At 72.8% G+C, this 40,848-nt stretch carries 34 protein-coding genes, 3 tRNA genes and 1 pseudogene; 24 read left to right on the top strand and 14 right to left on the bottom strand.

The genetic code is table 11. The annotated features are described in order from the left end of the window. The first annotated feature begins 363 nt into the window (after positions 1–363). The 7 genes from ACTWP8_RS34635 to ACTWP8_RS34665 all read left to right on the top strand — a co-directional run bounded on the left by ACTWP8_RS34635 (position 364) and on the right by ACTWP8_RS34665 (position 8,254). Entirely contained in the window at positions 364–777 is a 414-nt protein-coding gene (locus ACTWP8_RS34635; protein WP_443326054.1) for a DUF3151 domain-containing protein, read from the top strand. A gap of 219 nt (positions 778–996) precedes the next feature. After that, positions 997–1,947 (top strand): tryptophan 2,3-dioxygenase family protein, encoded by a 951-nt coding sequence (locus tag ACTWP8_RS34640; protein WP_443326055.1) that lies wholly within the window; start codon positions 997–999, stop codon positions 1,945–1,947. After that, entirely contained in the window at positions 1,940–3,313 is a 1,374-nt protein-coding gene (gene kynU / locus ACTWP8_RS34645) for a kynureninase (protein ID WP_443326056.1), read from the top strand. Before ACTWP8_RS34640 ends, kynU begins: the two co-directional genes overlap by 8 nt. Positions 3,314–3,724: 411 nt before the next feature. Continuing rightward, a complete protein-coding gene (locus ACTWP8_RS34650) occupies positions 3,725–4,762 on the top strand; it encodes an alpha/beta hydrolase (RefSeq protein ID WP_443326057.1) in 1,038 nt (345 codons plus the stop codon). 154 nt (positions 4,763–4,916) lie between these two features. Continuing rightward, positions 4,917–6,248: a sensor histidine kinase gene (locus ACTWP8_RS34655; RefSeq protein ID WP_443326058.1), complete on the top strand. Its 1,332-nt coding sequence runs from the start codon at positions 4,917–4,919 to the stop codon at positions 6,246–6,248. Beyond that, positions 6,245–6,913: a response regulator gene (locus tag ACTWP8_RS34660; protein ID WP_443318261.1), complete on the top strand. Its 669-nt coding sequence runs from the start codon at positions 6,245–6,247 to the stop codon at positions 6,911–6,913. The genes ACTWP8_RS34655 and ACTWP8_RS34660 overlap by 4 nt, the downstream gene beginning before the upstream one ends. A 96-nt stretch (positions 6,914–7,009) precedes the next feature. Continuing rightward, on the top strand, positions 7,010–8,254 hold the full coding sequence (locus ACTWP8_RS34665; RefSeq protein ID WP_443326059.1) for a cytochrome P450: 1,245 nt from the start codon (positions 7,010–7,012) through the stop codon (positions 8,252–8,254). A 615-nt stretch (positions 8,255–8,869) separates the two neighbouring features. On the opposite strand, the gene ACTWP8_RS34670 is transcribed toward ACTWP8_RS34665, so the two are convergent. After that, positions 8,870–9,820 (bottom strand): diacylglycerol kinase, encoded by a 951-nt coding sequence (locus ACTWP8_RS34670; protein ID WP_443326060.1) that lies wholly within the window; start codon positions 9,818–9,820, stop codon positions 8,870–8,872. Between the two features lie 165 nt (positions 9,821–9,985). On the opposite strand from ACTWP8_RS34670, the gene ACTWP8_RS34675 reads away from it, so the two are divergent. Further along, the gene (locus ACTWP8_RS34675; RefSeq protein ID WP_443326061.1) at positions 9,986–11,269 is read left to right on the top strand and encodes an adenylosuccinate synthase; all 1,284 of its coding nucleotides are present in this window, start codon (positions 9,986–9,988) and stop codon (positions 11,267–11,269) included. A gap of 126 nt (positions 11,270–11,395) precedes the next feature. Beyond that, positions 11,396–12,256, top strand: a complete 861-nt coding sequence (locus ACTWP8_RS34680; protein WP_443326062.1) for an arylamine N-acetyltransferase family protein — start codon at positions 11,396–11,398, stop codon at positions 12,254–12,256. 153 nt (positions 12,257–12,409) lie between these two features. On the opposite strand, the gene ACTWP8_RS34685 is transcribed toward ACTWP8_RS34680, so the two are convergent. Next, a complete protein-coding gene (locus ACTWP8_RS34685) occupies positions 12,410–13,036 on the bottom strand; it encodes a TetR/AcrR family transcriptional regulator (RefSeq protein WP_443326063.1) in 627 nt (208 codons plus the stop codon). A 90-nt stretch (positions 13,037–13,126) separates the two neighbouring features. Between ACTWP8_RS34685 and ACTWP8_RS34690 the strand changes: the two genes are divergently transcribed. Next, positions 13,127–13,540, top strand: coding sequence for an ester cyclase (locus ACTWP8_RS34690; RefSeq protein WP_443326064.1), 414 nt, complete (start codon positions 13,127–13,129; stop codon positions 13,538–13,540). A gap of 38 nt (positions 13,541–13,578) precedes the next feature. Here the strand turns inward: ACTWP8_RS34690 and ACTWP8_RS34695 are convergent, their stop codons facing one another. From ACTWP8_RS34695 to ACTWP8_RS34705, 3 genes are all read right to left on the bottom strand, one after another. Beyond that, a complete protein-coding gene (locus ACTWP8_RS34695) occupies positions 13,579–14,064 on the bottom strand; it encodes a MarR family winged helix-turn-helix transcriptional regulator (RefSeq protein ID WP_443326065.1) in 486 nt (161 codons plus the stop codon). Positions 14,065–14,075: 11 nt separating this feature from the next. Continuing rightward, positions 14,076–14,708, bottom strand: coding sequence for a DJ-1/PfpI family protein (locus ACTWP8_RS34700; RefSeq protein WP_443326066.1), 633 nt, complete (start codon positions 14,706–14,708; stop codon positions 14,076–14,078). 186 nt (positions 14,709–14,894) lie between these two features. Beyond that, positions 14,895–16,838 carry a protein kinase domain-containing protein gene (locus ACTWP8_RS34705; protein WP_443326067.1) on the bottom strand — a complete coding sequence of 648 codons (1,944 nt, stop codon included), beginning with the start codon at positions 16,836–16,838 and terminating at the stop codon, positions 14,895–14,897. A gap of 171 nt (positions 16,839–17,009) precedes the next feature. On the opposite strand from ACTWP8_RS34705, the pseudogene ACTWP8_RS34710 reads away from it, so the two are divergent. The 7 genes and pseudogenes from ACTWP8_RS34710 (at position 17,010) to ACTWP8_RS34740 (ending at position 23,646) form a co-directional block, all read left to right on the top strand. Further along, positions 17,010–17,388, top strand: a pseudogene (locus ACTWP8_RS34710) (type II toxin-antitoxin system RelE/ParE family toxin). A gap of 2 nt (positions 17,389–17,390) precedes the next feature. Continuing rightward, positions 17,391–17,732, top strand: coding sequence for a helix-turn-helix domain-containing protein (locus tag ACTWP8_RS34715; protein ID WP_443326068.1), 342 nt, complete (start codon positions 17,391–17,393; stop codon positions 17,730–17,732). 104 nt (positions 17,733–17,836) lie between these two features. Next, on the top strand, positions 17,837–19,195 hold the full coding sequence (locus ACTWP8_RS34720; protein WP_443326069.1) for an aspartate aminotransferase family protein: 1,359 nt from the start codon (positions 17,837–17,839) through the stop codon (positions 19,193–19,195). A 189-nt stretch (positions 19,196–19,384) separates the two neighbouring features. Then, entirely contained in the window at positions 19,385–20,098 is a 714-nt protein-coding gene (locus tag ACTWP8_RS34725) for a GntR family transcriptional regulator (protein ID WP_443326070.1), read from the top strand. 113 nt (positions 20,099–20,211) lie between these two features. Continuing rightward, positions 20,212–20,997 (top strand): dolichyl-phosphate beta-glucosyltransferase, encoded by a 786-nt coding sequence (locus ACTWP8_RS34730; protein ID WP_443326071.1) that lies wholly within the window; start codon positions 20,212–20,214, stop codon positions 20,995–20,997. After that, positions 20,994–22,886, top strand: coding sequence for a glycosyltransferase family 2 protein (locus ACTWP8_RS34735; protein ID WP_443326072.1), 1,893 nt, complete (start codon positions 20,994–20,996; stop codon positions 22,884–22,886). Before ACTWP8_RS34730 ends, ACTWP8_RS34735 begins: the two co-directional genes overlap by 4 nt. Before the next feature lie 109 nt (positions 22,887–22,995). Continuing rightward, the gene (locus ACTWP8_RS34740) at positions 22,996–23,646 is read left to right on the top strand and encodes a hypothetical protein (RefSeq protein WP_443326073.1); all 651 of its coding nucleotides are present in this window, start codon (positions 22,996–22,998) and stop codon (positions 23,644–23,646) included. A gap of 102 nt (positions 23,647–23,748) precedes the next feature. Here the strand turns inward: ACTWP8_RS34740 and ACTWP8_RS34745 are convergent, their stop codons facing one another. After that, the gene (locus tag ACTWP8_RS34745) at positions 23,749–24,489 is read right to left on the bottom strand and encodes an SLATT domain-containing protein (protein ID WP_443326074.1); all 741 of its coding nucleotides are present in this window, start codon (positions 24,487–24,489) and stop codon (positions 23,749–23,751) included. Positions 24,490–25,138: 649 nt separating this feature from the next. Here ACTWP8_RS34745 and purD point away from each other — a divergent pair. The 4 genes from purD (at position 25,139) to ACTWP8_RS34765 (ending at position 32,129) form a co-directional block, all read left to right on the top strand. Beyond that, a complete protein-coding gene (gene purD, locus ACTWP8_RS34750) occupies positions 25,139–26,389 on the top strand; it encodes a phosphoribosylamine--glycine ligase (RefSeq protein WP_443326075.1) in 1,251 nt (416 codons plus the stop codon). A gap of 770 nt (positions 26,390–27,159) precedes the next feature. Continuing rightward, positions 27,160–29,223 carry a hypothetical protein gene (locus ACTWP8_RS34755; RefSeq protein WP_443326076.1) on the top strand — a complete coding sequence of 688 codons (2,064 nt, stop codon included), beginning with the start codon at positions 27,160–27,162 and terminating at the stop codon, positions 29,221–29,223. Between the two features lie 302 nt (positions 29,224–29,525). Continuing rightward, positions 29,526–31,145 (top strand): N,N-dimethylformamidase beta subunit family domain-containing protein, encoded by a 1,620-nt coding sequence (locus ACTWP8_RS34760; RefSeq protein ID WP_443326077.1) that lies wholly within the window; start codon positions 29,526–29,528, stop codon positions 31,143–31,145. Positions 31,146–31,229: 84 nt separating this feature from the next. Continuing rightward, positions 31,230–32,129 carry a phosphoribosylaminoimidazolesuccinocarboxamide synthase gene (locus ACTWP8_RS34765; RefSeq protein ID WP_443326078.1) on the top strand — a complete coding sequence of 300 codons (900 nt, stop codon included), beginning with the start codon at positions 31,230–31,232 and terminating at the stop codon, positions 32,127–32,129. A gap of 73 nt (positions 32,130–32,202) precedes the next feature. On the opposite strand, the gene ACTWP8_RS34770 is transcribed toward ACTWP8_RS34765, so the two are convergent. From ACTWP8_RS34770 to ACTWP8_RS34805, 8 genes are all read right to left on the bottom strand, one after another. After that, positions 32,203–32,278 (bottom strand) — tRNA-Gly (locus tag ACTWP8_RS34770). Positions 32,279–32,298: 20 nt separating this feature from the next. Further along, positions 32,299–32,943, bottom strand: coding sequence for a response regulator (locus ACTWP8_RS34775; RefSeq protein WP_443326079.1), 645 nt, complete (start codon positions 32,941–32,943; stop codon positions 32,299–32,301). Further along, entirely contained in the window at positions 32,943–34,484 is a 1,542-nt protein-coding gene (locus tag ACTWP8_RS34780) for a sensor histidine kinase (RefSeq protein ID WP_443326080.1), read from the bottom strand. The genes ACTWP8_RS34775 and ACTWP8_RS34780 overlap by 1 nt, the downstream gene beginning before the upstream one ends. Positions 34,485–34,522: 38 nt before the next feature. Continuing rightward, the gene (locus ACTWP8_RS34785) at positions 34,523–35,308 is read right to left on the bottom strand and encodes an ABC transporter permease (protein WP_443326081.1); all 786 of its coding nucleotides are present in this window, start codon (positions 35,306–35,308) and stop codon (positions 34,523–34,525) included. Further along, positions 35,305–36,270, bottom strand: a complete 966-nt coding sequence (locus ACTWP8_RS34790; protein WP_443326082.1) for an ABC transporter ATP-binding protein — start codon at positions 36,268–36,270, stop codon at positions 35,305–35,307. The genes ACTWP8_RS34785 and ACTWP8_RS34790 overlap by 4 nt, the downstream gene beginning before the upstream one ends. Before the next feature lie 159 nt (positions 36,271–36,429). Beyond that, positions 36,430–36,505 (bottom strand) — tRNA-Gly (locus ACTWP8_RS34795). A gap of 77 nt (positions 36,506–36,582) precedes the next feature. Next, positions 36,583–36,654 (bottom strand) — tRNA-Gly (locus ACTWP8_RS34800). 163 nt (positions 36,655–36,817) lie between these two features. Next, positions 36,818–37,135 carry a histone-like nucleoid-structuring protein Lsr2 gene (locus tag ACTWP8_RS34805; protein WP_443315610.1) on the bottom strand — a complete coding sequence of 106 codons (318 nt, stop codon included), beginning with the start codon at positions 37,133–37,135 and terminating at the stop codon, positions 36,818–36,820. Positions 37,136–37,435: 300 nt separating this feature from the next. Here ACTWP8_RS34805 and purS point away from each other — a divergent pair, with 300 nt between their 5' ends. From purS to purL, 3 genes are all read left to right on the top strand, one after another. After that, positions 37,436–37,681: a phosphoribosylformylglycinamidine synthase subunit PurS gene (gene purS / locus ACTWP8_RS34810; protein WP_443315611.1), complete on the top strand. Its 246-nt coding sequence runs from the start codon at positions 37,436–37,438 to the stop codon at positions 37,679–37,681. 8 nt (positions 37,682–37,689) lie between these two features. Beyond that, positions 37,690–38,412 carry a phosphoribosylformylglycinamidine synthase subunit PurQ gene (gene purQ, locus ACTWP8_RS34815; protein WP_443326084.1) on the top strand — a complete coding sequence of 241 codons (723 nt, stop codon included), beginning with the start codon at positions 37,690–37,692 and terminating at the stop codon, positions 38,410–38,412. A 121-nt stretch (positions 38,413–38,533) separates the two neighbouring features. Then, positions 38,534–40,807 (top strand): phosphoribosylformylglycinamidine synthase subunit PurL, encoded by a 2,274-nt coding sequence (purL, locus tag ACTWP8_RS34820; RefSeq protein ID WP_443326083.1) that lies wholly within the window; start codon positions 38,534–38,536, stop codon positions 40,805–40,807. The last annotated feature ends 41 nt before the right edge of the window (positions 40,808–40,848 follow it).

Raw genomic sequence — 40,848 nt, forward strand, 5'->3', positions numbered from 1 at the left:
GTTTCGCGTTCGCGGCGCGCTGATCCGACTGCCCGCTCTTGAAAGGGGCGGGCGGGTGGGGATTGTCGGGCGCGGGGCGCCCGGGGCCCGTGGCCGCAGCAGGGGCCCCGGGCACCTGGCCGAGCGAAGCCGCCGGGTGGTGGCCTCGATCCGCGTAGCCGAGTGGAGAGGACGGCGCGGTGGGCGCGGCAGGGCGGTATCTGCTCGACCGGCCGCCGTCGGAGGCCGGGCGTCATCGCCGGGCCTGTGCGGAGGGCCTGCGCGGTTGGTGGTCGGCAGGGTGGCGTCCGCTCGAGCGCACGCCGTCGCGGCTGGGCACGCGGGAGCGGCATCCGGGTCGGTCGGTCCGGCAAACTTGGGGGCATGGCCATTCACGAAAACCTCCTCGGGGGCCCGCCCCCGACCCACCTCCCCGACGACCCCGAGCCGCGCGACCTGCTCGCCTCGGGCGCGGCGCCGGCCGACGTGGCGGCGAAGTACCCGGCCTCCTCTCTGGCCTGGGCGCAGCTCGCCGACGACGCGTTCGAGGCCGGTCGGGTCGTCGAGTCGTACGCGTACGCCCGTACCGGCTACCACCGCGGGCTGGACGCGCTGCGCCGCAGCGGCTGGAAGGGACACGGCCCGGTCCCGTGGGAGCACGAGCCGAACCGCGGCTTCCTGCGGGCGCTGCACGCCCTCGCGCGCGCCGCACAGGTCATCGGTGAGCAGGAGGAGTACGAGCGCTGCACCACCTTCCTGCGCGACTCGTCCCCGACGGCCGCCGACACTCTCTCCTGATCACGCGGCCGGGCGCGCGGGTACCCGCGGTGGTACCCGGGCGGCCGGCCCAAGGGCCCGCCTGCGGTAATCGCCCAGGCGGGCCCTTGCCGTACCGCGCGGGTGCCACGGATGATGCCCTCGTCGATGCGGCGAATCCGGATCGACGAGGGGACCGGGGCTCCGATGCCGAGAGGAAGGAGCGGACCGCTACCCGGTAGCTCGTACGAGGAGACAGCGATGTCGCAACAGCCCGACGCGCGCAAAACCGGCCCGGAAGCGAGTCCCGTAACGGGTACGGAAGCCGGCCCCGGAGCCGACCCTGAAACCGGCCCCGCAACCGGTGCCGAAGCCGGACCGGAGACCGGGCCCGCGGCCAGTCCGGACACCCCGAATCTGGACTTCGCGGGCACGACCCCCTACGAGGACTACGTCCAGGCGGACGTCCTCACCCACCTCCAGCACCCGCTCTCCGACGACCCCGGCGAGATGGTCTTCCTGGTCACCACCCAGGTCATGGAGCTGTGGTTCACCGTGATCGTCCACGAGTGGCGGACCGCGGCCGAGGCGCTGCGCCAGGACGACATGCCGGTCGCGATGGCCGCACTCCGGCGCTCCACTTACGAGCTGGAGTCGCTCAACGCCTCCTGGAAGCCCCTCGCTCACCTCACCCCCGCGCAGTTCAACTCCTACCGCAGCGCCCTCGGCGAGGGCTCCGGCTTCCAGTCCGCGATGTACCGCCGGATGGAGTTTCTGCTCGGCGAGAAGTCCGCGTCGATGCTCGTCCCGCACCGGGGCGCACCGCGCGTCCACGCCGAGCTGGAGAAGGCGCTCACCGAGCCGAGCCTCTACGACGAGGTGCTGTGGCTGCTCGACCGCCGCGGGTACGGCATCCCGGACGCAGTCCTGGAACGCGACCCGGGCCACCGCCACGAGCCCGACCCGGCCGTCGAGCGCGCCTGGCAGGAGATCTACTCCGGGCCGCAGGACGCCGAGCTGGTCCAGCTCGGCGAGGCGCTGACCGAGGTCGCCGAGCTGGTGTGGCGCTGGCGCAACGACCACCTCGTCGCGACGCGGCGGGCCATGGGCGCCAAGGCCGGGACCGGCGGCTCGGCGGGGGTGGCCTGGCTGGAGAAGCGGGCGCAGAAGTACGTCTTTCCCGAGCTGTGGACGGCGCGCAGCCATGTCTGATTCCCACTCCGAGCCCCACGCCGAGACCTCTTCCGGACCCCGCTTCGAGGCTCGCTCCGAGGCCTGCTCTGAGCCCCGCTCCGGGCCTCGCGCGGAGTCCCTTGCGGCCGAGGCCGCGCGGCGCGACGCCGCGGACGAACTCGCCACGGTGCGCGATCGCTTCGCGCTCGACGACGGCGTCACGTATCTGGACGGCAACTCGCTGGGCGCACTGCCCCGCGCCGTGCCGGCGCGGATGGCCGACGTCATCGAGCGCGAGTGGGGCCGCCTGCGCATCCGCTCCTGGGAGGAGAGCGGCTGGTGGACCGCACCCGAGCGGATCGGCGACCGGATCGCCCCGCTCATCGGGGCCGCGGCCGGGCAGGTGGTCGTCGGGGACTCGACGAGCGTCAACGTCTTCAAGGCCGTTGTCGCGGCCGTCCGGATGGCGGGTGACGGACGCGCGGAGGGGCGCGTGGAGGGGCGCGCAGAGGGGCCCGCAGATGGGCGCGTCGCGGGGCGCGCCGAGAAGCGCGACGAGGTGCTGGTCGACGCCTCGACCTTTCCCACCGACGGCTACATCGCCGAGTCCGCCGCCCGGCTCACCGGCTGCCGCATCCGGGCCGTCGAGCCCGGCGACGTGCCGGACGCGGTCGGGCCGCGCACCGCCGTCGCGCTCGTCAACCACGTCGACTACCGCACCGGGCGGCTCCACGACCTGCCCGGCACGACGGCGGCCGTGCACGAGGCCGGGGCGCTGGTGGTGTGGGACCTGTGCCACAGCGCGGGCGCGCTGCCGGTCGGACTCGACGCGCACGAGGCCGACTTCGCGGTCGGCTGCACGTACAAGTACCTCAACGGAGGGCCTGGCGCACCGGCGTATCTCTACGTGCGCAGAGGCCTGCAGCCGCGCTTCGACTCCCCGCTCCCCGGCTGGAACTCGCACGCCGACCCCTTCGGCATGGCGCCCTCCTACACCCCGGCGGACGGCGCCGTCCGCGGCCGCGTCGGCACGCCCGACATCCTGTCGATGCTCGCTCTCGAGGCGGCGCTCGAGGTCTGGGACGGCGTCCCGATCGAGGCGGTGCGGGACAAGAGCCTGGCGCTGACGGACTTCTTCCTGAGGTGCGTGGGGCGGTACGTGCCGCTCGGCCGGGTCGAGTCCATTACGCCGGCGGCGCACGCGGAGCGCGGCAGCCAGGTCGCTCTGCGCTGTGCGGGGGCGGGCGAGGTGATGCGCGAGCTGATCGCCCGCGGCGTCGTGGGCGACTTCCGCCACCCGGACGTCCTGCGCTTCGGCTTCACCCCGCTCTATACGACCTTCGCGGACGCGGAGCGGGCGGCACGGGTGCTGGCGGACGTCCTCGCCGAGGACGGGGGTGCGTGACCCTTGCCGGTACCGGACGCACCGGGTCTCCCCGCCCACCCGCCCCGCAAAGGGTGGGTGGGCGCGGACGGCCGCGCCGAAGCCGGTCCCGGCGCCGGGGCCGCCGGGGCGGCCGCGCCGGACCTGCGGCCCGCCGGTCCTGGCGCATCGGACGCGGGCGTAGCGGAGCCGATGGGCGCAGCTGCTGAATCTGCCGGTCAGCAACCGCCGGATTCTGGGCAAGATCGCCCAGCAGAAGGCTCCGCCCGAACCGCCAGAAGCGCCCGAACCGCCAGAAGCTCCCGAACCGGGCTGACCGCCCCGAGCGGCTGGACCGCCCGGACCGGAAAGGGCGGCCACGCCGCCCAGACCGGCCACGCCGACCACAGCGCGGCAGCCGCAGGTGGCCAACAAGGTCCGGATGACGCGGAGATGGCGGCTGTGATGTCGCTCCCGCCCGTGCCCGCGGACGCCACCGTGGCGTACGGCGAACACCCCGACCAGCTCGTCGACTTCTACGCGCCGCGCGTCGGTGAAGGACCTGCCCCGCTCGTCGTCGTGCTCCACGGCGGCGCCTGGCGCGCCCCGTACGACCGGCAGCACATCTCGCCCTTCGCCGCCCACCTGGCGGCGCACGGCTTCGCCGTCGCCTCGGTGGAATACCGCCGCGGCCCGGCGGACGAGGCATCGGACGCCCACCAAGAGATGCACCAGGCGGCCGAGTCGGCGCCCTTGCCGGGGGGCGGCCGCGCCTCCTCTGCAGACTCGCTGCGGAGCAGCGGCGCCGGGGCTCCCCCTAACGTCGCGGCCGTTCGGCGAGCGGACCAGACCGCTCTGTCCGCCGGCCGGTGGCCCGAGACGCTGGACGACGTGGCAGTCGTCATCGACCGAATCCCGGAGTTCATCCACGCCTTGACCACCACCGAGGCCGCCGAAGCCGCCCAAGTCTCCCGGCATGCCCGCCCGGACCAGGCGCGGGCGGGTTGGGGCCGCGTCGATACCGCGTGCGTTGTGCTCGTCGGGCATTCCGCCGGTGGGCACTTGGCGTTGTGGGCCGCCGCGCGGCATCGGCAGCCCGTCGGGTCCCCCTGGCATCGGACATCGCCTCCCCCCGTCCGCGGCGTCGTCGCCCTCGCCCCCCTCGCGGACTTCGCGTCCGCCCGGGCGCTCGGTGCGTGCTCCGACGCCGTCGTGCAGTTCCTCGGCGGGCCGGGGGAGTACGCGGCGCGGCAGCCGTACGCCGACCCCGCCGCTCTGCTGCCCACCGGCATCGCCACCACCATCGTGCAGGGCGCCACTGACAACGACGTCCCGCCGCAGGTCGCGCGTGCTTTCGCCGGTGCGGCGGAGCGGGCGGGTGAGCCGGTGCGGCTCGTGGTCCTCGACGGGGCCGGGCACTTTCCGCTCATCGATCCGGCGCGGCCCGAAGCCCGTACCGTCACCGAGGAGATCGGGCGGCTCGCCCGCTGAGCCGCCCAAACACGTCCGCTGAGCTCGCCCGAACCCGCCCGCCGAGCTCGCCCGAACTCGCCCGACGTTCTCCGAGGTCATCCCTGAGAAGGACACCGAAAAGTCGGCTGCACCGGTGACGACGTGGGCCCGCCCCATGCGTAGCGTTCTTCACGTGAACGAGACGACGACACCCACGTGGACCGAGTCCCGCATAGCCCGCGCCGCCTGGCAGGCCCTGCGCGAGGATCTGCTGCAGTCACCGTGGGCCTTCCGGCCTCTGCCCCCGCTGCGCGCCGACCGCTTCGCGCGCCGCCCCCGGCTCCAGCGGCTGGGCGCGCGCTGGCTGCCGCACGGCGCCGTTGTCGCCTTCGCCCTGTTGCTCGTGCTGGCCGAGGTCTCGATGTGGAGCACCGGCGGGATCTTCGATGAGTTCATCGCCCTGATCGTGGCCCTGGCCCACGCGGTTCCCCTCCTCATGGCGCTCTTCCGGCCCGTGGGCGCCTGGTGGCTGTCGCTCGCCGCCACGGCCTTCGGCTTCGCCTCCTGGGACTGGTCGGGCCCCGCCGCCCTCGCGCACCTCGGCGTGATGGTCCTGGTCGCGCTGCGGTCGAGGCCCCGCGTGACGCTCGAGATGTGGTTGATCTCGCTGGTGGTTCTCGGCGGAGTCCAGACGCTCTTCAGCTCGTACTTCAGCCACGACGTCGTCGCGCTGTCGGTCTTCGCCGCCTTCACGCTCGCGATCGCCGTCGCCCTGCGCGGCTGGTGGCTCGCGCGCGGCCAGGTCGCCGAGCAGGAGACGCTGGTCGCCGACGTGCGTGGCCAGCACACCCTCCTTGAGGAGCGCGCCCGTATCGCCCGTGAGCTGCACGATGTCGTCGCACACCACATGTCGGTGATCGCGATCCAGGCGGAGGCGGCCCCGTACCGGGTGGCCGACCCGCCCGAGGAGCTGGCCAAGAGCTTCTCCACCATCCGCGCGAGCGCGGTCGAGGCGCTGGCCGAACTGCGCCGCGTCCTCGGTGTCCTGCGCTTCGAGACCCCGGAGCCCGACGGCATCCCCGACGCCCCGCAGCCCGACCTGTCCCGCCTCGACGAACTCGTGGACGGCGTACGGGCCGTGGGCCTGGACGTCCAGATCGCGCGGACCGGCGCCGAGCGGCCCCTGCCCCAGGGCGTGGAGCTCTCGGCCTACCGGATCATTCAGGAGGCGCTCAGCAACGCCCTGCGCCACGCGCCCGGTTCGCAGGTCCGTGTCGAGGTCTCCTACGTCCTCACCGGCCTCGGCGTGCGGATCGTGAACACCGCGCCCACCGCCGTCGTCAAGCCCTCCCCCGGCATGGGCCACGGCGTGATGGGCATGCGCGAGCGGGCGTCGATGCTCGGCGGCGAGCTGTCCGCCGGGCCCACGGCCGAGGGCGGCTACGAGGTCGCGGCCTTCCTCCCGGTCGACCAGCCCGCCGACCGCCCGACCGATCGACCTGCCGCCCACGAGGAGTCCGCATGACGATCCGCGTGCTGATCGCGGACGACCAGCTGATGGTCCGCGAGGGTTTCTCCGTACTGCTGGGCGCCCAGCCGGACATCGAGGTGGTCGGCGAGGCCCTGGACGGCCGCGAGGCGGTCGCCCAGGTCGCGGAACTGCGCCCGGACGTCGTCCTGATGGACATCCGGATGCCCGGCATGAACGGCCTCGAGGCCACACGCAAGATCGCCGCCGACCGGGAGGAAGGCGAAGGCGCCCGAGTCCTCATCCTCACCACCTTCGACCTCGACGAGTACGTCTACGAGGCCCTGCGCGCCGGTGCGTCGGGCTTCCTCCTCAAGGACGCCTCCGCCCGCCAGCTCGCCGACGCCGTGCGCATCGTGGCGGCGGGCGAGGCGCTGCTCGCGCCGACGGTCACCAAGCGGCTGCTGTCCGAGTTCACCCGGCTCGGCGCACCCCGCGCCCCGCGCATGGACCGGATCGAGGCGCTGACCGAGCGCGAGACGGAGGTGCTGGCCCTGATCGCGCAGGGCCTGTCGAACGGCGAGATCGCCGCCCGTCTCGTCGTGAGCGAGGCGACCGTGAAGACCCATGTGAGCCGCGTCCTCGTGAAGCTGGGCCTGCGGGACCGCACTCAGGCGGCGGTGTTCGCGTACGAGATCGGGCTCGTGACCCCGGGCGGATGACGGAGGGCGCCGGGCCGCATGGGGCCGGGGGGTCGCGGGGGGCTCGCGGGGGTTCGCGGGGAGTCCGCCCGGAGCCCTCGGCGGTAGCGTCTCCGCATGAATCCAGCGGTTTCGTGGTTCGATCCGTGGTCCCCCGCTTTCGTCGCGGACCCCTACCCCGCGTACGCGCAGCTCCGGGCGGCCGGGCGCGCGCACTGGTTCGAGCGCACCGGCCAGTGGCTGATCCCGCACCACGCCGACGTCAGCGCGCTGCTGCGCGACCGCCGCCTCGGCCGCACGTATCTGCACCGCTTCACGCACGAGGAGTTCGGGCGCACCCCGCCGCCGCCCGAGCACGAGCCGTTCCATGTCCTCAACGCATACGGCCTGCTGGAGCTCGAGCCGCCCGACCACACCCGTATCCGCCGCCTGATCTCGAAGGCCTTCACGGCGCGCACGGTGCAGCGGCTGACGCCGACGGTGGAGCGGCTGGCGGGGGAGCTGGTCGAGGACCTGTGCGAGGCGGGCGGCGGGGACCTGATCGCGCGGCTGGCGGAGCCGCTGCCGGTCGCGGTGATCGCCGAGATGCTCGGGGTGCCGCGCGAGGACCGGCGGCTGCTGCGGCCCTGGTCGGCGGACATCGTCGCGATGTTCGAGATGAATCCGGGCGAGGAGACGGCCCGCAGGGCGGTCCAGGCCTCCGTCGAATTCTCCGCCTACCTCCGTGAGTTGATCGCCGAACGCCGCACGTCGCCGGGCGAGGACCTGGTCAGCGCGCTGATCGCGGCGTACGACGCGGGAGAGCGGCTCAGCGAGCAGGAGATGATCTCCACCTGTGTGCTGCTGCTGAACGCCGGCCACGAGGCGACGGTCAACACCACGGCCAACAGCTGGCTGACGCTCTTCCGCCACCCCGAGCAACTGTCCTGGCTCCGCGCCGCCCCGGCGGCGCTGCTCCCCCGCGCCATCGAGGAGCTGATGCGGTACGACACCCCGCTGCAGATGTTCGAGCGCTGGGTGCTGGACGACATCGAGGTCGGTGCAGCTGGGTCCGGTTCGCGCGCCTCCGGCACGACGATCCCGCGCGGCTCGGAGGTGGCGCTGCTCTTCGGCTCCGCGAACCGCGACCCAGCCCGCTTCACGGACCCCGACCGCCTGGACCTCACCCGCGCGGACAACCCGCACATCACCTTCGGCGGCGGCATCCATTACTGCCTGGGCGCGCCGCTCGCCCGGATCGAGCTCGCGGCCTCCTTCGGGGCGCTGCTCCGACGGGCCCCCGGCCTGCGGCTCGCGGCGGAGCCGCGGTGGAAGCCGGGGTATGTGATCCGGGGGCTGGAGGAGGTGGTCGTCGAGGTCTGACCCCGAAGAGCCGGCTCGTCGGGGTCACGCCCGCGGCCGTCAGCAGCGTGGTGAGCACCAGCAGCCACCCGTAGGGCGCCGCCGTGAACTCGCCGCCCGGCAGCTTCGGCAGGTGCCCGAAGGGCGAGATGTTCATGACGGGCCGCGGCAGATTCAGCGCGGGCCGATCCACCCGACCGCCAGGCAGGTCCCGACCGCCGCCCAGGCCGCCACCGCCGCCTTCGGAAAGGCGCCGAAGAGAGTGCCGCCACCGCACCCAGCGCCCACACCCCGGGCTCGCCACGGCGGCCGCTCCACGCCGCAGTAGCCGTACGGCGCCGCGCGGTTCGCGGCCCCGCGGCCGGGCCGCGCGCCGTATGCGATGCCTGCGGCTGGTCGCGCCACCCGCGCAGTAGCCGTACGGCGCCGCGCGGTTCGTGATCCCGCGGCCGACCCGCGCGCCGTACGCGATGCCCGCGGCCGGGCCGCGCGCCGTTCGCGACAACTGCGGCCGGGTGGCGCCACCCCGGCCCGGCTCCGCGGCGCTTCGCGCCGGTCTTCCCACCCACTCGCCCTCCTCAGGGCGGGCAGGTTGGCGGGCGGGCCCGTCGGTGGCGCCGCTTTCCGGCGGGGAGGTCAGTCGCGGGGGAGCGTCAGGCGCCAGGCGGCCGGTTGGAGGGTCCAGGTGCGCGTGCGGACCGGGCCGCCGACCCGGGTGTCCGCGCGGTAGCGGAAGTCCGGCCCCGACACCGTGACCGCGCGGGCCCGCGCCGTACGGGGAGCGCCACCTCCGCCCTCCGCGCTGGGCTGTACGACGACCCGGGCGAGCCCGTCGTCGTCCGAGTGCGTCCCAGCGGTCGTCACCGACACCGCCTCGACCGGCTGGTCGAGGTCGGCCAGCAGCACCCCGTCCGCCTCGACGCGCAGCCGGTGCCCTCCGCGCTCACCCCTGCCCGGCCCCTGGCCCGGCCCCTGCTCCTGGCCCCGGCTCTGGCTCGGCAGTGCGCCGGCCACGGACGGCGAAGAGCCCGGACCCGTCGCCGTCAGGGACCGCACCAGCGTGCGGCAGGTCCGCAGCCCCGGCTCCCACCACCGCCCGCGCCCGCCGGTCCCCCCTCCGCCCCCGCCCCGCGCGGCCGGAACCGCCGGAATGCGCAGCCCCCCGAGCACGATCCCGTCGCTGTCGTCCACCAGCAGGTCCAGCTGCCGGTCCACCCCGTCCAGCACCGCACGGGCCGCCTCCACCGGCCCGGTCGGCACCCCCAGGGCCCGTGCGAGCGCCACCTCCGTGGCCGACTCGCCCACCGGGACCAGCGCCAGCGCCGAAGCGCTCAGCGCCCGCTCCCGGTGCAGCAGCGCGACGATCCGCAGCAGCGCCGCGTCATCGCCCACCACCACAGGGCGACGGCTGCCCCGGCGGGACAGCGCCCGCGCCATCTCCTCCGGATCCTCCGGCAGGCAGACTTTCGCGGTCGCGCCCGCGCACAGCACATCCTTCGCAATCCGCACGGCCTCGCCGTCGATACGACGGGCGGTCGGGTCGATGACCACGAGCAGCTGGTGCTCGGTGGGTGCTGGAGCCGACACCTCGGTCCTTCCTCAGGTAATCTCTCGGTGCAAGAGCCCCTGTCGCTGTTGCGTCAGGGGCTTCGTCTATCCGGGGCACCGCTTCGACGGCTCCCGGGCGGCCGCGTCATTGCGGCGAGCCGTCCGGCACGTTGGACATGCCCCGCCCGGAAGGGGTGTACGCCTGTGCCCGCACTTGTGCTGCTCGGTGCTCAGTGGGGTGATGAGGGCAAGGGAAAGGCCACCGATCTGCTCGGCGGCTCCGTGGACTACGTGGTGCGCTACCAGGGCGGCAACAATGCCGGCCACACGGTGGTCGTGGGCGACCAGAAGTATGCCCTGCACCTGCTCCCTTCCGGAATCCTTTCGCCGGGGTGCACCCCGGTCATCGGCAACGGCGTGGTCGTCGACCCCGCGGTCCTGCTCTCCGAGCTGAGCGGGCTGAACGAGCGCGGCGTCGACACGTCCAAGCTCCTGGTCAGCGGGAACGCCCACCTGATCACGCCGTATCACACCACCATCGACAAGGTGACGGAACGCTTCCTCGGGAAGCGCAGGATCGGCACCACGGGTCGCGGCATCGGCCCGACCTACGCCGACAAGATCAACCGCGTCGGCATCCGCGTCCAGGACCTGTACGACGAGTCGATCCTGGCCCAGAAGGTCGACGCGGCCCTCGACTTCAAGAACCAGATCCTCGCGAAGCTCTACAACCGCCGCGCCATCGAGGCGGGGAAGATCGTCGAGGAACTGCTGGGCTACGCCGAGCAGATCAAGCCGTACGTCGCCGACACCACGCTCGTCCTCAACAACGCGCTCGACGAGGGCAAGGTCGTCCTCTTCGAAGGCGGCCAGGGCACGCTGCTCGACGTCGACCACGGCACGTACCCCTTCGTGACCTCCTCCAACCCGACGGCGGGCGGCGCCTGCACGGGCGCCGGAGTCGGCCCGACCAAGATCAACCGGGTCATCGGGATCCTCAAGGCCTACACCACCCGCGTCGGCGCAGGCCCCTTCCCGACGGAGCTGTTCGACGAGGACGGCGAAGCACTGCGCCGCATCGGCGGGGAGCGCGGTGTCACGACGGGCCGGGACCGCCGCTGCGGCTGGTTCGACGCGGTGATCGCCCGCTACGCGACCCGCGTCAACGGCCTCACCGACTTCTTCCTGACCAAGCTCGACGTGCTCACGGGCTGGGAGCAGATCCCGGTCTGCGTGGCGTACGAGATCGAGGGCAAGCGGGTCGAGGAGCTGCCGTACAGCCAGACCGACTTCCACCACGCGAAGCCGGTCTACGAGATGCTGCCCGGCTGGTCCGAGGACATCACCAAGGCCAAGACCTTCAGCGACCTGCCGAAGAACGCCCAGGGCTACGTCAAGGCGCTGGAGGAGCTGTCCGGCGCCCCGATCTCGGCGATCGGCGTCGGCCCCGGCCGCAACGAGACCATCGAGATCAACTCGTTCCTCTAGGGCGGGTCAGGGGAAGAAGCCGACAAAGCCGACGAGGTTCGCGCCAGTGCCCCGGCCGTGTGCCCGTCCGTGCCGGGGCGCGTTGCGTTTGACATCAATCAAAGTCGAGGTTCTAGCGTCGTAGGCATGGAACACTCCGACGCCGGCTTCGGCTGGGACGGCGAGGTGCTCGACCTGGACGCCTACCTCGCCCGCATCGCCTTCGACGGGGACCTCGCCCCGACGGTCGAGACCCTGCGCGCCCTGCACTTCGCGCACGTCTCGACCATCCCCTTCGAGAACCTGGAGATCGTGCTCGGGCGGCCGATCCCGCTCGACGTCGCCACCCTCCAGGACAAGATGGTCCGCAAGCCGCGCGGCGGCTACTGCTACGAGCACACCAAGCTCTTCGCGGCAGCGCTGGAGCGGCTCGGCTTCGGCGTCACCGGGCTCGCCTCGCGCGTCAGCATGGCCACGGGCAAGCTCCGGCCCGCGACACACGCGCTGCTCCAGGTCGAGACCGCCGAGACCGCGGACACGGGGCGGCTGTGGCTGTCCGACGTCGGCTTCGGCGGAAGCCCGCTCTGCCCGATCGAACTCCTCGACGGCGCCGAGGCCTCGCGCGGCGGCTGGCACTACCGCCTCGAGCGGCAGAACCCCGCGCCCGGGCTGGTGCAGTGGGTGCTGCACACGCTGCACGAGGACGGCTGGTTCGATCTGCACGGCTTCACCCTCGACCCGCGCTACGCGGTGGACTACGAGGTGATCAACCACTACGTCTCCACGCACCCCGACTCCCCCTTCGTCGGCCGCGCGATCGCCCTGCGGATGCGCCCGGACGTCCGCTACGAGCTGGACGGGACGGTGCTGAGGACCGTGCGCCCCGACGGCTCGGGCGAGGCGCAGCACCTCGGACCGGACGAGGTCCCCAAGACGCTGGAGGAGGTCTTCGGGGTCGTGCTGGAGGCGGAGGACACGGCGCGGCTCGTCGCCATGCTGCGCCCCTGAGCGCCCTGGCCGACGTTCCGCCGGCGTTTTCCCGCCCGGCGCATACCTCGTATCGGGGCCGGTCAGAGCCGCGCGTCCGGGGCTGTGCGACATCAGCCTCGACGGACTGCGGCCCCGCTAGCGTCTGTCGGTCAATTGATCACGAGTGGCGGATCATGGTGGTGCGATACGCGCCTCTTGTTCGAAGGCCGGTAGCAACGCCCGGGCCACCGTGTCGACGGGCGGCAGGAATCGCGTGGCGGCGGTGCCGAGCAGGTAGCGGTGCAGGGCCCGCTGGTGGGCGGCGCCGATCAGCAGGAGGGCGCCCGCGGTCGGGTCCAGTGTGTCCCGTACCTGCCCGGCCGATCGTTCGGCGCTGAGAAGGTCGGCGACCGGCTGGAGCGCCAGGTGCGGACCCACCTCGCCGTCGCGTTCTGCGAGCAGTTCACGCAGCCGGCTGTCGGACTGCAGGGCGCCCAGGATCGGCATGATGCGCAGATAGAACCGTTCCAGGCCGGTCACCACCGCCGCCAGGTCGGCCGTCAGGTCCCCGCTGGGCGTACGGCGTCCCAACACCACGGTGGCGTCGGAGAACACCGGCAGGTGCAGGCTGATGACGGCCTGCAGCAAGCCCAGCCGGTCGCCGAAGTGGTAGAAGATGCTCGACTCCGCCACGCCCGCTCGACGCGCGATCTCCTTGGTGGACAGGGCCAAGCCCGCCTCGCCCAGCACCTCTTCGGTCGCCTTCAGTACCGCCTCCCGCACTCCGGTGGAGGGCCGTCCCCGCCGTGTGTCCGCCATGTGTTCGTCCCGCCTTATTGAGTAATCGCTCAGGAATAGGTTAACTTACTGATGGATCACTCAATAATTTGGATCAGAGGGGGAGACCTGATGAGTACCCAGTCCCGGAAGGACGCCGTACGACGGCTCTACAAGGCACTCGAAGCCGGCGACCTCGATGTGGCCGACGAGCTGTTCACCCCGGACTTCGTCACCAGCGAAGGCGCGCACCAGAACGTCAGCGGACCGCAGGGCTTCAAGGACGCTGTTCGCCAGGTGCACGCCGCGTACACCGGCCCGACCTTCGAGATCCTGGACATGGTGGCCGAGGACGGCCAGGTCATGGTGCGCTGGCGCATGCGGGCCATCCACTCCGGCGACCTGATGGGCGTGGCGGCCACCGGTCGGCAGGTGAGTATGGAGGCTTTCGCCTTGTTCCGCTTCAAGGGCGACCGCATCAGCGAACGGCACGCCGTCATAGACCGGCTCGGTCTGCTCCAGCAACTGCAGGCCGAGGCCGACTAGCCGGCCGCCCGGGACCGGCCGCCCGGGAGGGCCGGGACTCAGGGTTCTCCGACGGCGTCCAGCGCCCGGGACAGCCGCTCCAGAACCCGTACGGACTCCGCGAACCCGGCCGGTCCCAGCTCCTCCGCCAGCCGCCTGGCGAGCTGCGCGTGGGCCGGGCCGATGCGCTGTACGGCGGAGTAGCCCTCCTCGGTCGGGCGGAGCAGCTTGGCGCGGCGGTGGGCCGGATTCGGTACGTACTCGGCGAGGCCCTTGCCGACCAGGAGGTCGGCGATGCGCTGCACGCTCTGCCGGGTGATGCCCATGGCGCGGGCGATGCCGGACACCGGGAGCGGCTCGCGCAGCACGGCGCCGAGCACCTGCCACCAGGCGGCGGTCAGCCCGGCCGGCCGGGCCAGGCGCTCGGCGACCGACAGGAACTGGCCGTTGAGCCGGAACACGCCGAGCGCCGCGCCGGACAGCATCTCCTGCTCGGTCATCTCCCGCCGGGCGCCGTCGTGTTCGGCCGCGTCCCGCTCGGTCATGGGCTGGTCCTTCACGCCGCGGCGCTCATCAGGACGGGGAAGGCGGCGGCGTCCGAGTGTCCGTACAGCCGGAACCAGGCGTCGAGAATGTGCGGTTCCATCACGTCCAGCTCCGCGAGGATCTCCCGGGCGAAGGCCACGGGCTCGGTCGGCCCCGCGGTGATCAGCCCGCGGTCGTTCACCGCGTCGGCGTCGCGGTAGCGCTCGGCCCCCTTGTAGCCGGGCTGCGGGACGAGGTACTCGGGGACGGCGCTGGTGTGGTCGCGGTCGTCGAACAGGCCCTCGCGGGCCAGACCCGCGGTGGCTCCGCAGATCGCGGCGACCGGCACTCCGGCGTCCAGGAACTCCCGCGCCTTGCGGGCGAAGGGCGCGAGGTCGTCGCCGATGAGCCAGAGCTGGGCGCCGGTCAGGATCAGCATCGCGCTGTCCTCGGGCCGCAGGTCGTCGAGGGCGAGATCGGGCTGGATGCGCACGCCGCCGAGTGTGGTGACGGGCTTACCGCCGTCCGCCGAGACCGTGGCGACGGGGATGGGCGCCTTGGGGGCGCGGTGGTACGTCGTGTCGTTGATGTGGGCGGTCGCGTAACCGAACTCCCAGTCGGCGAGGGTGTCGTAGACGGCCACGTGCACGGTCCTGCGGTTCATGGCGCTTCCTCCTTCAGGGGAGCCGGTCAGGCTCCCGATGACAGCATATTGTCAAGAACGCAGCATGCTGTCAATCGCGCGCGCTGGCCCGTTTTTCTCCGCGCAGGACGGGGAGGAAGGCGGGCCCATCAGGGGGAGGAAAGCGGCGCGTTCGCCGGAGGGCCGGAGAGCCGGAAGGCCGGAGGGTCAGTACGGCCTGCGCGGGGCGCGCTGCTCCTGGAGGGAGGTGAGCCGCTGGATGACGGCGAGCGCGAGGATGCCGGCCATCAGCGCCGCGAAGTCGAACAGGATGGTCCAGGCAGTGGCGGCCTTGTAGTCGTCGTTCGTCGTGGCCGCGATCTCCACGAGGGTGGCGAGGAAGCCGGTCACGAACATCGTGCAGTACATCCCCCACCACCAGCTGAGGAGCGAGCGGGACGGGACCGCGGCGGGCCCGCCGTATGGTCCTGGGACGGGGTGCGAGGGGACCACGGCGCTCCAGATGTCGTTCGCCATCTGCTTGGGGAACCACAGCTGCACGATGGGCGTGAACCAGGAACCGACGGCCCAGCCGCGGCTGAACCGCTGGCGGCCCGGGGCGATCAGCTCGGTGTTCACCGCAAGCCGCCGGAACCAGACCAGCCACAGCACGACGGCCGTGAGGGACGTGAGACCGCCGAAGATCCCCACCGCGTCGACCGAGTCTCTCCGGTCGGCGATCTCCCAGCTGAGCCCTCGCTCGTAGGTCCCGTAGAGCGAGAAGCTGAGGAGCAGGTCGATGAGGGCGAAGACGAGCGAGAGCGCGAGGAGGATCGAGAGCGCGGTCGCCAGGCCGCGCAGCGGCTGCCAGACGGCGGGCGGGCGGGGCTGCGGCTGGTACGGGGCGGGCCCCGGCGCGGGTGCGGGCGCGGGGCCGAACGCGGCGGTCCCGTTCCCCCACGGCTGGGCGGTCGCGGCGGGCGGTGGCGGGGTGGAGGGGCCGGGGGCCGGGGTCTTCTTTGTGGAGAAGGCGGCAGCTGGTGGCGGTGGGGTGGACGGCTGCAGCATTGAGCCGGGTGCCGGGCTGGCTGCCGGGTTGGGCGCTGAGCCGGGTGCCGCGCTGGGTGTCGCGCCGGGTGCCGGGCTCGGCGTCGCCTCCGGAGCCCGGCCAAGACCCGTAGCCGGACCGGCAGTTCCCGGAGCAGGCACAGTCGCGGGGGCGGCCGGGGCCGCCCCGGTGCGGGCCAGCCGCGAGGTCTGCGGGTTCTCCGTCTCCAGCAGTTGCAGCGCGTCCCGCCCGAGCCGGGCCAGCAGCCCGCCCGGCAGCCACGGCTCGTCACCGGCCCCGGCCCCGGCCGCGCCGCCGGTCCGCTCCAGCACCTGGTCGACGGTGAGCCGCTGCCCGGGCTCTTTGGCGAGGCAGCCCAGGACCAGGTCCATGAGCCCGTCCGGCAGCCCCGTCAGGTCCGGCTCCTCCTGGGCTATGCGGTACATCAGCGCGTGCAGACCGCTGTTGGCCGTACCGAAGGGCTGGCGCCCGGTGGCCGCGAACGCGAGCACGGAGCCGAGGCAGAAGAGGTCGCTCGCGGTCGTGACGCGCTCGCCGCGCACCTGCTCGGGCGACATGAAGCCGGGCGATCCGACGACCGCGCCCGTCATCGTGAGACCGCCCCCGGCGAGCGTCTCCGTGGCGCGCGCGATGCCGAAGTCGATGACGCGCGGCCCGTCGATGGTGACCAGGATGTTGGAGGGCTTGAGGTCGCGGTGGACGAGGCCCGCGGCGTGGATGTCGCGGAGGGCGTGCGCGAGGCCGTCGGCCAGGATGCGTACGGAGTGCTCCGGCAGCGGCCCGAAGTCCTCGGCGACGACGGACTGCAAGGAGGGACCGCCGATGTAGCCGGTGGCCACCCAGGGGGTGTCCGCCTCGGTGTCGGCGTCCAGCACGGGCGCGGTCCACCGGCCGCCGACCCGCCGCGCCGCCTCCACCTCGTGCGCGAACCGCCGCCGGAAGTCGGACTGCCGGGCCAGCTCGGCCTGGACGAGCTTGACCGCGACCGTACGGCCGCGCTCCGACCGCGCCAGGTACACGCACCCCATGCCACCGGCGCCCAGCCTGCCGAGCAGCCGGTACGCGCCGATCCATTGCGGATCCTCGGCTCGCAGCTCTTCCATGCCGGTGGTCTCCCCCGATTTCGCCGTTTGCGGTGCGACAGAGGATAGAGGCCCCTGGGAGACGGGTTCTCCGCGCTTCGGTAGCAGCTTGGTGACGGCCGCAACGTGACGTCGTCATTCCGGCACCGCCCACGCGGTGTATATGTCGCTGACGACATATACCGTGCTGGTGTGGAGCAGCTGTACGCGATCGACATCGAGCCGGAGGTGCGGGCCTGGCTGGAGTCCCTGCCTGCCAAGCACTTCCTCAAGGTCGACGAGTACGTGGGTCTGCTCGCCGAACGCGCGGCAACGCTCGGGGAACCGTACGCTCGCCACCTCGGCGACGGCGTGCGTGAGCTGCGCCCGACGCTCGACGGGGCGGCGATGCGCATCACGTACTGGCTGACCCCCGAACCGCACGGCGGTGCTGCTGACGGTGTTCCGCAAGACGAAGATGCGTGAGGGCGCCGAGGTCGAACGGGCCAAGCTTGCGCAGAAGACCTGTGCGGCCGAACACGGCCCGGCACACGAAAAGTTCCTGCGGATCATCGAGGAAGGAGAGGTCTGATGATGAGCCACAGCCGATGGAAGACCCTGCGGGAGCGCAAGCTCGCCGAGGGCTTCACCGAGCCGGGCGGCGTCGCCGAGGCCCGCCACGAAATCCGGCTGTCCATGGCGCTCGCCCAGGCCGTCTACGACCGCCGCTCCGAGCTCGGGCTGACCCAGACCGAACTCGCCGAGCGCGCCGGCCTCACCCAGGCGAAGATCTCCCGCATCGAGGGCTCCGACACCATGCCTACCTTGCCGCTGCTCGCCAAGCTCGCCCGTGCGCTGGATGCTTCCCTCAACATCGCCCTCGACGACGACAACACCCAGGTCACCTTCACCGCGCACGAGACCGATGCCGCCTGAGCACCGACGCCGCCCGGCGACCCGACAGGGTGCCGGGGGGCGTGGCCGAAGCCATACACGATGACGGTGTCGGCCGCGGTACGCCGCTCCTTACGCTGAGCCGCATGACCCCTCATGCAGATCCCCAGGCCGGGAAGGCCGTCAAGGCCGCCGACCGCGCCCACGTCTTCCACTCCTGGTCCGCGCAGGGACTCATCGACCCCCTGGCCGTGGCCGGTGCGGAAGGCTCGTACTTCTGGGACTACGACGGCAACCGCTACCTCGACTTCTCCTCCCAGCTGGTCAACACCAACATCGGCCACCAGCACCCGAAGGTCGTCGCCGCCATTCAGGAGCAGGCCGCCAGGCTGTGCACCATCGCGCCCGGCTTCGCCGTGGACGTACGGTCCGAGGCCGCGCGCCTCATCGCCGAGCGCACGCCCGGCGACCTCGACAAGATCTTCTTCACCAACGGCGGCGCGGAGGCGGTCGAGAACGCGGTGCGGATGGCCCGCCTCCACACCGGCCGTCAGAAGGTGCTGTCGGCCTACCGCTCGTACCACGGGGCCACCGCCGCCGCGATCAACCTGACCGGCGACCCGCGCCGCTGGCCCTCCGACACCGCCTCGGCCGGTGTCGTGCACTTCTGGGGTCCGCATCTCTACCGCTCGAACTTCCACGCCACGACCGAGGCCGAGGAGTGCGAGCGCGCGCTGCTCCACCTCGAGCAGACCATCGCCTTCGAAGGCCCGCAGACGGTCGCGGCGATCATCCTGGAGACGATCGTCGGCACGGCGGGCGTGCTCGTGCCCCCGCCCGGCTACCTCGCCGGGGTCCGCGAGATCTGCGACCGCCACGGCATCGTCTTCATCCTCGACGAGGTCATGGCGGGCTTCGGCCGTACGGGACGCTGGTTCGCCGCCGACCACTTCGGCGTCGTCCCCGACCTGCTCACCTTCGCCAAGGGCGTCAACTCCGGCTATGTGCCGCTCGGTGGCGTCGCGATCTCCGCGGAGATCGCCGCGACCTTCGACCAGCGGCCGTACCCGGGCGGCCTGACGTACTCGGGGCACCCGCTGGCCTGCGCCTCGGCCGTCGCGACGCTCAACGCGATGGAGGAGGAGCGGATCGTCGAGAACGCGGACCGCATCGGCGAGAGGGTCCTCGGCCCCGGCCTGCGCGAACTCGCGGAGCACCACCCGTCGGTGGGCGAGGTGCGCGGCCTCGGCGTCTTCTGGGCGCTCGACCTGGTCAGGAACAAGGAGACCCACGAGCCGCTGGTCCCGTACAACGCGGGGGGCGAGGCGAACGCGCCCATGGCGGCCTTCGCCACCGCCTGCAAGGCGAAGGGCCTCTGGCCCTTCGTCAACATGAACCGCACGCACGTGGTCCCGCCCTGCACGGTCACCGAGGCCGAGGCCAAGGAGGGCCTGGCGATCCTGGACGAGGCCCTGTCGGTGGCGGACACCCACACGACGGCCTGAGTTCGGGGGCGGAGCCCTCAGTGCGGCGCCCCCAGTCGTGGCGCCCCTATCGGTTTGTGGGCATTTGTTCCGCACCGCGGAACGGCGGCACAAACAGCCATCGGTGTCAGGGGCCGTCCGGCGCGGCAGCGCATAGGGTGTGCCCGCGGGCCGACCCCCACCTGCGGGCCCGCGGAAGGAGGCGGTCGGATGCGGGGCACGGGCAGTGGCCGCGACCACCACGGCGGCAGCGGAGACCGTTCGGCGGTCACCCGCAACACCCTGCGCCAGCAGATCGCCGAGGCGCTCCGGGACGAGATCCTCGCCGGCCGCCTCCCGGCCGGCCGGCACGTCACCGTCAAGGAGATCGCCGACCAGTACGGCGTCTCCGCCACCCCCGTCCGCGAGGCACTCGTCGACCTCGCCGCCCAGGGCCTGGTCGACATGGAGCACCACCGCGGCTTCCAGGTGCACCCGTTCACCCTCGACGACTTCCGCAGCATGGTCGAGGCCCGCGCCCTCGTCATCGACGGCATCTTCCGGAGCGACCCCGAGCGCCTTCAGGGACCGACCGGCCGCGCCCTCGCCTCCGTACGGCGCAGGGCCGAGGAGGCCGGGCGGGCGTCCAGGGCCGGGGACCTGGACATCCTCATCGGGTACGACCTGCGGTTCTGGCGCGAACTCGGCTCCCTCCTCGGAAACCCGTACATCTCCGACTTTCTGGACCGTCTGCGCGTGCAGTGCTGGGCGTTCGCCGTGCCGTACCTGCGCCGCGAGCCCGACCTCAAGGGGCGGCTGTGGAACGGGCACAACGCGCTCGTCGACGCGGTGGAGCAGCGCGACCCGGCCGCCGTTCAGCGCCTGATCGCGGACTACAACGACCACTCGCTCCAGCTCCTCGAGAAGGTGATGCACGACGGCTGACCGCCGGCGTCGAACGAGCCCGGCCCAAGGCCCGTACAACCAGCGGGCGCCGGTCGGGCCGCCGGGGGGCCGGTACCGTACACACGGTCGACCACGAAGGGGGAAGGCAAGGCATGGACGCCGTACACCGGGCGGCGCTGCCCGCGCCCAGGCCGCAGCCCCATGCCGAGGCGGATACAGCCGTCATCGACCTGTCGGTGGTCATCCCGGCCTACAACGAGGAACAGCGGCTGCGCCCCGGCATGGATGAGGTGTGCCGCTATCTGCGCACCACGTGCCGCCGCTGGGAGCTGATCGTCGTCGACGACGGCTCCACCGACCGCACCGCGGAGGTCGCCGCTGAGGCCGCGGCCGCCGAGCCCCGCATCCGGCTGCTGCGCGCCCCGGCCAACCGCGGCAAGGGCCATGCCGTACGGATCGGGATCCGGGCCTCGCGCGGCCGCCGCGTGCTGTTCTGCGACGCCGACGCCGCCACGCCCATCGAGGAGTTGGCCCAGCTGCACGACCGCCTCGACGACGGCTACGCCGCGGCGATCGGCTCCCGCGCCCGCCCCGGCGCGCGCATCGAGGTCCGCCAGCACGCGCTGCGCGAGCTGCTGGGCAAGGCGGGCAACCGGCTCATCCAGGCCGTGGCGGTGCCCGGGATACGCGACACCCAGTGCGGCTTCAAGCTCTTCGACGGCGACAAGGCGCGCAGGGCCTTCGCCCTGGCCCGTACGGACGGCTGGGGCTTCGACGTCGAGATACTGCGGATCTTCCACGCCAACGGCTGGCCGATAGCCGAGGTCCCAGTGCGCTGGTCGCACCAGCCGGGGTCCAAGGTCGGCCCCTTCGACTACGCCAAGGTGCTGGCCGAGATCGTGCGGGTCCGCCTGCGGGGCGAAACGAGGACGAAGTGACGGCGGACGCGAACACCACGCAGCCGGCGGACCGTACGGATCGCGGGGGCGGAACGGACCGTACGGGTGCGGGAGCGGCGGGAGCGCCCGAAACGGCGGGAGCGCCGGAACCGGCCGCGACCTCCGGCCGGCCCCGGCGTCGGCGCATACGCCCCGCCGTCCTCGCCGTACCGGCCGGCTACCTCCTCGCCGCCCTCCTCCTGTACGTCAACCTGTGGGCCGACCTCGACCGCGCCTACCTCGTCGACAGCATGCGCGACCAGAACCAGTGGGAGTGGTTCTTCGCGGTCACCGGGCACAACGTCCTGCACGCCGACAGCCCGCTCTTCACGACCCTGCAGAACTTCCCGCTGGGCGTGAACCTGATGGCCAACACCGTCATGCTCGGGCTCTCCGTCCCCCTCGCCCCCGTCACCGCTCTCTTCGGCCCGACCGTGACCTGGGCCGTCGTCCTCACCGGCGGCCTCGCGGCGACCGCCACCGCCTGGTACTGGCTGATCCGCAAGCACCTCACAGGGAACCGGGGCGCCGCCGCCCTCGGCGGTGCCTTCAGCGCCTTCGCGCCGCCGATGATCTCGCACGCCAACGCCCACCCCAACCTGGTGGTGCTGTTCGTGATCCCGCTGATCATCGACCGGGCGCTGCGGATCGCCCAGGGACGCAGGGCCGTACGCGACGGTGCCGTCCTCGGCCTGCTGCTCGCCTGGCAGATCTTCCTCGGCGAGGAGACGCTGCTGCTCGCCGCGACCGGCATGGTCGCTTTCGCGGTCGGCTACGCGTGCGTGCGCCCGGCCGTCGCGCGCGCCGCCGTACTGCCCCTGCTGCGCGGGCTCGCGGTCGGCGCCGCGGTCTGCCTGCCGCTGGTCGCGTACCCGCTGTACTGGCAGTTCTTCGGCGACCAGAGCTACAAGAGCATCCTGCACGGCCCGACGGGCAACCCGCCCCGCGCGCTCGTCGAGTTCTCGTCACGCGCCTTCGCGGGCGACCCGGACCGGGCCGCCGCGCTGGCCCTCAACCCGACCGAGCAGAACGCCTTCTACGGCTGGCCGCTGGTCTCCCTGCTGCTCGTCCTCGCCGTCGTCCTCTGGGACCGGGCCGCCGTACGCGCCCTGACCTGGACGGCCGCCTTCGCCGCGCTGCTGTCGCTCGGCGCGCGGATCCCGCTGCCGGGGACGGACGCCACCACGCCCGGGCCCTGGTGGGTCTTCGACCGGCTGCCGCTGTTCGAGTCGGTCATCGAGTCGCGGTACGCGATGGTGTGCGCCCCGGCGATCGGCATGCTGCTCGCTCTGGCGTGGGCGACGGTCGCGGAGTCGGCGGCCGAGACACGCGCGCGTGGGGAGGGCGAGGAACTGGACCGGCGGCACCGGGCCCTCGTCATCCGGGTGGCGGGCTGCCTGGCCCTCGGTGCGGCCCTGCTGCCCATCACCCCCAAGCCGCTGGAGACCGTCGAGCGGCCCGCCGTGCCCCGGCTCGTCGCCGACGGCACCTGGCGCTCGTATGTCGAACCCGGCCAGTCCCTCGTCCCCGTCCCGCTGCCGTCGCCGGCCGAGGCGAGCGCGCTGAAGTGGCAGATCGACGCGGACTTCGGATTCCCGCTGCCCGGCGGCTACTTCAACGGGCCCTGGGGACCCGACCGGCTCGGCATCTACGGTGCCCCGCCCCGCCCCACCAACGACCTCCTGCGCGACGTCCGGTACTCGGGGCGCATCCCGTACATCGGCCCCGACCAGCAGCAGGCCGCCCGCAAGGACCTCGGATTCTGGCGGGCGGGCGCGGTGGTGCTCGCGCAGCAGCCGAACGACCAGGCGCTGCGGATCACCCTGGAGCGGCTGCTGGGGCAGCCGGGCCGGCGGGTGGGTGACGCATGGCTGTGGGACGTCGGCTGACTGTGGGACGCCCGGCTGACGCAGGGTGCGTGGGGCAACTACTCTGGCCCGAAGATCGCACTAACGCGACGGACCGAGCGACCGAGAGAGCGACCGAGAGTGAGCGCCTGTGGCCTGTGACCTGTGGCTGGTCCCCCTCGTCGATGTGCTGTGCCACAGCCCCGACAATCCGTTCGCCGACGAACTCGCGACCTACAACCAAGCCCTGAACGACGCGGGTCTGCCGCCCGTTCCGGTCTTCGGCTACATGCCGGGCCTGTCCGGCGACGTCGCCCCGGTCGCCGGTTTCGACTACGACGCGCTGCACTTCCTGCGCCGGGCCTACCTGCTGCAGATCTGCGGGCTCCCCGTGACCCCGGTCGACGAACTGGGCGGGGACTACGAGGAGTTGCTGGAGATGTTCGAGGCCACGGCGCAGCAGTCCCACCTGGTCTGGCACTACGACCACGCGGGCGCGTACGTGCCGGTGGACTTCGGGCAGCCGCTGACGAACGAGGAACTCATGGTGGGCGGCGGGCCGTTGGGGTCCAGCAACGGGCTGCTGCGCGAACTGGAGGCGGTGGCCCCGTCGATCGGGCTCGACCCGTCCAACCCGCCCGCGGCCCCCGCCGCGCCGGCCCGCCCCACGTCCCTGGAGGAGCCCGCGGCCACGGCCCCGTACGACGAAAGCCCGTACGCGCGGGAGCGGCACGTCTGGCTGGGGCTGCACGCGGCGGCGACGCGCAGCCTGGGCCAGGGATCGATGATCGTCTTCAGCTGAGAGCGGGAGGGCCGGGCTGAGAGTGGGTCCTGGCTGAGAGCGGGAGGGGCCGGGGGGCGGCCCCGGCTCAGCGAGGGGACTCGGTCCGCGAGGGGACTCGGCTCAGCGAGGGGACTCGGGAGGCCGCTGGCGCGGCATGTTGGGGCGGGCGCCGGGCGGCGGGACGGGGTGACGGCTCACCGGCGGCTGCCCGTTCTGCTCGGGCCGCGCCACCCACGGCACGAGCGACTGGGTGACCAGCGGCGTCGGGCCCGCCCGGAACTCGACCATCCAGTCCGCGGTCTCGGACCGTACGAGCTCCGACACGTCCTCCGAGAAGCGCCGCAGTACGGTCAGACAGCGCTCGGCGGCCTCACTCGCGGTGCCCTCCGTCGGGCCGAGTACCTCCCGTACGCTTTCCGACGCCCAGTCGAACTGCAGCGCCTCCAGGCGCCGCTGCACCGCCTGGGCCGTCGCCAGGTCGCGCATCCAGCCGGACGTCAGCCCGAAGAAGCGGTCGCAGCCGGTGCACACGGCGGCGAGGAGGAGGGCGAAGAAGCCCCAGCCGGTTCCGTCGTCGAGGACTCCGGTCAGGTCGAGCAGCGGCAGCGCGACGCCCACGGAGCCGGTGACGGCGGTGGCGAGGCGCAGCGCCCGGGCCCCGCGCCGCTTCCACTGACGGTCGGCGAGGTACCAGTCGACGGTGCCGAGCGCCCGGTTCTCGACCCACAGGTACAGCTCTTCGAGGCGCTCTGCGGGCTCACCCCAGTCGCCGAGCGGGAAGGGCCGACCGAGCAGGTCGCCCTGCCCCTTCCCGCCCTCCTCCCGAGGAGGCCCCTCGGGCTGCATCTCCGGCTGGCTCACCCGTGTGCTCCCTCTGCGATGGCGATGCAATGCGAATCCGATCCGATGCGGCGCGATGCGATCCGTTGCTGTGCGGTGCGGTGGTTCGGTGGTGCGGTGGTGCTGTGACGTGCGGTGCGGTGCCGTCGCGTGGGGTCTCCGGCCTCCGGCCTGCGGTACCCACGTGACGCCTGATGCGCTGCGCGGCCCTCCTTCCTACCGCCGAAAGGCTGGCTTCGCGGCCAAGATCGCAAGATTTCCGCCCAGAAGTGGTGAGCCCTCCTGTATAGGCAGCTCCGAAACCTCACTCGAAAGAGTGCCCCCGCACCTACCGCCTGTTGATCACCAACTAGGGGAGGCCCGGCCGCCCCGCCGCGGCCCCTCACCCACCGCGCGGCATCCTCCGCCCCGCCCGCGGCGTCTCCCGGCCCGGACCTGTCGTGTCTCCCGCTCTGGGCCCGCTGCGGGGCCTTCCCGCCCTGGGCCTGCTGCGGGGCGTCCCGGCCCCGCGCCCGCCGCGCGGCATTCCCACCCGCCCCTCCTTTCAAGGGCGGGCGGGTGAGAAACCCGGCGCGAAGGGCCGGGGGCCGGGCGTCCGGGCCGGGCCCGGGAGGGCGGTCCGGAGGGGCGGCCGGGCGCGGCGCGGGCGCGGGCGTCTACCCTGAAGCCCGTGAAGGTCCTCGTCATCGGCGGCGGCGCCCGCGAACACGCCCTGTGCCGCTCCCTCTCCCTCGACCCCGACGTCACCGCGCTCCACTGCGCCCCCGGCAACGCCGGCATCGCCGATGTCGCCGAGCTGCACCGCGTGGACGCGCTCGACGGCCCCGCCGTGGCCGGCCTCGCGGCCGACCTCGCCGCCGACCTGGTGGTCGTGGGCCCCGAGGCGCCGCTCGTCGCCGGTGTCGCGGACGCCGTCCGCGCCCGCGGCATCCCGGTCTTCGGCCCCTCCGCCGAGGCGGCGCGGCTCGAGGGCTCCAAGGCCTTCGCCAAGGACGTCATGGCCGCGGCCAACGTCCCCACCGCCCGCTCGTACGTCTGCACCACCCCGGAGGAGATCGACGAGGCCCTGGACGCGTTCGGGGCCCCGTACGTGGTCAAGGACGACGGCCTGGCGGCGGGCAAGGGCGTCGTCGTCACGGACGACCTGGAGATGGCCCGGCGGCACGCGCGCGCGTGCGAGCGCGTGGTCATCGAGGAGTTCCTGGACGGCCCCGAGGTGTCGCTCTTCGCCGTGACCGACGGCCAGACGGTCGTACCGCTGCAGCCCGCCCAGGACTTCAAGCGGGCCTACGACGCCGACCAGGGCCCGAACACCGGCGGCATGGGCGCGTACTCCCCGCTGCCCTGGGCGGACCCGAAGCTGGCCGACGAGGTCCTGGAGACCGTCCTCCAGCCGACCGTGGACGAGCTCCACCGCCGCGGCACGCCGTTCTCCGGCCTGCTGTACGCCGGTCTTGCGATCACGTCCCGGGGCGTGCGGGTCATCGAGTTCAACGCGCGCTTCGGCGACCCGGAGACCCAGGTCGTTCTGGCACGGCTCAAGACGCCTCTGTCGGGGCTGCTGTACGCCGCGGCGACGGGCTCGCTCGCGACTTTCCCGCCTCTCCGCTGGAGCGACGGCGCGGCGGTCACGGTCGTCATCGCCTCCCACAACTACCCGGGGACGCCGCGCACGGGCGACCCGATCGAGGGCCTCGAGGACGCCGCGCGGCAGGACGAGCACGCGTACGTGCTGCACGCGGGCACCAAGCGGGGCGCCTCCGGCGAGGTGCTGAGCGCGGGCGGCCGCGTCCTCTCGGTCACGGCCACGGGCCCCGACCTCTCGACGGCCCGCACCCGCGCGTACGGCGTGGTCTCCCACATCCACCTGGCCGACTCCCACCACCGCACCGACATCGCCGCCGCAGCCGCCGAGTCCTGACCCCGCGCCCCGCCGGGACTGCCGCGAAAGGCACGGAACCGGGCCGATGCCCGCCGCCACACGGGCCCACCCGCCGGGCTACCACGGCGCCGCGGCAGCCCGGTGGGAGCCCGGCGCAGCCCGGCCCGCGGCGGGCGCGCGGCCGTGGCGTGGGCTGCGCGCCCTGCGTCAGCGGGGCGGGTGCGGTGATGGCGGGTCGCCGACTGGACCTGAGCTGCAGATTTCCGCGCCGGGGGCCGGGCCCGGTGAAGCGCGCCGGACCGGCTGGCGCCTGGCTGACCGCGCGGCGCTCGCAGCCTTCGCGCAACGCCACACCCCGCGCCGCCTGGCCCGCGGCAGGCGCGCGGCCGTGGCGTGGGCTGCGCGCCTTGCGTCAGCGGGACCCGGGCCGCGGCGCGGTGGGGTGTCGACTGGGGCTGGAGCCGCAGGTTCCGGACAGGGCGGACGGGGCCTCGGCGCGTCGAAGGCCAAGCGCAGCGGAACCGGCTTTGACCAAAGCCATTCCATCGAGTGACCGCTGCGTCATACGGCTGACGCACGCGAACCCCCCAACTAGGGTTCCGCGCAGGCGGAGCCCCACGGTCTCCGCCGCATGTCCGGCCGCACGTCCAGCCGCGCGTCCGGCAACTGGCCCACCGACATTGCGATGTCGGTGCCCGGTGCCACAGTGGGGGAAAGCGGGCAAGCCGCAAGAGGCAGTAGCCAGTGAGCCAGAAGCCAGCAGGGGGTGACTTCCGATCGTTTCCGAGCCGTCCGGCGCCGAGCCGGGCTTGCACTTCGCGCGCTCCGGCGCCCTCGCCGTGCTGCGCACGCGCGGGGCCGCGCTGGCCGTCGCCCTGCTGCCCACGGCAGTCGCCGTCGTGCTGCTCGTCGCCGACGCCACGGGCCGGATCGGCGGCTCCGGATGGGACGCGGTCCGCTGGACTTTCGTGGCGGTGGCCGCCGTCGTACTCCTGCTGGCCGCGGCAATCGCGGCCGTCGTCGTCAAGGCCAGGCCCGCGGTCAGCCCCACGGTGCCGATCCCGGAGGAGGCCGCGCCGGACCTCTACCGCCTCGTACGCGATCTCGCCGACCGCCTCGACGTCCCCGCGCCGTCCGCGATAGCGCTCACCCCCGACTGCGACAGCTGGCTGGAGGACCGCACCCACCCGGCGACCGCGCAGCCGCCCGACCCCGCCCGCGCGGCCACGGCGACCCCGGCGGGCCAGGCCCGGTCGGCTCCTGCCGAGGGCAAGCGGCGCGGGCAAGGAGCGCCGGTCCTGGTCATCGGGTCGCCGTTCCTGTGGTGGATGCGGGTGGCCGAGCTGCGGGCCATACTCGCGCCGGTCGTCGCCGGGACCGGGCCCTCCGCGCACCCGGATATAGCGGCGGCCCGCCGCTTCGTACGGGGCCTGGACGCCGCCGTCGCCGTCGCGGCCCGCCGCCCGCACCTGGCCTTCGTCGGCTGGACCGCCCGGCTGCTCCTGCGCGGCTGCCGGGACCACGCGGCCGAGATGGAGCGGGGCGTCGCCGCGGCCGCGTCCGCCCGTGCACAGGCTGTGGACTACGGCCTGCGGATCGTCGCCCAGGAACAGGTCGGCCTGGCCTACGCGGGCTGGGACCGGCTGCTGACCAGGGTGGCGCTGCCCGCCTGGCGGATGGGGCGCTGGCCGTCCCGCCTCGACGCCGGCGTGGTGTCGGCGCTCACCGAGCTGTCCCGCCGCGACCGGCTCGCCGAGGGCTTCGCCACTCGGCTGGGAGAGCGGCCCGCGTGCGACCTCCTTGAGGAGCCAGGCCTGGTCGACGAGGCGGCATCGCTGCTCGCGGCCCGCCTCTTCCACGGTGGCCCGGCGACCCCTGGACCGGACTGGTCCCCGGTCGACTGGGCGACGTACCCGGAAGAAGTCGTGGACCGTAAGTGGCGCCGCGAGGCCGCCCGTCTCCACCGCATCCTCGACGAACTCCCCCCACAGCCCCGCGCACGGCCCCACGGGCCCACCGAAACGGCCGCCACCGCATCGTCGAAGCCCTCGAATCCCTCGAAGCCCTCGAATCCACCGCATCCCTTGAATCCGTCGCATCCCTCCAAACCGACGAACGGGCCCGCCGATACCGGCGCGCTCTCGGGCGGGGCGGCGGAGCCCCCACCGCGTACGCGGGAGGTACCCGCCGATGTGGCGGGTCAGGCCGCTCTGGACGGGAGCGCCGGGACCACGGGTGCTGCCCTGGGCGCGGAAGCCGGTGACGCCCGGGAGCCCGACCCGGCCGACCCCGCTACTCGGACCAACCCGGCAGCCGGGCACGTCGCCTCCAGCGGTTCCAGCGGTTCCAGCGCCCCCAGCGGCGAGCCGCCCGCGGCGCCGACTCTCGCGCGCGTCGTCGACCGGCTCGCGTCCGCCGACCGGGTCCGGCTGGGGGAGAAGCTGGCCGCGCGGCTCAGCGAGGAAGTGGCCCGCGAGGAGGCGGCGGCCCGCGCGGCCGCGGCCCCGCCAGGCGCGTCAGGCACCGAAGGAGCCGAGGGCGCCAACGGGCATGACGCCGAAGCCATGGACTCCGCCCTGTGGAGCGACACGGCCGCGTCCGTCCCGCTCTTCCCCGTACAGGCCCCGCGTACGGGCCGGGAGTTGCTCGCCGACCACATCACCGCCATGGTCTGCTGCGCGGCCGTGGACACCGCAGGGGCGGCGCCCGGTCTCGACTGGCTGGACGGGCCCGTGCTGCTCGTCGCGGGCAAGCGCGGTGCGGACCTCGGCACACCCGTGCTGAACCTGCTCGAGGACGGCGACCCTGGACCGCTCCGCGACTGGCTCACCGCCGCCGGCGTACGCCCGGAGAAGCCCGTCCGCCTGGTCTAGCTCCGGGCCGAGGTCGGCTCCGGTCCAGCCACCCGAGCAAATACCCCCGCCCCACCCCAGCCCCGAACCGGCCTTCAACCCAGCCCCATGACCAGCCGCCGTATCCCAGCCACCCAGCCATTCAGCCACCCATCCACCCCATAAAATCCGGGCAGTTCACCACGACCATCGCATTTCCACCACTTGATCACGCCGCGACATCCACCGCTCCTCAATGAATCGCCACGAACAGTTACGGACACACCGCTGAGTGTGATGTGCTTAACCGGTCAGGGGAGCATCAGGTCCGGGAGGGATCGTTCGTGAGTACGGACAAGATCCGCCGCTGGGAGTCGGGAGCGCTCGCACACGCCGTCTCGGACCCCTTCGGCCAGGGCCCGGTGCCCTGGCTGCGCGGCAGCGAGAACTACTTCGACGACACCGGCCACGTCGTGCCCTGGTACGTCGACCCGGCCGTCGCCGCGGATCCCGGCATCGCCGATCCCGCCGCCCCGGACCGAGCCGACCGGGGCGACCGAGGCGCCGCCAACTCCGGCGTCCCCGCCCCCCGCAGGTCCGGAGCCCGCTGCGCCCCGGCCCACGGCCCCCGCACCGCCGACGATGTCCACCGCCAGATCAAGGGCTTCGCCTCCACCGGAGCCGTCGCCCCGGGCGAGGCCATCGACTTCCGCATCACCGTCGACCCGCCCCAGCAGTTCTCCGTCGACATCTACCGGATCGGCCACTACGGGGGCGACGGTGCCGCGAAGATCACCACGAGCCCTCGGCTCTCCGGCATCGTCCAGCCCGCCCCGCTCACCGCCGACCGCACCGTCTCGTGCCACCACTGGTGGCTGTCCTGGCGCCTCCAGGTCCCCACGTACTGGAGCGAAGGGGCGTACGTCGCCGTGCTCACCACCGCCGACGGCTACCGCAGCCACATCCCCTTCACCGTCCGCGACACCCTCCCGCCCGTCGCCCACCACCAGCCTTCCCACGAGGCTCTGCACGCCGCCCCGCCCGCTGCCGACCTGCTCCTCCTGCTCCCCGACATCACCTGGCAGGCGTACAACCTCTACCCCGAGGACGGCCGCACCGGCGCCAGCCTCTACCACGCCTGGGACGACGAGGGCCGCCTGCTCGGCGAGGAGGACGCGGCCGTCACCGTCTCCTTCGACCGCCCCTACGCGGGCGCCGGCCTCCCCCTCCACGTCGGCCACGCCTACGACTTCGTCCGCTTTGCTGAGCGCTACGGCTACGACGTCGCGTACGCCGACACCCGCGACCTGCACGCCGGGCGCATCGACCCGACCCGCTACCGCGGCCTCGTCTTCCCCGGCCACGACGAGTACTGGTCGGTCCCCATGCGCCGCACCGTCGAGCTGGCCCGCGACACCGGCACGTCCCTCGTCTTCCTCTCCGCCAACACCATGTACTGGCAGGCCGAGCTGGCCGCGTCCCCGTCCGGCGCCCCCGACCGCCTCCTCAGCTGCCGCAAGCGCCGCGGCCCGGGCAAACCCGCGCTCTGGCGCGAGCTGGGGCGGCCGGAGCAGCTCCTGCTCGGCATCCAGTACGCGGGCGCGGTCCCCGAACCCAGCCCGATGGTGGTCCGCAACGCCGACCACTGGCTGTGGGAGGCGACCGGCGCGGCCGAGGGCGACGAGCTGCCCGGCCTCGTCGCGGGCGAGGCCGACCGCTACTTCCCCCGCACACCCCTGCCGGACCACACCCGCCGCATCCTGCTCGCCCACTCCCCGTACAAGGACACCGAGGGCGACACCCGCCACCAGGAGACGTCCCTCTACCGGGCCCCCAGCGGCGCGTTCGTCTTCGCCTCCGGCACCTTCGCCTGGTCGCCCGCGCTGGACCGGCCCGGCCATGTCGACGCCCGGGTCCAGCGGGCCACCGCCAACCTCCTCGACCGCATCTGCAAGCGCGACTGACGCTGAAGGACCCTGGAAGGGAGGAACCGCGTCCGGTACGGGAGAATCGGAACGGACTCCTGGATCGATCTACGCGGAGGCAGCGTGTCCGGATTCGTGGAAAAGCCCGAGCCAGCTCAGGTGCCCGGTCTGGTGCATCTGCACACCGGCAAGGTGCGTGACCTGTATCAGAACGGGTCGGGCGACCTCGTGATGGTCGCCAGCGACCGCATCTCCGCCTACGACTGGGTGCTGCCCACCGAGATCCCGGACAAGGGGCGCGTCCTCACGCAGCTGTCCCTGTGGTGGTTCGACCGCATCTCGGATCTGATCCCCCACCACGTCCTCAGCACCGACCTCCCCGAGGGCGCCCCCGCCGACTGGGCCGGCCGCACCCTCGTCTGCAAGTCGCTGAGCATGGTCCCCGTCGAGTGCGTCGCCCGCGGCTACCTCACCGGCTCCGGCCTCGCCGAGTACGAGGAGAGCCGTACGGTCTGCGGTCTCGCCCTCCCCGAGGGCCTGGCCGACGGCTCCGAACTGCCCGCCCCGATCTTCACCCCGGCCACCAAGGCCGCGGTCGGCGACCACGACGAGAACGTGTCGTACGAGGAAGTCGCCCGCCAGGTCGGCGCCGACACCGCCGCCCAGCTGCGGCAGGCCACCCTCGCCCTCTACAGCCGGGCCCGCGACCTCGCCCGCGACCGCGGGATCATCCTCGCCGACACGAAGTTCGAGTTCGGCTTCGACGGCGAGACCCTGGTCGTCGCGGACGAGGTGCTGACCCCGGACTCCTCGCGCTTCTGGCCCGCCGACGCCTGGGAACCGGGCCACCCGCAGCCGTCCTTCGACAAGCAGTACGTCCGCGACTGGCTGACCTCGCCCGCCTCGGGCTGGGACCGCCGCAGCGAACAGCCGCCGCCCGCGCTGCCCGCGGAGATCGTCGAACGGACCAGCGCCAAGTACGTGGAGGCGTACGAGCGACTGACCGGCACGCCCTGGTCGTAACCCCGCCCTACGCCCCCATGGAGCGGCTGCCCACGCAGAAGGCCCCGGTCGTGATGACCGGGGCCTTTTCCTCTGGAGCGGACGACGAGATTCGAACTCGCGACCCTCACCTTGGCAAGGTGATGCTCTACCAACTGAGCCACGTCCGCATGCCGCGTTGCGGAGGCAACTATAGCCAACCTCGCTCACGTGCGATGCGCACCGCCGCATGGCGGTTCTCCGCGGAGAGCTTCGCGGCCGCGGAGGAGAGGTAGTTGCGAACGGTGCCCTGGGAGAGCACGGCCCGCTGCGCGATCTCCGCGACGCGCGCGCCATCGGCCGCCAGCTCGAGCACTTCGGCCTCGCGGGCGGTGAGCGGGGAGTCCCCGACGCTGATGGCGTCCGCCGCCAACTCCGGGTCCACGTAACGGTTTCCTTTGTGCACCGTGCGGATGATCTCGGCGAGCCGCTGCGCCGAGACGGTTTTCGGTACGAACCCGCGGACTCCGGCCGCCAGCGCCCGCTTCAGATGCCCGGGCCTGCCGTGGCTGGTCACGATCATTGTCCGGCAGCCGGGCAGCTCGGCCCGCAGTGATGTTGCCACCGACACACCGTCCGCCCCCGGCATCTGCAGGTCCAGCACCGCCACGTCAGGGCGGTGCGCCCGGGCCATCGCCACCGCCTCGGGCCCGGATGCGGCCTCGGCGACGACCAGCAGATCGTCCTCCAGCGCCAGCAGCGCGGCGAGCGCCCCGCGAATGAGGTGCTCGTCATCGGCGAGCAACACCCGTACGCGTGCCGCTGACGCCTGGGGGGAGCCGTGCTCGACGCTCATCACGCTCCCGCCGGTCCGCGGCCGGAACTCCGCCCCCGATGCCGCCGAGAGTCGCCCGCGCTCTCCGCGGGCAGGCCCTCGGCGCGCTCCTCCCAGTCACCCGCTTCCCCTCCCGCTCGCCCTGGGGCGAGTCCGGCGGAGGGTCCTTCCCCGCAGTGGCCCCTAGCGGCTCCGCCCGCAGGCGCCCCTTCCCGGCTGCGGACGATATGCGGCTCCGGCACGCGGGGGGCTTTGCGACCTGGGCGGCGGTCGGGTTGAAGGGCGGAGCCCCCTTCAGGGGCGGGTAGGCGGGAAGCCCCCGCGCGCAGCGCAGGGAGGAAATCGGACACCCCGCCGGGCAGCGGGATCTCTGCGGTCAGGCGGAACGTGCCATCCGGATGCGGCCCGGCGGCCAACGTGCCGCCAAGCGCGGTCAACCGCTCACGCAAGCCCGCAAGCCCCGCGCCTCCACGGCCCGGCGCGGTGCCCGGCGCGCCGTCGTTCTCCACCACCAGCACCGCGCGCCCGGCGCCGCCCGCGCCCGCGTCCAGCCGAATCGCGCAGCGCCGAGCGTCCCCGTGCCGCAGCACATTGGTCGCGGCCTCGCGCACCACCCACCCCAGCGCCGACTGCACCTCAGTCGGCAGGCGCGAGCCGTCGTCGCCCTCGACGCGGCAGGCGACCCCCGCGGCCCTCAGCACGGACCGGGCACCCGCCAACTCCACGTCAAGGTCCGCCTCCCGGTAGCCCCGTACGACATCACGCACCTCGCGCTGCGACTCCTGCGCGATCCGCTGCACCTCGATCATCTGCTCCACCGCCTCCGGCCGCCCCCGCCGGGCGAGCTGTACGGCCAGCTCGCTCTTGAGGGCGATGACCGACAGGTTGCGCCCCATCACATCGTGCAGGTCGCGGCCGAACCGCAGCCGCTCCTCCGCGACCGCCAGCCGCGCCTGGAGTTCGCGGGCCGCGTCCAACTCCCATACGGCGCGCAGCAGCCACGCCGAGAAGCCGTTCGTGAAGGTCATCACCGTGCCCGCAAGGGCTGTCGCGACGGCGAAGCCGACGACCTCGTTGACCGGCAGCCGGACCGCCGCCGCGGCCACCGCCACCCCCGCCGCGGCCACCCCGGCCGCGTACAACGCATGCCGAATCCCGCGCAGCCCCAGGACCAGCGCGCCGAGGCCGAAGCCGGTGAAGCCGACGACCGCGGAGCTCGCGTCCCCGATCTCGGGGACCGTCCCGGCCGCGCGCAGGGACAGCGCCAGCACCGCCCCCGCGGCTGAGAACACCGCGACGCCGGTGGCGAGCCGGACCGGCCGCGCACGCCGGTCGAGCGCCCAGTCCAGGGACCGCGAGGACAGCACGGCGCAGAGCACGGCGTGCACCGCGACCAGCAGGAACAGCCCGGCGCGCACCCGGGCCGGCGCTTCCCCGCCGGCGACCGCCGCGCCGATCGCCGTGATCTCGACCAGCACGAAGGCGTGGAACAGCCAGCGGGTGTAGAGCTCGATCCGGGCCGGATCGCTCCGCCGGTCCCACCACCGCGTCAGCCTCGACATCCGCTCCCCACTCCCCAGCACGACGCGCGGCACAGCGCTCAGCGCCGCGGCTCCCAGCGGAACCACCGCCGTACAGCAAACACGGCCAGCCCCGCCCAGACCACCGCGCACCCCACCGCCCGCAGCACGGCACCCGCGTCCGTACCCGCGCCGCCCAGCCAGCCGTACCGTACGAGCTCCACGACGGGTGTCACCGGTAGCAGCCGCAGGACGTCCGCCGCCCCGTCCGGCAGCAGTTCCAGCGGGACGAAGAGCCCCGACCCGCCGAACGACACCGCCATCAGCGGCAACACCGTGATCTGTGCGCTCTCCACGGTCCTGGTGACGGCGGCCGACGCGGCGGCCAGGGCGGCCAGCATGACGGTGCCCAACAGCATGCCCACCACGAGGATTTCGGGCCGCCGCGGCGCGGACAGGTCCAGCAGCAGGGCCCCGGCCGCGATCAGCACCGCGCACTGGCTCAGCGCCACCGCTGCCGAGGGAAGCGCGGTGCCCGCCAGGATCTCCAGGTCCCCCGGCTCCCCTGCCCGCAGCCGCTTGAGCACCAGCTCCTCGCGGCGGGCGACATAGGCCGGTACGAGATTGGCGTAGACGACGAAGATGAGAACGACCCCGATCCCGCCGGTCATGGAGGCTGCGGCGAGGCTCAGCCCGGTTCTGGCGAGGTCGAGCCGCGCGACGCTCGACCGCACCGCCCACACCATCGCGACGGGCATGAGCAGCGCCATGAACAGCGCGGTCCGGTTCCGTACGAGCAGGGTCAGCTCGGCCCGGCCGAGCGCCGCCAGCCGCCCCGCCGCGCCGGTGGTCGCGGTGGCACTCATCGCACACCACCTTCCGCCGCTCCGTCCCCGCTGCCCCCGTTGCCCGCGATGGCCAGAAACGCCTCCTCGAGCGAGGCCTCCCGCGCATCCAGCCGCCCCAGCACGACGCCCTTCGCGTCCGCCCAGCTCAGCAGCTCCGTCAGCGACTCCTGCAGCCGCTCGGTGTGCAGGCGGATCCGCTGCCCTCGCTGCTCGTGGCTGACCACGCCCAGCCGGGGCAACGGCGGCAGGTCGCCCAGCAGATAGCCCTCGGGCAGCTCGAAGGAGATCCGGGCCGGGTGCGCGGCGATCACCTCGTGGGTGGAGCCGCAGGCCGCGATGCGCCCCTCGTGCAGGATCGCGAGCCGGTCGGCGAGCGCCTCCGCCTCCTCCAGGTAATGGGTCGTCAGCACGACCGTGGCCCCGCCGTCCCGCAGCTCGCGCACCAGGCGCTGGGTGTCGCGCCGACCCTCCGCGTCGAGCCCGGTCGTCGGCTCGTCCAGGAACAGCACCTCGGGCCGCCCCAGCAGCGCCAGTGCCAGGTCCAGGCGGCGCCGCTCACCGCCCGACAGCTGCTTGACGCGTACGCCGGCGCGGGCGCTCAGCCCGACGAGCCCGAGGGCCTCGGCCACCGGGCGCGCCCCGCTGGTGCAGCCCGCCCACATCCTGGCCGTCTCCCCGGCCGTGAGGTCGGAGGGGAAGCCGCCCTCCTGGAGCATCACGCCGGTCCGCGGCCGCACCTCGGCCCGCCTTTCGTACGGGTCCATCCCCAGCACCCGCACCTGCCCGCCGCTCGGCCTGGCCAGGCCCTCCAGCAGCTCGACGGTCGAGGTCTTGCCGGCGCCGTTCGTGCCCAGCAGGGCGAACAGCTCGCCGCGCGCCACGGAGAAGGAGATCCCGCGCACCGCCTCGAAGGCTCCGCGGCCGTCGCCGTAGCTGCGCCGCAGCCCGGTGACGTCGATCACATACTCGTCGGTGTCCATGGATTCAGCCTTGCGACGCCCGGCGGGCGCGGGCAGTGCAGGCTGTCACCACTGCTCATGACAAATGTCATCGTCGCGGGAGCCGACGGCATACGACGGCGGGAGCCGACGCCATACGACGAAGGCCCCGGTCCTTGGGACCGGGGCCTTCGCCCTGCGTGGAGCGGACGACGAGGCTCGAACTCGCGACCTCAACCTTGGCAAGGTTGCGCTCTACCAACTGAGCTACGTCCGCATGCCTCCGAACGGCTTTCACCGCCCGGCGCGACCATCACTGTACCCGATCCACTGGCTGGTCGGAAAAGTGAGGAGAGCGGGTGACAGGGATCGCACACTGCGCCTCCCCCTTGGAAAGGGGGCGCTCTACTACTGAGCTACACCCGCGCGGCTCCGTGAGGTCCGGCCCTGCGGCCTCGCCCCTCGGCGCGCTCCAGACTCTAGCTGATCGCCCGGGGTGTCGTGCAAGTCAGCTGCGGTCCGGCCTCGGCCAGGCCCGCACCGGCCCCGCACCGGCCCGGCCCCGCCCTCGCTCCGGCCAGGGCTCTGCTCAACTCGATGCGTTGAACGCCTCGTAGACCTTCTTCGGGATCCGGCCGCGCGGCGGCACCTCCATGCCGTGCGACCGCGCCCAGGCCCGTACGGCCGCGGGGTCGGGGGCGACGGCGGTGTGCCGGTAGGCCTTGCCCGACTTGGACCGCTTTCGGCCCGCTTCCACATAAGGCGCGAGCGCTCCGCGCAGTTTCTTCGCATTGGCTGTGTTCAGGTCGATCTCGTAGAACTTGCCGTCGAGACCGAAGGTGACCGTCTCCGCCGCTTCCCCGCCATCGATGTCGTCGGAGAGTGTGACCACTACGCGCTGAGCCACGGATATCGGTCCTTTCGTAACGGCACCACCGCAATGACGTGCGAAGATGCGGGTGGCCGGGGGTTGGGGGTCAGTTCTTTTTCATTTGTACAGCGACAGCGATTGCATTGCGAAGCCCAGTTAATTCCCTCCGCGTGTCATGCCGCAATCGGTGACCATACGGTTTTCCCCTGATTTTCCACAGGGGGAACCCGCGCCGATGCGTAAACGTGACCGTGCCCCGGGATATCTACCCGCGTAGATTTTGCAGCGGGGTACGCTGAGGGAACCGCCTTACGCACCACACCACCGGGAGTGCCAGTGGCACGCGTCGTAGTCGACGTCATGCTCAAGCCGGAGATCCTCGACCCCCAGGGCCAGGCGGTGCAGCGTGCACTGCCCCGCCTCGGTTTCGACGGAATCGCCGACGTCCGCCAGGGAAAGCGCTTTGAACTCGAGGTGGAAGGGCCGGTCGATGAAGCCGCCCTCGCCCGGGTCCGCGAGATGGCCGAGACGTTCCTCGCCAACACTGTGATCGAGGACTTCACCGTGAAGGTCGAGTCGTGACTGCCCGCTTGTCTCCCACCACCACCCTCAACGGAGGCCCTTCGGGCCGCAGCAACGTCCGTATCGGAGTCGTGACTTTCCCCGGGAGCCTCGATGACCGGGACACGCAGCGCGCGATTCGCCGCGCCGGCGCGGAACCGGTCGCGCTGTGGCACCGCGACAAGGACCTCAAGCAAGTCGACGCGGTCGTCCTGCCCGGCGGATTCTCGTACGGCGACTATCTGCGGGCCGGAGCCATCTCCCGCTTCTCGCCGGTCATGGAGATCGTCATCGAGCAGGCCAGGGCCGGTCTCCCGGTGCTGGGCATCTGCAACGGCTTCCAGGTCCTCACCGAGGCGCACCTGCTGCCCGGCGCCATGCTCGGCAACGACCATCTGCACTTCATCTGCCGTGAGCAGAAGCTGCGGGTGGAGAACGCGGACACCGCCTGGACCGCCGACTACACCGCGGGCCAGGAGATCCACATCCCGCTGAAGAACATGGACGGCCGCTACGTCGCCGACGAGCGCACCCTGGACATGCTGGAGGCTGAGGGCCGGGTCGCCTTCCGTTATCTGGGCGTGAACCCCAACGGGTCGCTCCGCGACATCGCCGGCATCACCAACGAGGCGGGCAATGTCGTCGGTCTGATGCCGCACCCCGAGCACGCCGTGGAGCCGGGCATCGGCACCGGCGGCACGGACGGCCTCGGATTCTTCACCTCGATCCTCAAGAAGCTGGTCGGCGTATGAGCGACGCACGCGCGGCCACTCGGCTGCTGGGGGTACCGCCCACGCCGAAGGCTGTGGGGGAGAACACGAAGGCCGCACCTCTGCGCCGCGCGGGCGGAGAAGCGAATGAAGGGGACGCAGCATGAGCCTGGATACGGTCAAGCACGCGGCCGAGACCCCGGACACCGAGCAGCCGTGGGCCGAACTCGGCCTCAAGAAGGACGAGTACGAGCGCATCCGCGACATCCTGGGCCGCCGCCCGACCGGCGCCGAGCTGGCGATGTACTCGGTCATGTGGTCCGAGCACTGTTCGTACAAGTCGAGCAAGGTGCACCTGAAGCAGTTCGGCGAGAAGGCCCCCGAGAACGCCGCCCTGCTGGTGGGCATCGGTGAGAACGCGGGCGTCGTCGACGTCGGCCAGGGCTATGCCGTCACCTTCAAGGTCGAGTCGCACAACCACCCCTCGTACATCGAGCCGTACCAGGGTGCGGCCACCGGCGTCGGCGGCATCGTCCGCGACATCCTCGCCATGGGTGCCCGGCCGGTTGCGGTCATGGACCCGCTGCGCTTCGGCGCCGCCGATCACCCCGACACCAAGCGCGTCCTGCCGGGTGTCGTCGCGGGCGTCGGTGGCTACGGCAACTGCCTGGGCCTGCCGAACATCGGCGGCGAGGTCGTCTTCGACCCGTGCTACCAGGGCAACCCGCTGGTCAACGCGCTGTGTGTGGGCGTGATGAAGCACGAGGACATCCACCTGGCGAAGGCGTCCGGCGCCGGCAACAAGGTGATCCTTTACGGCGCCAGGACCGGCGGCGACGGCATCGGCGGGGTGTCGGTGCTGGCGAGCGAGACCTTCGAGTCGACCGGCCCGGCCAAGCGCCCGGCGGTCCAGGTCGGCGACCCGTTCCAGGAGAAGCTCCTGATCGAGTGCACCCTGGAGCTCTTCAAGGCGGACCTGGTCACCGGCATCCAGGACCTCGGCGGCGCGGGCCTGTCCTGCGCGACGAGCGAGCTGGCGAGCGCCGGCTCCGGCGGCATGCGCGTCGAGCTGGACACCGTGCCGCTGCGCGACGCGACGCTCTCGCCCGAGGAGATCCTCATGAGCGAGTCGCAGGAGCGCATGTGCGCGATCGTCGAGCCGGGGAAGGTCGGCCGGTTCCTGGAGATCTGCGAGAAGTGGGATGTCATCGCCACCGTGATCGGCGAGGTGACGGACGGCGAGCGGTTGGAGATCTTCTGGCACGGCGAGCAGATCGTGGACGTGCCGCCGCGGACCGTGGCCCATGAGGGCCCGGTGTACCAGCGGCCGTACGCCCGCCCGGAGTGGCAGGACGCGCTGCAGGCCGACGACGCGTCCCGGCTTCCGCGCCCGGCCGGCGGCGACGAGCTGCGCAAGCAGGTCCTCGCGCTGGTCTCATCACCGAACCAGTCGTCCAAGTCCTGGGTCACGGACCAGTACGACCGCTTCGTGCAGGGCAACACGGTGCTCGCGCAGCCGGAGGACTCCGGCATGGTGCGGATCGACGAGGAGACGGGCCTCGGGGTCGCCGTCGCGACGGACGGCAACGGGCGCTACGCGAAGCTCGACCCGTACGCGGGCGCGCAGCTCGCGCTCGCCGAGGCGTACCGGAACGTCGCCGCGTCCGGCGCGAAGCCGCTCGCCATCTCCGACTGCCTCAACTTCGGCTCGCCGGAGGACCCGGCGGTCATGTGGCAGTTCGCGGAGGCCTGTCGTGGTCTCGCGGATGGCTGCCAGGTGCTGGGGACCCCGGTGACCGGCGGCAATGTGTCGCTGTACAACCAGACCGGCGAGGCCGCGATCCACCCGACCCCGGTGGTGGCGGTGCTCGGTGTGATCGACGATGTCGCGCGCCGCACGCCGATCGCGTTCGCGGACGAGGGCCACCTGGTCTACCTGCTCGGCGAGACCAGGGAGGAACTGGGCGGTTCCGCCTGGTCCCAGGTGGTCCACGAGCACCTCGGCGGGCTTCCGCCGAAGGTGGACCTGGAGCGCGAGAAGCTGCTCGCCGAGATTCTGATCTCGGCGTCGCGGGACGGCATGATCGACGCGGCGCACGACGTTTCTGACGGCGGGCTGGTCCAGGCCCTGGTCGAGTCCTGCCTGCGAGGCGGGAAGGGCGTCCGGATCGTCGTGCCCGACACTGCCTCCGATAGCGGCTCCGCCGCGGGGGACCCCTTCGTCTTCCTCTTCTCGGAGTCGGCGGGCCGCGCGGTGGTGGCCGTGCCGCGCAGCGAGGAGCTGCGCTTCACCGACATGTGCGGCGCGCGCGGACTTCCGGCGGCACGGATCGGTGTCGTGGACGGCGACGCGCTCGACGTCCAGGGGCAGTTCAGCATCCCGCTGGCCGAGCTCAAGCAGGCGCACGACGCGACGATTCCCGCGCTGCTGGCCTGACGGCGTACGGTTTCGGGGGCCCGTCCCCAAGGGGGGGGGGG

Origin of the sequence: Streptomyces sp. 7N604 (assembly GCF_052245475.1) — a bacterium.
Lineage (GTDB): Bacteria > Actinomycetota > Actinomycetes > Streptomycetales > Streptomycetaceae > Streptomyces.

Excerpts from the sequence above, each read along its gene's own strand:
- ACTWP8_RS34785 (WP_443326081.1), bottom strand. The coding sequence starts at position 35,308 with ATGAGTGCCACCGCGACCACCGGCGCGGCGGGGCGGCTGGCGGCGCTC.
- ACTWP8_RS34725 (WP_443326070.1), top strand. The coding sequence starts at position 19,385 with ATGCGGGGCACGGGCAGTGGCCGCGACCACCACGGCGGCAGCGGAGAC.
- ACTWP8_RS34700 (WP_443326066.1), bottom strand. The coding sequence starts at position 14,708 with ATGAACCGCAGGACCGTGCACGTGGCCGTCTACGACACCCTCGCCGAC.
- ACTWP8_RS34690 (WP_443326064.1), top strand. The coding sequence starts at position 13,127 with ATGAGTACCCAGTCCCGGAAGGACGCCGTACGACGGCTCTACAAGGCA.
- ACTWP8_RS34730 (WP_443326071.1), top strand. The coding sequence starts at position 20,212 with ATGGACGCCGTACACCGGGCGGCGCTGCCCGCGCCCAGGCCGCAGCCC.
- ACTWP8_RS34705 (WP_443326067.1), bottom strand. The coding sequence starts at position 16,838 with ATGGAAGAGCTGCGAGCCGAGGATCCGCAATGGATCGGCGCGTACCGG.
- kynU (WP_443326056.1), top strand. The coding sequence starts at position 1,940 with ATGTCTGATTCCCACTCCGAGCCCCACGCCGAGACCTCTTCCGGACCC.
- ACTWP8_RS34650 (WP_443326057.1), top strand. The coding sequence starts at position 3,725 with ATGGCGGCTGTGATGTCGCTCCCGCCCGTGCCCGCGGACGCCACCGTG.
- ACTWP8_RS34695 (WP_443326065.1), bottom strand. The coding sequence starts at position 14,064 with ATGACCGAGCGGGACGCGGCCGAACACGACGGCGCCCGGCGGGAGATG.
- ACTWP8_RS34780 (WP_443326080.1), bottom strand. The coding sequence starts at position 34,484 with ATGTCGAGGCTGACGCGGTGGTGGGACCGGCGGAGCGATCCGGCCCGG.
- ACTWP8_RS34635 (WP_443326054.1), top strand. The coding sequence starts at position 364 with ATGGCCATTCACGAAAACCTCCTCGGGGGCCCGCCCCCGACCCACCTC.
- ACTWP8_RS34680 (WP_443326062.1), top strand. The coding sequence starts at position 11,396 with ATGGAACACTCCGACGCCGGCTTCGGCTGGGACGGCGAGGTGCTCGAC.
- ACTWP8_RS34775 (WP_443326079.1), bottom strand. The coding sequence starts at position 32,943 with ATGAGCGTCGAGCACGGCTCCCCCCAGGCGTCAGCGGCACGCGTACGG.
- ACTWP8_RS34660 (WP_443318261.1), top strand. The coding sequence starts at position 6,245 with ATGACGATCCGCGTGCTGATCGCGGACGACCAGCTGATGGTCCGCGAG.
- ACTWP8_RS34715 (WP_443326068.1), top strand. The coding sequence starts at position 17,391 with ATGAGCCACAGCCGATGGAAGACCCTGCGGGAGCGCAAGCTCGCCGAG.
- ACTWP8_RS34685 (WP_443326063.1), bottom strand. The coding sequence starts at position 13,036 with ATGGCGGACACACGGCGGGGACGGCCCTCCACCGGAGTGCGGGAGGCG.
- ACTWP8_RS34640 (WP_443326055.1), top strand. The coding sequence starts at position 997 with ATGTCGCAACAGCCCGACGCGCGCAAAACCGGCCCGGAAGCGAGTCCC.
- ACTWP8_RS34720 (WP_443326069.1), top strand. The coding sequence starts at position 17,837 with ATGACCCCTCATGCAGATCCCCAGGCCGGGAAGGCCGTCAAGGCCGCC.
- ACTWP8_RS34790 (WP_443326082.1), bottom strand. The coding sequence starts at position 36,270 with ATGGACACCGACGAGTATGTGATCGACGTCACCGGGCTGCGGCGCAGC.
- purL (WP_443326083.1), top strand. The coding sequence starts at position 38,534 with ATGAGCCTGGATACGGTCAAGCACGCGGCCGAGACCCCGGACACCGAG.
- ACTWP8_RS34665 (WP_443326059.1), top strand. The coding sequence starts at position 7,010 with ATGAATCCAGCGGTTTCGTGGTTCGATCCGTGGTCCCCCGCTTTCGTC.